At 52.7% G+C, this 57,671-nt stretch carries 50 protein-coding genes, 2 pseudogenes and 1 other annotated feature (1 of these 53 running past the window's edge); of the genes and pseudogenes, 12 read left to right on the top strand and 40 right to left on the bottom strand.

The window, feature by feature from the left end:
- The 6 genes from nhaA to tal form a co-directional block, all read right to left on the bottom strand.
- Nucleotides 1–1,010, bottom strand: the 5' portion of a protein-coding gene (gene nhaA, locus ACQE3Y_RS16005; protein ID WP_426974428.1) for a Na+/H+ antiporter NhaA. Its footprint begins 166 nt before the window's first position; the window shows 1,010 of its 1,176 coding nt (coding positions 1–1,010); it begins with the start codon at nucleotides 1,008–1,010; the stop codon falls past the left edge of the window.
- A 279-nt stretch (nucleotides 1,011–1,289) separates the two neighbouring features.
- The gene (gene dnaJ, locus ACQE3Y_RS16000) at nucleotides 1,290–2,432 is read right to left on the bottom strand and encodes a molecular chaperone DnaJ (RefSeq protein WP_426974427.1); all 1,143 of its coding nucleotides are present in this window, start codon (nucleotides 2,430–2,432) and stop codon (nucleotides 1,290–1,292) included.
- Nucleotides 2,433–2,540: 108 nt separating this feature from the next.
- Nucleotides 2,541–4,445, bottom strand: coding sequence for a molecular chaperone DnaK (gene dnaK / locus ACQE3Y_RS15995; RefSeq protein ID WP_250651783.1), 1,905 nt, complete (start codon nucleotides 4,443–4,445; stop codon nucleotides 2,541–2,543).
- Between the two features lie 208 nt (nucleotides 4,446–4,653).
- Nucleotides 4,654–5,955 (bottom strand): MFS transporter, encoded by a 1,302-nt coding sequence (locus ACQE3Y_RS15990; RefSeq protein WP_426982069.1) that lies wholly within the window; start codon nucleotides 5,953–5,955, stop codon nucleotides 4,654–4,656.
- A 128-nt stretch (nucleotides 5,956–6,083) separates the two neighbouring features.
- Nucleotides 6,084–6,671 carry a molybdopterin adenylyltransferase gene (mog, locus tag ACQE3Y_RS15985; RefSeq protein ID WP_426974425.1) on the bottom strand — a complete coding sequence of 196 codons (588 nt, stop codon included), beginning with the start codon at nucleotides 6,669–6,671 and terminating at the stop codon, nucleotides 6,084–6,086.
- A 135-nt stretch (nucleotides 6,672–6,806) separates the two neighbouring features.
- On the bottom strand, nucleotides 6,807–7,760 hold the full coding sequence (gene tal, locus ACQE3Y_RS15980) for a transaldolase (protein WP_426982068.1): 954 nt from the start codon (nucleotides 7,758–7,760) through the stop codon (nucleotides 6,807–6,809).
- A 208-nt stretch (nucleotides 7,761–7,968) separates the two neighbouring features.
- Here tal and yaaA point away from each other — a divergent pair, with 208 nt between their 5' ends.
- On the top strand, nucleotides 7,969–8,745 hold the full coding sequence (gene yaaA / locus ACQE3Y_RS15975; protein ID WP_426982067.1) for a peroxide stress protein YaaA: 777 nt from the start codon (nucleotides 7,969–7,971) through the stop codon (nucleotides 8,743–8,745).
- A gap of 92 nt (nucleotides 8,746–8,837) precedes the next feature.
- Here yaaA and thrC read toward each other — a convergent pair whose 3' ends face one another.
- The 5 genes from thrC to ACQE3Y_RS15950 form a co-directional block, all read right to left on the bottom strand.
- The gene (gene thrC, locus ACQE3Y_RS15970) at nucleotides 8,838–10,124 is read right to left on the bottom strand and encodes a threonine synthase (protein ID WP_426974423.1); all 1,287 of its coding nucleotides are present in this window, start codon (nucleotides 10,122–10,124) and stop codon (nucleotides 8,838–8,840) included.
- A gap of 3 nt (nucleotides 10,125–10,127) precedes the next feature.
- Entirely contained in the window at nucleotides 10,128–11,057 is a 930-nt protein-coding gene (gene thrB / locus ACQE3Y_RS15965; protein ID WP_426974422.1) for a homoserine kinase, read from the bottom strand.
- A gap of 2 nt (nucleotides 11,058–11,059) precedes the next feature.
- Nucleotides 11,060–13,522 (bottom strand): bifunctional aspartate kinase/homoserine dehydrogenase I, encoded by a 2,463-nt coding sequence (thrA, locus tag ACQE3Y_RS15960; RefSeq protein ID WP_426982066.1) that lies wholly within the window; start codon nucleotides 13,520–13,522, stop codon nucleotides 11,060–11,062.
- Between the two features lie 26 nt (nucleotides 13,523–13,548).
- Nucleotides 13,549–13,666 (bottom strand) — a sequence feature (Thr leader region).
- Nucleotides 13,605–13,673: a thr operon leader peptide gene (gene thrL / locus ACQE3Y_RS15955; protein ID WP_071883749.1), complete on the bottom strand. Its 69-nt coding sequence runs from the start codon at nucleotides 13,671–13,673 to the stop codon at nucleotides 13,605–13,607. Its footprint overlaps the feature before it by 62 nt.
- Before the next feature lie 206 nt (nucleotides 13,674–13,879).
- Entirely contained in the window at nucleotides 13,880–14,560 is a 681-nt protein-coding gene (locus ACQE3Y_RS15950; RefSeq protein ID WP_250651776.1) for a tRNA/rRNA methyltransferase, read from the bottom strand.
- Between the two features lie 611 nt (nucleotides 14,561–15,171).
- On the opposite strand from ACQE3Y_RS15950, the gene arcA reads away from it, so the two are divergent.
- On the top strand, nucleotides 15,172–15,888 hold the full coding sequence (gene arcA / locus ACQE3Y_RS15945; RefSeq protein ID WP_085068065.1) for a two-component system response regulator ArcA: 717 nt from the start codon (nucleotides 15,172–15,174) through the stop codon (nucleotides 15,886–15,888).
- Between the two features lie 38 nt (nucleotides 15,889–15,926).
- On the opposite strand, the gene creA is transcribed toward arcA, so the two are convergent.
- Nucleotides 15,927–16,400, bottom strand: coding sequence for a protein CreA (creA, locus tag ACQE3Y_RS15940; RefSeq protein WP_085068066.1), 474 nt, complete (start codon nucleotides 16,398–16,400; stop codon nucleotides 15,927–15,929).
- 198 nt (nucleotides 16,401–16,598) lie between these two features.
- Here creA and robA point away from each other — a divergent pair, with 198 nt between their 5' ends.
- Nucleotides 16,599–17,477, top strand: a complete 879-nt coding sequence (gene robA / locus ACQE3Y_RS15935; protein WP_426974420.1) for an MDR efflux pump AcrAB transcriptional activator RobA — start codon at nucleotides 16,599–16,601, stop codon at nucleotides 17,475–17,477.
- A gap of 32 nt (nucleotides 17,478–17,509) precedes the next feature.
- On the opposite strand, the gene gpmB is transcribed toward robA, so the two are convergent.
- Entirely contained in the window at nucleotides 17,510–18,157 is a 648-nt protein-coding gene (gene gpmB, locus ACQE3Y_RS15930; RefSeq protein ID WP_426974419.1) for a 2,3-diphosphoglycerate-dependent phosphoglycerate mutase GpmB, read from the bottom strand.
- A 51-nt stretch (nucleotides 18,158–18,208) separates the two neighbouring features.
- On the opposite strand from gpmB, the gene yjjX reads away from it, so the two are divergent.
- Nucleotides 18,209–18,745, top strand: coding sequence for an inosine/xanthosine triphosphatase (gene yjjX / locus ACQE3Y_RS15925; RefSeq protein ID WP_085068069.1), 537 nt, complete (start codon nucleotides 18,209–18,211; stop codon nucleotides 18,743–18,745).
- A 6-nt stretch (nucleotides 18,746–18,751) separates the two neighbouring features.
- On the opposite strand, the gene trpR is transcribed toward yjjX, so the two are convergent.
- Nucleotides 18,752–19,072, bottom strand: coding sequence for a trp operon repressor (gene trpR, locus ACQE3Y_RS15920; protein ID WP_426974418.1), 321 nt, complete (start codon nucleotides 19,070–19,072; stop codon nucleotides 18,752–18,754).
- Nucleotides 19,073–19,116: 44 nt separating this feature from the next.
- The gene (sltY, locus tag ACQE3Y_RS15915) at nucleotides 19,117–21,051 is read right to left on the bottom strand and encodes a murein transglycosylase (RefSeq protein WP_426982065.1); all 1,935 of its coding nucleotides are present in this window, start codon (nucleotides 21,049–21,051) and stop codon (nucleotides 19,117–19,119) included.
- Between the two features lie 196 nt (nucleotides 21,052–21,247).
- Here sltY and deoR point away from each other — a divergent pair, with 196 nt between their 5' ends.
- Nucleotides 21,248–22,012, top strand: coding sequence for a DNA-binding transcriptional repressor DeoR (gene deoR, locus ACQE3Y_RS15910; protein ID WP_426974415.1), 765 nt, complete (start codon nucleotides 21,248–21,250; stop codon nucleotides 22,010–22,012).
- Between the two features lie 136 nt (nucleotides 22,013–22,148).
- Nucleotides 22,149–23,816, top strand: coding sequence for an energy-dependent translational throttle protein EttA (gene ettA / locus ACQE3Y_RS15905; RefSeq protein WP_250651771.1), 1,668 nt, complete (start codon nucleotides 22,149–22,151; stop codon nucleotides 23,814–23,816).
- A gap of 30 nt (nucleotides 23,817–23,846) precedes the next feature.
- Here ettA and ACQE3Y_RS15900 read toward each other — a convergent pair whose 3' ends face one another.
- On the bottom strand, nucleotides 23,847–24,743 hold the full coding sequence (locus tag ACQE3Y_RS15900; RefSeq protein WP_426974414.1) for a LysR family transcriptional regulator: 897 nt from the start codon (nucleotides 24,741–24,743) through the stop codon (nucleotides 23,847–23,849).
- A gap of 95 nt (nucleotides 24,744–24,838) precedes the next feature.
- Between ACQE3Y_RS15900 and ACQE3Y_RS15895 the strand changes: the two genes are divergently transcribed.
- Nucleotides 24,839–25,840: a zinc-binding alcohol dehydrogenase family protein gene (locus tag ACQE3Y_RS15895; RefSeq protein WP_426974413.1), complete on the top strand. Its 1,002-nt coding sequence runs from the start codon at nucleotides 24,839–24,841 to the stop codon at nucleotides 25,838–25,840.
- A gap of 352 nt (nucleotides 25,841–26,192) precedes the next feature.
- Here the strand turns inward: ACQE3Y_RS15895 and ACQE3Y_RS15890 are convergent, their stop codons facing one another.
- The 4 genes from ACQE3Y_RS15890 to serB all read right to left on the bottom strand — a co-directional run bounded on the left by ACQE3Y_RS15890 (nucleotide 26,193) and on the right by serB (nucleotide 31,390).
- A complete protein-coding gene (locus ACQE3Y_RS15890; protein WP_250651769.1) occupies nucleotides 26,193–27,101 on the bottom strand; it encodes a LysR family transcriptional regulator in 909 nt (302 codons plus the stop codon).
- A gap of 619 nt (nucleotides 27,102–27,720) precedes the next feature.
- Entirely contained in the window at nucleotides 27,721–28,953 is a 1,233-nt protein-coding gene (gene nadR, locus ACQE3Y_RS15885) for a multifunctional transcriptional regulator/nicotinamide-nucleotide adenylyltransferase/ribosylnicotinamide kinase NadR (protein ID WP_426974412.1), read from the bottom strand.
- A gap of 63 nt (nucleotides 28,954–29,016) precedes the next feature.
- Nucleotides 29,017–30,399: a DNA repair protein RadA gene (radA, locus tag ACQE3Y_RS15880; protein WP_250651767.1), complete on the bottom strand. Its 1,383-nt coding sequence runs from the start codon at nucleotides 30,397–30,399 to the stop codon at nucleotides 29,017–29,019.
- Nucleotides 30,400–30,412: 13 nt separating this feature from the next.
- Nucleotides 30,413–31,390 carry a phosphoserine phosphatase gene (serB, locus tag ACQE3Y_RS15875; protein WP_426982064.1) on the bottom strand — a complete coding sequence of 326 codons (978 nt, stop codon included), beginning with the start codon at nucleotides 31,388–31,390 and terminating at the stop codon, nucleotides 30,413–30,415.
- 180 nt (nucleotides 31,391–31,570) lie between these two features.
- Here serB and ACQE3Y_RS15870 point away from each other — a divergent pair, with 180 nt between their 5' ends.
- On the top strand, nucleotides 31,571–32,236 hold the full coding sequence (locus ACQE3Y_RS15870; protein WP_426974410.1) for a YtjB family periplasmic protein: 666 nt from the start codon (nucleotides 31,571–31,573) through the stop codon (nucleotides 32,234–32,236).
- Between the two features lie 107 nt (nucleotides 32,237–32,343).
- Here ACQE3Y_RS15870 and deoD read toward each other — a convergent pair whose 3' ends face one another.
- The 10 genes from deoD to ACQE3Y_RS15820 form a co-directional block, all read right to left on the bottom strand.
- Complete coding sequence (gene deoD, locus ACQE3Y_RS15865; RefSeq protein WP_250651765.1) at nucleotides 32,344–33,063, bottom strand: purine-nucleoside phosphorylase; 720 nt, start codon at nucleotides 33,061–33,063, stop codon at nucleotides 32,344–32,346.
- A 66-nt stretch (nucleotides 33,064–33,129) separates the two neighbouring features.
- Entirely contained in the window at nucleotides 33,130–34,353 is a 1,224-nt protein-coding gene (gene deoB / locus ACQE3Y_RS15860; protein ID WP_426982063.1) for a phosphopentomutase, read from the bottom strand.
- 181 nt (nucleotides 34,354–34,534) lie between these two features.
- On the bottom strand, nucleotides 34,535–35,857 hold the full coding sequence (deoA, locus tag ACQE3Y_RS15855) for a thymidine phosphorylase (protein WP_426982062.1): 1,323 nt from the start codon (nucleotides 35,855–35,857) through the stop codon (nucleotides 34,535–34,537).
- Between the two features lie 109 nt (nucleotides 35,858–35,966).
- Nucleotides 35,967–36,746: a deoxyribose-phosphate aldolase gene (deoC, locus tag ACQE3Y_RS15850; RefSeq protein WP_426982061.1), complete on the bottom strand. Its 780-nt coding sequence runs from the start codon at nucleotides 36,744–36,746 to the stop codon at nucleotides 35,967–35,969.
- A gap of 350 nt (nucleotides 36,747–37,096) precedes the next feature.
- Nucleotides 37,097–37,870 carry a TatD family hydrolase gene (locus ACQE3Y_RS15845; protein WP_426982060.1) on the bottom strand — a complete coding sequence of 258 codons (774 nt, stop codon included), beginning with the start codon at nucleotides 37,868–37,870 and terminating at the stop codon, nucleotides 37,097–37,099.
- 229 nt (nucleotides 37,871–38,099) lie between these two features.
- Nucleotides 38,100–38,288, bottom strand: coding sequence for a CsbD family protein (locus ACQE3Y_RS15840; protein ID WP_250651761.1), 189 nt, complete (start codon nucleotides 38,286–38,288; stop codon nucleotides 38,100–38,102).
- A 47-nt stretch (nucleotides 38,289–38,335) separates the two neighbouring features.
- Entirely contained in the window at nucleotides 38,336–38,497 is a 162-nt protein-coding gene (locus ACQE3Y_RS15835) for a DUF1328 domain-containing protein (protein ID WP_003856556.1), read from the bottom strand.
- Nucleotides 38,498–38,631: 134 nt separating this feature from the next.
- Nucleotides 38,632–39,246 (bottom strand): molecular chaperone OsmY, encoded by a 615-nt coding sequence (gene osmY, locus ACQE3Y_RS15830; RefSeq protein WP_426982059.1) that lies wholly within the window; start codon nucleotides 39,244–39,246, stop codon nucleotides 38,632–38,634.
- A gap of 296 nt (nucleotides 39,247–39,542) precedes the next feature.
- On the bottom strand, nucleotides 39,543–41,132 hold the full coding sequence (prfC, locus tag ACQE3Y_RS15825) for a peptide chain release factor 3 (RefSeq protein ID WP_250651759.1): 1,590 nt from the start codon (nucleotides 41,130–41,132) through the stop codon (nucleotides 39,543–39,545).
- A gap of 292 nt (nucleotides 41,133–41,424) precedes the next feature.
- Nucleotides 41,425–42,459: a hypothetical protein gene (locus ACQE3Y_RS15820; protein WP_426982058.1), complete on the bottom strand. Its 1,035-nt coding sequence runs from the start codon at nucleotides 42,457–42,459 to the stop codon at nucleotides 41,425–41,427.
- 231 nt (nucleotides 42,460–42,690) lie between these two features.
- Between ACQE3Y_RS15820 and ACQE3Y_RS15815 the strand changes: the two genes are divergently transcribed.
- From ACQE3Y_RS15815 to treC, 4 genes are all read left to right on the top strand, one after another.
- On the top strand, nucleotides 42,691–42,996 hold the full coding sequence (locus ACQE3Y_RS15815) for a hypothetical protein (protein ID WP_426974403.1): 306 nt from the start codon (nucleotides 42,691–42,693) through the stop codon (nucleotides 42,994–42,996).
- A gap of 45 nt (nucleotides 42,997–43,041) precedes the next feature.
- Nucleotides 43,042–43,989 (top strand): trehalose operon repressor TreR, encoded by a 948-nt coding sequence (treR, locus tag ACQE3Y_RS15810; protein ID WP_426982057.1) that lies wholly within the window; start codon nucleotides 43,042–43,044, stop codon nucleotides 43,987–43,989.
- Nucleotides 43,990–44,114: 125 nt separating this feature from the next.
- Nucleotides 44,115–45,533, top strand: a complete 1,419-nt coding sequence (treB, locus tag ACQE3Y_RS15805) for a PTS trehalose transporter subunit IIBC (RefSeq protein ID WP_426974554.1) — start codon at nucleotides 44,115–44,117, stop codon at nucleotides 45,531–45,533.
- 48 nt (nucleotides 45,534–45,581) lie between these two features.
- Nucleotides 45,582–47,273 carry an alpha,alpha-phosphotrehalase gene (gene treC / locus ACQE3Y_RS15800; RefSeq protein ID WP_426982056.1) on the top strand — a complete coding sequence of 564 codons (1,692 nt, stop codon included), beginning with the start codon at nucleotides 45,582–45,584 and terminating at the stop codon, nucleotides 47,271–47,273.
- A gap of 60 nt (nucleotides 47,274–47,333) precedes the next feature.
- On the opposite strand, the pseudogene ACQE3Y_RS15795 reads toward treC, so the two are convergent.
- The 10 genes and pseudogenes from ACQE3Y_RS15795 to tssI form a co-directional block, all read right to left on the bottom strand.
- Nucleotides 47,334–47,603, bottom strand: a pseudogene (locus ACQE3Y_RS15795) (integrase core domain-containing protein); the annotation flags it as partial.
- A 146-nt stretch (nucleotides 47,604–47,749) separates the two neighbouring features.
- Nucleotides 47,750–48,319 (bottom strand): thiamine pyrophosphate-dependent enzyme, encoded by a 570-nt coding sequence (locus tag ACQE3Y_RS15790; protein ID WP_426982055.1) that lies wholly within the window; start codon nucleotides 48,317–48,319, stop codon nucleotides 47,750–47,752.
- A gap of 126 nt (nucleotides 48,320–48,445) precedes the next feature.
- The gene (locus ACQE3Y_RS15785; protein ID WP_426982054.1) at nucleotides 48,446–48,814 is read right to left on the bottom strand and encodes a hypothetical protein; all 369 of its coding nucleotides are present in this window, start codon (nucleotides 48,812–48,814) and stop codon (nucleotides 48,446–48,448) included.
- 100 nt (nucleotides 48,815–48,914) lie between these two features.
- The gene (locus ACQE3Y_RS15780; protein ID WP_426982053.1) at nucleotides 48,915–49,130 is read right to left on the bottom strand and encodes a hypothetical protein; all 216 of its coding nucleotides are present in this window, start codon (nucleotides 49,128–49,130) and stop codon (nucleotides 48,915–48,917) included.
- A gap of 17 nt (nucleotides 49,131–49,147) precedes the next feature.
- Nucleotides 49,148–49,810: pseudogene (locus tag ACQE3Y_RS15775) on the bottom strand (RHS repeat-associated core domain-containing protein); the annotation flags it as partial.
- Nucleotides 49,811–49,952: 142 nt separating this feature from the next.
- A complete protein-coding gene (locus ACQE3Y_RS15770; protein ID WP_426982052.1) occupies nucleotides 49,953–50,324 on the bottom strand; it encodes a hypothetical protein in 372 nt (123 codons plus the stop codon).
- Nucleotides 50,321–54,769: an RHS repeat-associated core domain-containing protein gene (locus ACQE3Y_RS15765; RefSeq protein ID WP_426982051.1), complete on the bottom strand. Its 4,449-nt coding sequence runs from the start codon at nucleotides 54,767–54,769 to the stop codon at nucleotides 50,321–50,323. Before ACQE3Y_RS15765 ends, ACQE3Y_RS15770 begins: the two co-directional genes overlap by 4 nt.
- 3 nt (nucleotides 54,770–54,772) lie before the next feature.
- Nucleotides 54,773–55,213, bottom strand: coding sequence for a DcrB-related protein (locus ACQE3Y_RS15760; RefSeq protein WP_426982050.1), 441 nt, complete (start codon nucleotides 55,211–55,213; stop codon nucleotides 54,773–54,775).
- A gap of 315 nt (nucleotides 55,214–55,528) precedes the next feature.
- On the bottom strand, nucleotides 55,529–56,251 hold the full coding sequence (locus ACQE3Y_RS15755) for a hypothetical protein (protein ID WP_426982049.1): 723 nt from the start codon (nucleotides 56,249–56,251) through the stop codon (nucleotides 55,529–55,531).
- Nucleotides 56,248–57,671: type VI secretion system tip protein TssI/VgrG (gene tssI / locus ACQE3Y_RS15750; RefSeq protein ID WP_426982048.1), on the bottom strand; the 1,424-nt coding region annotated here is incomplete at its 5' end. The genes tssI and ACQE3Y_RS15755, both read right to left, overlap by 4 nt.

The raw sequence follows: 57,671 nt of genomic DNA, 5'->3' as shown, positions 1-57,671 counted from the left end.
AAGCCGATTCCGCACAGCACGCCTACCGCCATAATGCTGCTCAGGCTGGCGCCTTGCGGCAGTTTCGCCACACCCAGTTTGATGCTCAACCAACAAAGCAGCGTAATTCCCAGTGGCTTACCGATAAACAGTCCCAGTATTATGCCCAGCGGCAACATGGAGAACAGCGAATTGAAAGAAACACCATCCAGCGCAACACCAGCGTTAGCAAAAGCGAACAGCGGCAAAATCAGCCAGGTCACCCAGGGATGAAGGCCATGCTCCAGGGCTCTGGCAGGCGATTTCCCATGCTTTTCCGCTAACGGCACAAAGAAGCCTATCACTACGCCTGCCAGCGTGGCATGAACACCCGATTTTAATACCGCCACCCACAACACGACGCCAACCACCATATAGAGCGAGGTGCGGCGGACGTTAAACAGATTTAACAGCGCCAGCACGATAATAGCGCCAGCGGCAACGCTCAGAGAAAGCAGTGACAGTTCGTGGGTATAAAACAGGGCAATAATGACAATTGCGCCCAGGTCGTCAATGATTGCCAGTGCCATAAGAAATACTTTTAGCGCGGGCGGCACCCGGCTGCCTAACAACGCCAGCACGCCAAGCGCAAAGGCAATATCGGTAGCGGTAGGCACCGCCCACCCGTTACGGGTAATTTCATCGGCACCATTAAATGCCAAAAAAATCAGCGCCGGAGCCACCATACCGCCGATAGCGGCGATCAGTGGAAACACAGCTTTATCACGGCTGGCGAGCGATCCTTCAATTAACTCGCGCTTAACTTCCAGGCCGATGACTAAGAAGAACACGGCCATTAGCGCATCGTTAATCCACAACAGCATATTTTTATTGATATGCAGGTCGCCAAAGTGAAACTCTACCGGCATCGCCAGCAGCGAAGCATACACAGGCTGGGTAGCATCCATATTCGCTAACAGCATAGCCAGTATTGCCGCCACGATAAGCACAATGCCCCCGGTTGCCTCATTGGCCAATAAGCGTTTAATCATTTTCCATCTCCTTGCTAAAAACATCGCATTAAGCTTAAGCATACTGGCTTTAACGATTCGGTAAAAACAGGTTATTTGGCATAAATAACTCGGAAAAAGCGAATCATCATCAAGTAATGTTTAACTTACAAGGATAATCATATGAATGATAAAGTTATCGCGCCGAAAAAATCGGTAATCGTTAGTGGCAATTGGCCCGTGGGCCGCCTTTGGCTGGCTGTAAGATACGGTGAAGGGATGGACAAACGCCCCTGAGCGGGGCGTCTGGAGGTGCGCGTTTTAACGCGTCAAATCATCAAAAAATTTCTTCACGCCGTCAAAAAAGCTTTTCGAGCGTGGGCTGTTTTTCTCGCCGCTGGGGCCGCCGAAACTTTCTTCCAGCTCACGCAGTAGCGCTTTCTGTTTTTCATTCAGACTGACCGGCGTCTCAACCACTACGCGGCATAGCAGATCGCCCTGCACGCCACCACGTACTGATTTCACCCCTTTGCCGCGCATACGGAACAGTTTGCCGGTTTGGGTTTCTGCCGGCACCTTCAACTTCACGCGGCCATCCAGCGTCGGCACTTCAATTTCGCCGCCCAGAGCCGCCATCGCAAAGTTAATCGGCACTTCGCAGTAAAGATTATTGTCTTCACGCTCAAAGATTGGGTGTTTTTTCACCGAAACCTGAACGTAGAGATCGCCGGCCGGTGCGCCATGGTCACCTGCTTCGCCTTCACCACTGAGGCGAATACGATCGCCGGTATCCACGCCTGCCGGGATTTTTACCGACAACGTTTTCGATCTTTCTACGCGGCCATGTCCGTGACAGGCGTTGCAGGGATCTTTAATGATAGAGCCGCGACCATGACAGCTCGGACAGGCCTGCTGCACGGTGAAGAAACCCTGACGCATCTGTACCTGGCCTGCGCCATGACAGGTTGGACAGGTTTGCGGCTGCGTACCTGATTTGGCTCCGCTGCCGTGGCAAACGTCACATTCCTGCAGCGTAGGAATACGGATCTCTTTGGTCACGCCGCGCACCGCTTCTTCCAGCGTCAGCTCCATGTTGTAGCGTAAATCGGCGCCACGGGCTGCGCGCTGCCGACGGCCGCCGCCAAAAATATCGCCGAACACGTCGCCAAAGATATCGCTGAAATCTGCGCCGCCGCCGCCAAAGCCGCCACCGCCAAAACCACCGCCCATGCCGCCCTGTTCAAAGGCTGCATGTCCATACTGATCGTAGGCGGCGCGCTTTTGCGCATCGGTCAAAATTTCGTAAGCCTCTTTCACTTCTTTGAATTTGGCTTCGGCTTCCTGATCGCCCGGATTGCGGTCAGGATGGTACTTCATTGCCAGGCGTTTATAAGCCTTTTTGATTTCACGCTCATCCGCAGACTTTGGGACGCCTAAAACCTCGTAATAGTCTGTTTTCGCCATTGTTATCTTTCCTGCCCTTAACATGCGTGCACGGGCGTGGAGAAACTCCTACGCCCGTGCTGGTTACCAGCGGTTGTCAGGGCAACCGCCGCGCCCGGTCAGGGGCAATTATTTTTTGTCTTTTACTTCTTCGAACTCAGCGTCGACAACGTCGTCTTCTTTCTTCGCAGAAGCGTCACCGGCGTCAGCTGGCTGGCCCTGCTGCTGAGCGAACTCCATCAGCTTGCCGGAAACCTGTACCAGCGCCTGGATTTTCGCTTCGATCTCAGCTTTATCTTCGCCTTTCAGCGCCGTGTTCAGATCGTTAAGCGCAGATTCGATCGGCGCTTTGTCGTCAGCAGAAAGTTTATCGCCCGCTTCGTCCAGCTGTTTACGGGTGCTGTGGGCAATCTGATCGCCCTGGTTACGCGCCTGTACCAGCTCTTCGAATTTACGATCTGCTTCTGCGTTAGCTTCCGCGTCGCGTACCATTTTCGCGATCTCTTCCTCGTTCAGACCAGAAGAAGCCTTGATAGTGATCTTCTGCTCTTTACCGGAGTTTTTATCTTTCGCCGATACGTGCAGGATACCGTCCGCATCGATATCGAAGGTCACTTCGATCTGCGGCATGCCGCGTGGTGCCGGCTGGATCCCATCCAGGTTAAACTGGCCCAGTGATTTGTTATCCGCTGCGCGTTTACGTTCACCCTGCAACACATGAATGGTTACCGCAGACTGGTTATCTTCCGCAGTAGAGAACACCTGGCTGTGTTTGGTCGGGATAGTGGTGTTTTTGCTGATCAGCGCCGTCATCACGCCGCCCATGGTTTCGATACCCAGAGAGAGCGGAGTCACGTCCAGCAGCAGCACGTCTTTCACGTCACCCGCCAGCACGCCGCCCTGTACCGCAGCACCTACCGCTACCGCTTCATCAGGGTTAACGTCTTTACGCGGCTCTTTGCCAAAGAACTCGGCAACTTTCGCCTGCACCATTGGCATACGCGTCTGACCACCCACCAGGATCACATCATTGATGTCAGATACCGACAGGCCAGCGTCCTGCAGAGCAACTTTCAGTGGCTCAATAGAACGGGCAACCAGATCTTCAACCAGTGATTCCAGTTTCGCACGGGTCACTTTGATGTTCAGGTGTTTCGGACCGGTAGCGTCAGCCGTGATGTACGGCAGGTTAACGTCGGTCTGCTGAGCAGAAGAAAGCTCGATTTTAGCTTTCTCAGCGGCTTCTTTCAGACGCTGCATCGCCAGCGGATCGTTGTGCAGATCGATACCCTGATCTTTCTTGAACTCTGCTACCAGATAGTTGATCAGACGGCTGTCGAAGTCTTCACCACCCAGGTGGGTATCACCGTTGGTAGCCAGAACTTCAAAGGTTTTTTCGCCGTCAACTTCATCAATTTCGATGATAGAGATATCGAAAGTACCACCACCCAGGTCATAAACCGCGATAGTGCGGTTGCCCTGGCCTTTGTCCAGACCGTAAGCCAGCGCAGCAGCGGTTGGTTCGTTGATGATACGTTTAACTTCCAGACCCGCGATACGACCTGCGTCTTTGGTTGCCTGACGCTGTGCATCGTTAAAGTAAGCCGGTACGGTGATCACAGCTTCAGTTACCGGTTCGCCCAGGTAATCTTCCGCCGTTTTCTTCATTTTTTTCAGCACTTCCGCAGAAATCTGCGGCGGCGCCATTTTCTGGCCTTTTACGTCCAGCCATGCATCGCCGTTATCGGACTGCGTGATTTTGTAAGGCATGATTTTAATGTCACGCTGTACTTCTTCGTCCTGAAAACGACGACCAATCAGGCGCTTGATTGCAAACAGGGTGTTCTGCGGGTTAGTCACGGCCTGACGTTTAGCAGGCTGACCCACCAGCGTTTCACCATCCTGGGTATATGCAATAATTGACGGTGTGGTGCGATCGCCTTCGGCATTTTCCAGCACGCGTGCTTTGGTGCCATCCATAATCGCAACACATGAGTTGGTTGTACCGAGGTCAATACCAATAATCTTACCCATCTAAACGTCTCCCACTTAAAAACGGTCTCAATTAGGGTTGTGAATCAGTTAATGCGGACGATTTGTGTATTTTCAACTGTCCGCCTGCGCGCTTTGCGCTTCACAACACTGGATGACTTCAAAATGGGGCCGCTTCGCAGCGCATCAAGGGTTAAGTAAAAAAAAATTTTTAGCGACCTGATGGCTGCGATGGTTTTTTTGCCACTAATCAGGCATTCACCTGCTGCAGAATTGCGCCGCGCCGTCCGGCCCAGGCCAGCCACAGCCCGGTCAGGAGGCCGATAAACGCCAGTGCCAGTACGTACCAGGCAGGTGCCAGCGGTGAGAACCTCATTAACAGCGTGACGCAAACGGGCGTCAGTCCGCCAAAGATGGCGTAAGCAAGATTGTAAGAGAATGAGATACCGGTAAAGCGTATCGCCGCAGGAAAAGCGCGCACCATAACAAAGGGCACGACGCCTACCACACCGACGCTTAAGCCTGCCAGCGCATAGGTGATAAACAGTGCCATGACCGAGCTGGCGGCCTGAGTAAAGAAAATCCAGCTGCACAGCGCCAGCAACAAACAGCCGAACGTTAAGACTTTGGCCGCGCCCAGTCGATCTGCCAGCAGGCCAGCAATTATACAACCCGCCAGCAGCATTATGGTCGCCACGCTATTGGCCTGCAGCGTAAGCGCCGCCGACAGCGCATACTGTTTCTGCAACAGGGTTGGCGCCATCAGGATCACTACCACAATGCAGGCTGAGAGCAGCCAGGTCAGCAGCATGGACACGATTACCGCCCGCTTGTGGTGTTGCAGCACGGTCCGCAGCGGCAAGCCGCCAGAAAGGGTTTTGCGCGCCTGCATCTGCTGAAAAACCGGCGTTTCATGCAGCCAGCGCCGCAGATACATCGCCAGCAGGCCGAAGAAACCGCCCAGCAGGAACGGAATGCGCCAGCCGCCCGCCGCGATGGTTTCCGGCGACAGCAGGCTGTTAATCAGCGTGGCTACCAGCGAACCCAGCAGAATGCCAGCCGTCAGGCCTGCAGTTAAGGTGCCGCAGGCGAAGCCTGTGCGTTTTTCCGGCACATGTTCCGCTACAAATACCCAGGCTCCCGGCACTTCACCACCAATCGCCGCGCCCTGCAAAATACGCAACAACAGCAACAACAGCGGCGCTGTCAGACCAATAGCGTGATAATCGGGCAAGGCGCCCATCGCCAGCGTGGGTAAAGCCATTAACAGAATGCTCAGGCTAAACATTTTCTTTCTTCCAACCCGATCGCCAAAGTGCGCCATGACAATGCCGCCAAGCGGGCGCGCCAGATAACCGGCAGCAAAAATGGCAAAAGTCTGCAGCTGGCGCAGCCAGTCAGGAATATCAGGTGGGAAGAAGAGTTCGCCAATTACCGCAGCGAAAAAAACAAAGATGATAAAATCATAGAATTCCAGCGCGCCACCAAGCGCAGCCAGTGACAACGTCTTGTAATCCTGCCGGTTAAGCCGGCGAGCCTGTGGTTGATCCATGTTTTTTTCGCGCTTCCAGAGGTGAGAAGAAAGTCAGTAACGTGAATTTGTAAAATTCACGTTACTATAGCGTCAACTTTTCTCGCCACACCAGCGGCGCTGGATCTTATGCCTGAAAAAGTTGTTTTTCAGGAGTTTGTATCACGTCTGGCGCTTTTAGGGCGAAATGCTGCTACAACATCCGGGTTGGTCTCAATGTAAGGGCCTTCCAGCAGCTGAATACAGTAAGGCACGCTGGCAAAAATACCGGCTACCTGCACCTTACCACTCTCATCTTTTAACCCTTCCAGCGTCTCTTTAATCGATTTCGGCTGGCCCGGCAGGTTAAGAATTAAAGATTGCTTGCGGATCACGCCAACCTGACGTGAAAGGATTGCCGTCGGCACAAACTGCAGGCTAATCTGCCGCATCTGCTCGCCAAAGCCCGGCATTACCCTGTCGGCTACCGCCAGCGTTGCGTCCGGCGTTACGTCGCGTCGTGCCGGGCCGGTACCGCCGGTGGTTAAAACCAGATGGCAAAAACGCTCATCCACCAGCTCGCAAAGCGTCTCTTCAATCAGCGGTTGCTCATCCGGTACCAGCCGCGTTTCGATAATAAAAGGCGTAGTCAGTGCGGAAGAAAGCCAGGCTTCCAGAGCGGGAATGCCCTGATCCTGATAAATGCCATTAGCGGCGCGATCTGAAACCGAAATGAGTCCAATGCGTAACGTATTCATAGTGATATTCATGACAGAAACTGTCGCAACGCGAACAGTTAAGGTTTGGGATTAATGGCAAGAATACTACAGGGTGGGAAAGGATGCCTAACGTGAGCTGCCGCAGCCGGAAACCGGGCTGCGGCAGCTTTGCGATTACAGCAGTTCTGCAATCATTTTTTCCAGCTTGCCCTGGTCAACCGCAAAGTTACGGATGCCCTGCGCCAGCTTGTCTACCGCCATCGGATCCTGGTTATGCTGCCAGAGGAATTCCGCTTCGGTCATTTTGGCCGGACGCGCTTTCACTTCACCGCTGAAGGAGAGCTTACGCTCAACGCTGCCTTCGCTTTCCGCCAGCTCTTTCAACAGCGACGGAGAAATGGTCAGGCGGTCGCAGCCTGCCAGTTCCAGGATCTCGCCCACGTTGCGGAAGCTGGCGCCCATCACCACGGTTTCATAACCGTGCTGCTTGTAGTATTCGTAGATTTCACGAACGGAAACCACGCCCGGATCTTCGTGCGGTGCGTACTCTTTCTTATCAGTATTGGCTTTGTACCAGTCAAGGATACGGCCAACAAACGGGGAGATCAGGTACACGCCCGCTTCTGCACAGGCGCGCGCCTGGGCAAAAGAGAACAGCAGCGTCAGGTTACAGTTGATGCCCTCTTTTTCCAGTTGCTCCGCTGCGCGGATGCCCTGCCAGGTAGAGGCCAGTTTGATCAGAATACGATCGTTGCTGATACCGGCATCGTTATAGAGTTTAATCAGGCTGCGCGCTTTTGCGACGCTCGCTTCGGTATCGTAAGAAAGACGTGCATCCACTTCGGTAGAGATACGGCCCGGGATCAGCTGCAGAATTTCCAGACCGATATTGACCGCCAGTTTGTCAGAAGCGTACTGAATTTGTTCTTCTTTATTGCTGCTCTGCTGACGCGCCCAGGCGATGGCTTCATCGATCAGCTTGCGGTATTCAGGGATCTGCGCGGCGTTAAGAATCAGAGAAGGATTGGTGGTAGCGTCCTGCGGCTGGTACAGCTTCATTGCGGCGATGTCACCGGTATCGGCAACAACGGTGGTCAGCTGACGTAAAGAAGTAAGTTTGTCCGTCATGATGGGTTCTCTTGATATGTAACTTTCAGGGGTAAAATCTGTTGCGATAATATCACGCACGTGCCGACGCGCAATGCGCTGATGGTGCGAATCAAAAGAGGTCAGGCCGATAGTAATGATTTGCCTGGGCTGTGCGCTTTTTTGTTAAAATCAGCGGCCAGAATCAAGAAAAGTTTAAAAACCTGCGGGTTACGCTAAGGAACTATCGATGTTAATGGTCATCTCGCCGGCCAAAACGCTGGACTACACCACGCCGCTGGCGACGCTTCGTTATACGCAACCCGCACTGTTGGAAAAATCACAGCAGCTGATCGCTGTGGCGCGCGATCTGTCGCCCGCACAAATCGCGTCGCTGATGAGCATCAGCGATAAGCTGGCCCTGTTAAACGCGCAGCGTTTTAACGACTGGCACCCTGATTTCACGCCGGAAAATGCACGACAGGCGATTCTGGCCTTTAAAGGCGATGTCTATACCGGCCTGCAGGCGGAAAATTTCAGCGAAGCGGATTTCGATTTTGCTCAGCAGCACTTACGTATGCTTTCAGGCCTGTATGGCGTATTGCGGCCGCTGGATTTAATGCAGCCTTATCGTCTGGAAATGGGCACCAGGCTGGCCAGCCCGGCGGGTAAAGATCTTTACAGCTTCTGGGGCGATACCATTACCGAAGCATTGAATGAGGCGCTGGCTGCTCAGGGAGATGATTTACTGATTAACCTGGCGTCGGATGAATATTTCAAAGCGGTACAGCCGAAAAAGCTGAATGCACGCCTGATTAAACCGGTTTTTCTTGATGAGAAAAACGGCAAGTTCAAAATTATCAGTTTCTATGCCAAAAAGGCGCGCGGCCTGATGTGCCGTTATATCATTGAAAATCGTCTGCAGGCGGCGGAGCAGCTAAAGCAGTTTAACCTTGAAGGCTATTTCTTCGATGAGGCGAGCAGCCATGGTGACGAGCTGGTGTTTAAGCGTCACGAACAGGCCTGATCTGCGGATAATAAAAAGCCATCTGCCAGCGAACGGGCGCCCCGATAAACGAGGCGCCCTTCACCGGCAGGCGGCTTTTTTATGACTTAGCCTCAGAACTGAGTAAGAAACGCGCGCAGCTCAACAAAGTCCGGCTTCATTTTATGCGACAGCAGCGGCAGATCGGCGCGCTCTGCCAGCTCATCAGGCAGCGGCAGCGTCTGCTGCAAGATCTCTTCAACGCTCTCTTTGAATTTTGCCGGATGCGCGGTACCAAGGAACAGACCAAATTCGCCCGGCTGCAGTTGATCGCGCAGCATACGGTAAGCGATAGCGGCATGCGGCTCGGAGATATAGCCCAGCTGCGCCAGCTCTCGCATCGTGCTACGGGTCGTTTCATCATCCACGGCACCAAAACCGAGATCGTTCAGGCGCCAGGTTTTCCGACGGAACAGCTCTTCGACGCGCGGCCAGTTATTCGGCTGGCTGACATCCATCGCGTTAGAAAGCGTGGCGACAGTGGTATTCGGCTGCCATGCGCCGCTGGAGAGAAAACGCGGCACGGTATCGTTCTGGTTGGTGGCGGCGATAAAGCGTTTCACCGGCAGCCCCAACGATTTTGCCAGCAGGCCCGCCGTCAGATCGCCAAAGTTACCGCTGGGCACTGAAATCACCAGCTGATTACGTTTTTCCTGCGGCAGTTGCGCCACCGCCTCAAAGTAGTAGCAAATCTGCGCCAGCAGGCGGCTGATATTGATCGAATTCGCGGAATTCAGGCCAATGGCTTTCTTTAACGCCTCATCATCAAACGCCTGCTTCACCAGCGCCTGGCAGGCGTCAAAGTCACCGTCGATAGCGATGGTGTGAATATTGCCGCCCAGCGTACAGAACAGCTTCTCCTGCAGCGGGCTGATTTTGCCCTGCGGATAGAGGATAACCACGCGCACATTTTCCATGCCGTAAAAAGCATGGGCCACCGCCGCACCGGTATCACCGGAGGTGGCGGTAAGAATGGTGATCTCTTCATCTGAGCCGCTGATATAAGAGAGCATCTGAGCCATAAAGCGGCCGCCGAAGTCCTTAAAGGCTAACGTCGGCCCGTGAAACAGCTCCAGGCAGGCGATATCTTCTGTTACCGGCGCTACCGGCGCAGGAAACGCAAAAGCGGCCTTCACACGCTCCGCCAGCTGGTGCGGTTCAACTTCATCGCCAATATAAGCAGAGAGGATTTTGCTGCTGCGGGTGACGAAATCCATCTCCAGCATGGCATCAATATCCGTCAGCTCAAATTCGGGCAGCTCCAGTGGAAAAAACAGCCCCTGCTGCGAACCCAGCCCCTGCTTCACCGCCTGCGCAAAGCTTACCTGTTCGTTGTGGTCCTTAAGATTGTAGAGTTTCATGCGTTATCCCAGTTTTCGTGCGCCCGCCGTGTCGGCACGGCAAATATGGACGAAGCCTTCATCATTTTGCAGATAGTTTTGCTGCAGCCAGTCCGCCATGCGCTGCGCCGTTTCCTGATTATCACAAACGGCGAACAGCGTCGGCCCAGAGCCGGAAATACCACAGGCCAGCGCGCCGATATCCTGCGCGGCCTGACGTGCCGCGGCAAAGCCGGGCAGAAGTTTCGTACGGTAAGGTTCGGCAATAACATCGCGCATCAGCTTCGCCGCCAGCTGTGGCTGAGCGGTATGACAGGCATGAATAAAGCCTGCCAGATAACGCCCGTGCTTAATGCAATCCTCTTTACGATACTGCGCCGGCAAAATCGCCCGCGCCTCAGCGGTAGAAACCTTGATACCCGGATAGGCCATTACCCACAGCCAGTCATCGAAACAGGGTACCGCCTGGCTAATAATGCCATTCTCTTCCAGCATCAGCTGCAGGCCGCCCAGAAAACAGGGCGCAACGTTGTCGTAATGCACGCTGCCGGAGATGCGCCCTTCCAGCTCGCCCATCAGCGTCAGCAGTTGAGTATTGTCCAGCGGCCTGCCGCTGAACTCATTCATCGCCATCAGCCCTGCCACTACGGAACAGGCGCTAGAGCCAAGCCCGGAGCCGATGGGCATGTTTTTCTCCAGCGTCATGCGCACCGGAACGCTTTTTCCCGTGGCTTCGCAAAAGCGTTTCCAGCACTGGTAAACGATATTCTCCTGCGGATCGGCAGGCAGTTTGCTGACAAAGCGTCCCTGATTAATCAGGCTGAACGTATCAGCTGCTTCAACGGTCACGCAGTCGCCTAACAGGGAACCATCCACCGGCGACACCGCTGCGCCCAACACATCAAAGCCGACGCTGACGTTGCCAATTGAGGCCGGCGCATAAATTTTTACCATGTTTAGACTCCTAACTTCCATGACAGGGTGCGTAACAGATCGGCAAATACGCCTGCGGCGGTAACATCATTACCGGCGCCGTAGCCGCGCAGCACCAGCGGAATCGGCTGATAGTAACGGCTGTAAAACGCCAGCGCGTTCTCACCGTTTTTCACTTTATACAGCGGGTCATTGCCATCTACCGCATCGATTTTCACGCGGCAGCGGCCCCCTTCTTCAATCGCGCCAACAAAGCGCAGCACTTTGCCTGCTGCACGCGCCTGCTCAACCCGATCGGCAAAGACTTTATCCAGCTCAGGCAAGCGTTGCATAAAGGTCCCGACATCGGCAATTGCCGTAAATTCTTCAGGCAGTACCGCTTCAATTTCAATATCGCTCAGCTCCAGCTGGTAACCCGCCTCGCGGGCCAGGATCAGTAACTTGCGCGCCACATCCATACCGGAAAGATCGTCACGCGGGTCGGGCTCGGTAAAGCCCATTTCACGCGCCAGCTTTGTGGCTTCGGAGAGCGTCATGCCCTCATCCAGCTTGCCGAAAATAAAAGAGAGCGATCCAGACAGAATGCCAGAGAAGCTGATTAACTCATCGCCCGCGTTCAACAGATTTTGCAGGTTTTCAATAACCGGCAGGCCAGCGCCGACGTTGGTATCGTAAAGGAACTTGCGACGTGATTTGGCTGCTGCCGCACGCAGTTGCTGATAATAGTTCCACGAAGAGGTATTGGCCTTTTTATTCGGCGTCACCACATGGAAGCCGTCCGTCAGGAAATCTGCATACTGATCGGCCACCGCCTGGCTTGAAGTACAGTCTACAATTACCGGATTCAGCAGGTGATATTCTTTTACCAGACGCAGCAGGCGGTCCAGCTTAAACGGCTCATTTGCTTCAGAGAGCGCGCTTTTCCAGTTGCTGAGATCGATGCCATGCACATTGGTCAACAGCGCTTTGGAGTTCGCGATCCCGCATACGCGCAGGTCGATATGCTTGTTCTTCAGCCATGCCTGCTGACGATGCAGCTGATCCAGCAATGCGCTACCCACGCCGCCGACGCCGACAACAAACACTTCGATCACCTGATCGGTATTGAACAACATCTGGTGAACCACGCGCACTGCGGTGGTGACTTCATCATTATTGACCACCACGGAGATAGAGCGCTCCGATGAACCCTGGGCAATCGCAACGATATTGATATTGGCTCGCGCCAGCGCCGCAAAGAATTTCGCTGAGATGCCGCGCTGGGTACGCATGTTATCGCCAACAACGGAGACGATCGCCAGTTGCTCCATCACATCCAGCGGCTCAAGCAGGCCATCTTTTAACTCCAGATAGAACTCATCCTCCAGCACCCGACGCGCCCGCGCCTGTTCGCCCTGCGGCACACAGAAACTGATGCTGTATTCAGATGAGGACTGGGTAATCAATACCACAGAGATGCCCGCTCGCGACATAGCGGCAAACACGCGCGCCGCCATCCCGACCATGCCTTTCATGCCTGGCCCGGAGACGTTAAACATCGCCATGTTGTTCAGATTGGTAATGCCTTTAACCGGATTGGCATCGTCGCTGGTGTCGCCGCCGATCAAGGTGCCGGGCGCCTGGGGATTGGCGGTATTTTTAATCAGACAAGGGATCTGGAACTGGGCGATGGGAGCAATGGTACGGGGATGTAGCACCTTAGCGCCAAAGTAAGAAAGCTCCATCGCTTCCTGATAAGACATCGATTTCAGTAAACGCGCATCGGGCACCTGACGCGGATCGCAGGTATAGACGCCGTCCACATCCGTCCAGATTTCACAACAGTCAGCACGCAGGCAGGCAGCCAACACCGCTGCGGAATAGTCAGAGCCATTACGACCCAGCACCACCAGCTCGCCGCGTTCATTACCGGCGGTAAAACCAGCCATTAAAATCATGCTATCCAGAGGAATTTGGCTGGCGGCAATACGGCGCGTAGACTCAGCGATATCAACCGTGGATTCAAGATAATGACCATGCGCCAACAGCATGCTGACCGGATCGATAACGCTGACGCGATGACCGCGCGCCTGTAGCAACGCTTCCATGATGGCGATGGAGAGCTTTTCACCGCGGCAGATAATTGCGGCGTTAACGCTGTCCGGACACTGCCCCAGCAGGCTGATGCCGTGCAGCATTTGCCGGAGCTGCGTGAACTCTTTATCAACCAGCGCCTGTAGCCGCTCCCAGGCAAAGCCCGGCTGCGCGCGCTGCAATCCCTGCAGCAGCGCAGCAAAAATCTGCTCTGCGTCGCTGATATTCGGCAAGGCATCCTGACCGCTGATGGTTTTTCCAATCATCGCCACCAGGTGGTTAGTGATTTTGGCCGGGGCGGAAAGCACGGTTGCAACCTGTCCCTGCTTCGCGTTGCTTTCAAGTATATCGGCAACCCGCAGAAAACGTTCCGCATTTGCCACTGATGTTCCGCCGAATTTCAGCACTCGCATGGTTAAGGATCTCCTGAATTTAAGCCGAAAAAAAAGCCCGCACCTTATCAGGTGCGGGCTTTTTCTCTTTTTCCTGTATGCGTCAGCCCGCACCGTTACCTGTGGTAATGGTGGTAGTAATAATGATGGTGTTCAGGCTGTTTGTACGCATGTCGATTTTATCTGTCTGTTTCTGTGTCTGTCTGCTTTTCAGAAGTAAAGCAATCTCCTGATGAAGTCAATGGATTTATCGCCGCCGCAAAACCACTGCCACCACAGCGGAAACGTTAAATTCCGCCGCACCCGGATAAATCTGTTACGCCCTTTTCGCATGATGGAATCATTAACCAGTTTCCCACACGTAATCCAAATTTTCCTCTAGAGATTTTTTTCAATGTCATGCAGCAATCGGTGCAGCATAGCGCTATCGCGTTGTTCCAGCAGACCGATTCGTTGTTGTATCCAGTCTGCCAGCTTTTCATCATCGGCGACCTTCAGTCGCTCCAGCAGCGCCGCTAAACGCTGGCGCAGCGCATCAAGCTGCTGATGATCTGCCGCGACAGCTGCCGTCGCAGCCACTTGTCGTAACGAAGCCAACTGATAGCAATAGACCATGACCGCCTGCCCCAGATTCAACGAAGGATAATCGTTGGCCATCGGAATGCCGGTTAATAAATCTACCTGTTCCAGCTCTTCATTTGTTAAACCGCTATCTTCACGACCAAAAACCAGTGCCGTACTGCCTGTCCATTGCTGTTTTTCGCGCAAAATCGTTTCTACTTGTTGCGGTGTTGCGTAATAACGGAATTTGGCCCGGCTGCGTGCCGTGGTGGCTACCGAAAAATCGATATCGGCCAGCGCAGCGGAAAGAGAGGAGTAGTGTTGAATATTATCAATGATATCTCCCGCCCCATGCGCCACGATGCGCGTCGCCGGATCGCGCCAGGCTTCGCTCTGAACAATACGTAGCTCAGAAAACCCCATTGTTTTCATTGCACGTGCGGCCGCGCCAATATTTTCCGGGCGGGCCGGGGAAACAAGAACAATCGGAAAATTCATATAAACCCTGAAGATAAATTTATGGAAAGCGATACTGTGACATGACGACATGTTAAATAACAGCATCAACCACATAACATACAATTAACTTATTAAGTTTTAGCGGTAAAAAGTAAGATTTAACGCCTTTAAAGTCTTTAATTAATCAGAACATTAATAACAAAGAAATATCATAAATAAGATCTTATAAATCAAAATTGTCTTTTAATAATTAACTTAGTAAACTTTTGTCCACTATCAGTTGGCTCAGACATGGTTTAAGGACCGATAATTGTGAGCTAAGCTGGCATTCTGGTGAGCATTTTTCACAAAAGTGTTAACGTGCTACACTTGATTTGATATAAGTCAACGAAGCGTTGTTTTAATGCTTATTGGTTGTAGCCTGTGCTGTTATCTTGCTGTTAATGCAGCTAGGATAACAGCCATTTGGCACTGCCGGGGCATGCAGGATTTATCCTTATGGCTGAGCTGACAATGTTGTTGACGTTGATGGATGGTGCATCAAGAACATAATTCTGTACTTCAGTTATCCGGGCAAACGTCTTTTTCACCGCGTTAACGGCAGTACATCCTGTTTCCGATTTTGTTGGCAAATTTTAGGTAGCGAACTCATGCAGATCCCGCATATTCTTATCGTTGAAGATGAACTAGTCACGCGTAACACTCTAAAGAGCATTTTTGAAGCCGAAGGCTATGAAGTGTTCGAAGCGACGGATGGCGCAGAGATGCATCAGGTATTGACCGAAAACGATATTAATCTGGTGATTATGGATATCAACTTGCCAGGTAAAAATGGTCTTTTACTGGCGCGTGAGCTACGCGAGCAGGCAAACGTTGCCCTGATGTTTTTAACCGGGCGCGACAATGAAGTGGATAAAATCCTGGGCCTGGAGATCGGCGCGGATGATTACATCACCAAGCCTTTCAACCCGCGTGAATTAACCATTCGCGCACGCAATCTGCTTTCCCGCACCATGAACCTCTCCGCCATTAGCGAAGAGCGTAAGCAGGTTGAAAGCTATAAATTCAATGGCTGGGAGCTGGATATCAACAGCCGCTCGCTGATCAGCCCGAATGGTGAGCAGTATAAGCTGCCGCGTAGTGAATTCCGCGCCATGCTGCACTTCTGTGAAAATCCTGGCAAAATTCAAACGCGCGGCGACTTGCTGAAAAAGATGACTGGCCGTGAATTAAAACCGCACGATCGTACGGTTGACGTCACGATTCGTCGTATTCGCAAGCACTTTGAATCAACGCCAGATACCCCAGAAATCATCGCGACCATTCATGGCGAAGGTTACCGTTTCTGCGGCGATCTGCAGGAATAATGCTTTAAAAACGGCGAGGCGACTCGCCGTTTCTTCTTTTAGTGCCCCCACGGCATAATGGGAACCGCACTCAGCGCATTTTTAGGCGAGCCTTCCACCACTTTATCTGAATATGAAAGATAAATAAGCGTGTTCCGCTTTTGATCGTAGAAGCGCACCACCTGCAACTTTTTAAACAAGAATGAAGTGCGCTTGCGGAAAACTGTTTCGCCCTGCGCTTTGCCCTGCGCAATGCGATCGCTTAAGGTCACCGGCCCCACCTGCTGGCAGGAAATTGCGGAATCAGACGTATCTTCTGCCAATCCTAACCCCCCTTTGATCCCGCCCGTTTTAGCACGGCTCACATAGCAGGTCACATTTTTCACGTCTGGATCGTCAAATGCCTCAACCACGATTTTATGGTCAGGACCAAAGATCTTGAACACCGTATCTACCGACCCGATCTCTTCAGCGGCCACGCCAGCAGAGAATAAGGTTGCCATTGTAATTATTAATAATTTTTTTATTATCATACCGTTACCATTGTATATTATTAAAGTTGTTCGCTATTACGTCCCGCTAAGGATAAACCGGGCCAATTCTATTGCTCCTCATTTGCATGGGGTATAGCACAATCTAACAAGTAAAACCTTCAGCGGCTTTTGCGCATTTAGTGCTATGATCCCGCGACTTTGCGTTGCCTGCGCCAACTAAGTACAAGAGGATGTTTTATGGACCAAGCTGGTATCATTCGCGATTTGCTTGTCTGGCTGGAGAGCCATCTCGACCACCCCCTGTCACTGGATAATGTGGCGGCAAAAGCAGGTTACTCCAAATGGCATCTGCAAAGAATGTTTAAAGAGGTAACCAGTCATGCGATTGGTGCCTATATTCGCGCCCGACGTTTGTCAAAAGCGGCGGTAGCGCTACGTCTTACCAGCCGTCCGATTCTGGATATCGCTTTGCAGTACCGTTTTGATTCACAGCAAACCTTTACCCGCGCCTTTAAAAAACAGTTTAATCAAACACCGGCATACTATCGCCGTGCATCAGAGTGGAACGCATATGGTCTGCGTCCGCCGATTCGCCTGGATAATTCTACGTTGCCGGAAGCGCGCTTTGTTACGCTGCCGGAAACCGTACTGGTGGGGCAAACGCAAAGCTATACCTGTACGCTGGAGCAAATTTCCCTTTATCGCGACGAGATGCGCATCCACTTCTGGCAGCAGTTCCTGCTGGAAACCGATACGGTTCCGCCCGTGCTGTATGGGCTGCATCAGGTGCGTCCGAGCCAGGAAAAGGACGACGAACAAGAGATACTCTATACCACTGCGGTGCCGTCGGATCAGCTGGCTAAACCCATGCAGTCAGCGCAAACCGTACTGCTGGAGGCTGGCGATTATGTCCAGTTTAATTATGAAGGCCCGCGCAGCCAGCTTCAGGATTTTATTCTGATGCTTTATGGCACCTGTATGCCGACGCTACAGCTGACACGCCGTCAGGGACAGGATATTGAGCGTTTTTATACGCATGGCGGAAAAAAGCTTTCCGAGCCGCCGAAAGAGATCCGCTGCGAATATTTGATCCCCATTCGCCGTACCGACAGCTGATCATTTCGGGCCCGCATTGCGGGCCCGTTTGTTTAGCGCTGCAGTTCATCCAGCGCGGGCAGATCGAGATGCGAAATATCGCCTGCGGTTTCCACTACCCAGCCGCTTGCCAGCCAGGCGCTTTGCTGATGATCGACGCGTGAAAGCGAACAGTTACGCAGCCGCAGCCGCCGTTCCGCATGTGCAGGCAATCCCAATAGTGTGCTGACCAGCACGCCCAGCGCCATGCCATGACTCACCAGCAGCGGACGACTTCCCGCTGGCAGCTCCAGGCAGGCATTCAGCGCCTGATGCATGCGCTCCGCCAGTTCCGTCATACTTTCGCCTTCCGGAATACGGCCATTTTCCGTCCCGTTAACTAACGTACGCCGCCAGCCCTCTTCTTCAGCGCTCAACGTATCGATCGGACGCTGTTCCAGCACGCCCATATTCAGTTCTCGCAATCGTGCGTCAAGCGTAACGCTACAGCCGCAAATGTCTGCGATAATTTCCGCAGTACGACGCGTGCGCCCTAAATCACTGCTGATAACGTGGGTGATCCCCAGCGACTTCACCCGCTCGCCAACCTGACGAGCCTGCCGCTCTCCTTTTTCAGTCAGTGCGCTATCCGACTGCCCCTGAATGCGCCTGGCCGCGTTCCAAACTGTTTCCCCGTGGCGAACAAGATAGACCTGTAACATGCTTTTTTTCCGTTATACTGCGTCAAAATTGCGTAGAAGGTTCAGATAATTATGTACCATGTTGTCGCTGCTACCACCAATCCGGCCAAAATTAGTGCTATCTCTCAGGCATTTCATGATGTCTTCGGCGAGGGATCCTGCCACATTGAGGGCGTTGCGGTCGACAGCGGCGTAGCCGCTCAGCCGTTAACGAATGCAGAAACGCGAACTGGCGCACGCCAGCGGGTGATGAACGCACGTAAGGTCAGGCCTGAAGCCGATTTCTGGGTCGCGATTGAAGCGGGTATTGAAGGCAACGACGCTTTTGCATGGATGGTGGTGGAAGATCACAAACAACGCGGTGAATCCCGCTCGGCCAGTTTTACTTTGCCTGCGCCTGTCATGGCGGGCATCCATGCCGGTCACGAACTGGGTGAAGAGATGGCGCGCCTTACCGGCATTGACAATATCAAGCACAAAGGCGGAGCGATTGGCGTGTTTACTCAGGGTTTGCTGACGCGTAGCAGCGTCTACCATCAGGCGTTAATTCTGGCACTTTGCCCCTTCCATAACGCTATCTATCAGCAGCCGCTTTCCCCGCCGCAGTAAGCCGTATCATTTCACGGATAGCTGCACGTCCAGCCAGGCCTTTAACGCAGGCGGCGCGGCGCGCAGGCTGTTGGAACCACGCGTAATTGTCGCAATACCCACGCCAAGATCGTTTTTCAGCTCACGCTGGCTCATCTCGCCGCGTAACAGCTCCTCAATAATGCGCAGACGTGTGCCAAATGCTTCGCGCTCGTCTGGCGTCATCATCAATTGCAGCAGCGGCAATTGTAAATCCTGCCGGAACGCCTCCTCTAACAGGCTAACAAAACGTAGCCAGTTTTCATCCTGCGGCTCGGCAGTGATCGGGATTGGGGAATGTGGAGTCATGAAATTCTTCCGTACTCATTGGCGAGTACGGAAGAGTAACATATTCAGTAGCGACGCTGCCACTCGGCATCAGAGAGAAGTTTATCCGGCTGCCCCAGGAAATAGCGATAGTAAGCGTCATAGGCGAGTACGTTTTTCACATAGCCGCGCGTTTCTGAAAAAGGAATGGTTTCAATAAAAGCCACCGCATCCAGCTGACCGTTACTGATGCGCTGCCAGGTGCGTACCCTGCCCGGCCCGGCATTATACGCCGCCGAAGAGAAGATACGGTTCTGGTCAAATTGCTGATAAACATGATCCAGATACTGAGTACCGATCTGAATATTGGTTTGCGGATCCAATAGCTGGCTGCTGTTTACATAGCCCGGAATGCTGTACATCTTCACCGTATGGGTCGCGGTAGCGGGCATCACCTGCATTAATCCAGCTGCGCCCACCGGCGAACGCGCTTTAGGATTCCATGCGCTCTCCTGCCGGGCAATAGCCATCGCGTAGCTTGGCGGTATGGTTTTACCACGCGTGTTTTGCGTGAACTGCTCCTGCCACGCCAGCGGGAAGCGCTCGGTGAGATTATTCCACAGCTTGCCGGTTATCGTGGCCTGCACGCTCAGATCCCACCAGCCATGGTTCAGCGCGTAACGCGCCAGCATTTGCTGTTGCGATGCGGTTTTGCTGGCAACCAGTCGGTTCCATTCGCTCCGCGCAAGGTTATCCATTCCCCAATACATCAGCTCACGCACGCGTGCGATTTCCGGGCCGTTATCAAGCGTGCTATCCGGACGTGGCGCTTCATCTACCCGCAGCGGATATTTCTCTCCCAGACGCTGCGCGGCTACCATCGGATAGAAGCCGCGTTCCTGCATAAGCTTACGCAGGATCTCCTCCGCTTCCTCTTTGCGTCCACGCTCCAGCAGCAGATCCGCCTGCCAGTATTGCCACTCATCTTTCTGCTTCGCGTCAGGATCCAGCCGCGCAATCCAGGTGTTTAATCCACGCCGATCGTTATTACTTAATGCCAGACGAATACGGCGTTCCAGCAGCGACACCGAACCGCTGCTCATTACCGTGTTATCACGCCAGCGCGCCTGTTCGGATGTGACCTCTCTGCTCATTAACTGCCATGCCACCGCCTCCTTCATCTCCTGGATTTCCTGCTCGCTCATCTGCTGTAAGCGTGCCAGCCCAGGGATCATCGCGCGCGCATTCTCCCCATCTTCACGCGCCAGTCGCGCCAGCGCTAATGAGGTTGCCTGTCGGGTAAAGTTTGTTGGCCCAACGCTGCGGGCGAATGCTTCTACCGTGGCGGGATCGTTTTGCAGCGCCATGATGGCGTCGGCCATGGTTTGGTAATTGGAGGGCAGCTGTTTAGCAAGGAAATTAACCAGGCTGGTATTGCCTGCGATCATTGCCAGGCGGATACGCTCCAGCGTGGTAATTGGCGTTTGTTCACCCGCGGCTTGCCAGACAGAAAAAAGTTTGTCGCAGCCGCTTGGCAGCGAGCTTCCACGCAGCCAGATTGTCTTCGCCCCTTCCCAGGCAACCTGTTGCTGCCCGGTTGCCCATTTAGCGTAATACCAGTTGCAGCGAGCAGCGACTGGCTGCGGCTCCTGCGGGCTAAATACCAGCAGACCGCGCCAGTCCTCACGGCGCGCCAGCTCATTAACAAAGCGTGACGACAGCGTGCGCACCGGCGGCAACGTGGGATAACGTTTAATAAAAGCGTTAACCGCCAGGCCGGTTTCCTGATCGAGATGCTGCGACAGCTGGCGATATTCCAGATAAGGATAAAGCGGATAATCTTTCAGCGTGGGCATCAGCTGCGCCACCACATCCATCTGATTATTATCCCATGCCTGTTTGATTTGCTGGTAGCGGCTGCGCTGTTCATCCAGCGAATCCGCCAATACGCTGCCGCTGGCGGCAAGCAGGCATAAACCAGCTAACCAGTAACGCCCCCTCTCCTTGCTGTGAGTCACCACACGCTCTCCTCTTACTGTTATCCGATCCGGCCGGATGGCCTGGCTCTCTTCATGCTAACCAGGCGGTTGGCGTCGTGCCACGTTCTTCACAAAATTTACTTTCTGGTCGGGGATCACAGTGACCGCCAGGCAGCGGCTGACGCTTCACTTTTTTAGCGTTAACATAAGGAGAAACAGACCAACAGGGAACGCGATAATGGAAACCCGGCGCGACGAGCGAATTAATAAACTGGCGCAGGCGCTCAAGCGCATCGATAAAATTCATTTGAAAGAGGCGGCGCGGCTGTTAGGCGTTTCAGAAATGACGATTCGTCGCGATCTTAACGAGCCGCCCTCCAGCCTGGTTTTACTCGGCGGTTATATTGTGAGCGATCCGCGAAATGCGCACGGGCACTATTTTGTTTCCGATCAGCAACTGCATAACGTCAATAAAAAACGCCAGCTGGCACAGCGGGCGGCCAGCCTGATTAAACCTAACGATACGGTTTTTTTCGACTGTGGCACCACTATGCCGTGGGTGATCGATGCGATAGATGAAGGCTTGCCCTTTACCGCAGTCTGCTGCGCCATTAATACCTTTCTGGCGCTTAAGGAAAAAAGCGCCTGTCGCGTTATTCTCAGCGGCGGCGAGTTTCATCCTGACAACGCGGTGTTTTCTCCGCACGGCAACCTCTCTATTCTGGATGAGATCTGCCCTACGCTGGCGTTTATTTCCGCTGCCGGTATCGACCCACAACAGGGCGTCACCTGCTACAACTTCAATGAGTTACCCATGAAGCTTCGGGCGATGGCACGCGCGCAGCGCAAGGTGTTGCTGGCTGACAGCAGCAAGTTTAATAAGGTTCTGCCGGCGCGCATTGGCGAGCTGGATCAGTTTGATATGCTGATCAGTGACAGCGCGCCGCCGCAAGCGCTGGCTGAGCACCTGCAACAGCAGGCGGTTACGCTGCTGCTGCCCTGAAAAGATCCTGGCACCTGCCAGGCAAACAATCGCCCAGGATGATGGCTGTGATTAAGCAAGGAAAACCGCTAAACTTGCAGTTCTGAGCGGGCGATGTGCCCCGATTACCACACAGACCATAAGAGGCTCATTTCACGTGGCTCAATTCGTCTACAGCATGCATCGCGTCGGAAAAGTTGTTCCGCCGAAGCGTCATATTCTTAAGAACATCTCCCTTAGCTTTTTCCCGGGCGCAAAAATCGGCGTACTGGGCTTAAACGGCGCGGGTAAATCTACGCTGCTGCGCATTATGGCGGGCATCGATAAAGACATCGAAGGCGAGGCGCGTCCGCAGCCTGGCATCAAAATCGGCTACCTGCCGCAGGAGCCGCAGCTCAATCCGGAACATACCGTACGTGAATCGGTAGAAGAAGCGGTAGCTGAAGTGGTTGGCGCGCTGAAGCGTCTCGATGAGGTTTACGCGCTGTACGCCGAACCGGAAGCCGATTTTGACAAGCTGGCCGCTGAACAGGGCAAGCTGGAAGAGATTATTCAGGCACACGATGGCCATAACCTGAACGTGCAGCTGGAGCGCGCCGCTGATGCGCTGCGCCTGCCGGACTGGGAGGCTAAAGTGGCCAATCTCTCCGGTGGTGAGCGCCGCCGCGTGGCACTGTGCCGTCTGCTGCTGGAAAAGCCGGACATGCTGCTGCTCGACGAACCCACCAACCACCTGGATGCTGAATCTGTCGCCTGGCTGGAGCGCTTCCTGCATGATTTCGAAGGCACGGTAGTGGCTATCACCCATGACCGTTATTTCCTGGATAACGTCGCAGGCTGGATCCTGGAGCTGGACCGTGGCGAAGGCATTCCATGGGAAGGCAACTACTCTTCCTGGCTGGAGCAGAAAGATCAGCGTCTGGCGCAGGAAGCTTCTCAGGAAGCGGCGCGTCGTAAATCGATTGAGAAAGAGCTGGAGTGGGTACGTCAGGGCGCGAAAGGCCGTCAGTCAAAGGGCAAAGCCCGTCTGGCGCGCTTTGAAGAGCTGAACAGCACCGAATACCAGAAACGTAACGAAACCAACGAACTCTTTATTCCACCGGGTCCGCGCCTGGGCGATAAAGTGGTGGAAGTGAACAACCTGCGTAAATCGTACGGCGATCGTCTGCTGATTGACGATCTCTCTTTCTCCGTGCCGAAAGGCGCAATTGTCGGGATTATCGGTCCGAACGGCGCGGGTAAATCCACACTGTTTCGTATGATGTCCGGTCAGGAACAGCCGGACAGCGGCAGCATCACGCTTGGCGATACGGTGAAACTGGCCTCTGTGGATCAGTTCCGTGACAGCATGGATAATTCAAAAACCGTCTGGGAAGAAGTTTCCGGCGGGCTGGATATCATGAAGATCGGCAATACCGAAATGCCAAGCCGCGCCTACGTGGGCCGTTTTAACTTTAAAGGCGTCGATCAGGGCAAACGCGTTGGCGAGCTTTCCGGTGGTGAGCGCGGTCGTCTGCACCTGGCAAAACTGTTGCAGGTCGGCGGCAACATGCTACTGCTGGATGAACCAACCAACGACCTGGACATCGAAACCCTGCGCGCGCTGGAAAACGCCCTGCTGGAGTTCCCGGGCTGCGCGATGGTGATCTCGCATGACCGCTGGTTCCTTGACCGTATCGCCACCCATATTCTCGACTATCAGGGCGAGGGTAAGGTGGAGTTCTTTGAAGGTAACTTTACCGAATACGAAGAGTACAAGAAGCGTACCCTCGGTGCGGAAGCGCTGGAGCCGAAACGCATCAAATACAAGCGTATGGCGAAGTAAATCTGAAAGCGGCCTGCGGGCCGCTTTTTATTAGCGATAAAACGCCCGAAACGCCGTGCTTTGCTGGGCGAAGTCGATAAAGCGCGCCAGCGCAGGTGAATTCAGCTTGCGCCCCGGCCAGACCAGCCACAGCTCATTCCCTTCCGTTTCCCACTCCGGCAGAACCTGCACCAACTCTCCACTGGCAATCGCGGCTTCCGTCAGAAAACGCGGCAATAGCGTAATGCCAGCATCGTTGATAGCGCATTCGCGCGCATAAAGCAGGTTATCCGTTAAATGCATAGAGGGCAGCAGCCAGCGATAGTGCTCTTCTTCACGGCGCAGCAACCACTCTTTCCAGGCTCGGTGGGCGATACAGCGATGCGTCGCCAGCTGTTGCGGATGCGTGATCGGCGGATTTTTTGTCAGGTAGTTTGCTGAAGCAACCAGTAGCCGCTGACAAAGTCCAACACGTCGGCCGATGAGCGACGAATCCTGCGGCTTGCCGGTACGCAGCGCCAGATCGAATCCTTCCTGCACCAGGTCGCGCATATCATCAGACACCGACACTTCCAGCGTAACGTCCGGATAGCGCTGCTGGAACTCAGCGTTACAGCGCGCCAGCAGCGTCGCCCCAATACCGGCGGGCGTGGTGATCCGCAATCGGCCGCTTGGGTTGTCGCGCAGGCGCTCAATAGCCAGATCTGCACGTTCGCTGGCCTGTATCATCTCCTGACAGTGAATAAGATAGCGTTCACCTGCGAAGGTCAGGTTGAGCTGGCGCGTTGTGCGATTAAGCAAACGCAAACCTATCGCCTGTTCCAGCTGGCTAATGCGCTGGCTGACGCTCGATTTTGGCAGACCGGCGCGCCGGGCAGCGGCAGTAAAGCTTCCGCTTTCAGCCACCAGCGCAAACAGCGCCATATCCTGTAACCGCTTTAACGCCATTGTTCACCTGTTACGAACACTGTATGAGTTATTGTCCATCTTATCACTGTTGCTCTGGCCTATTACACTGACTCCATCAACTAAGGAGAAATCATATGACTATGCGTGCTATTGCTGTTAATCCTCAAAACCCGGCGCAGTTCACAGAAATTCAGTCGGAAAAACCCACTCCTGGCGAGTACGATCTGCTGGTGGAAGTTAAAGCCGTATCAATCAACCCGGTCGATACCAAAGTGCATAAAGGCGTACAGAAGAGCGGTCTGCAACAGCCGCGTATTCTGGGATGGGATGCCAGCGCAGTAGTGGTTGAGACAGGCAGTAAGGTGACGCAGTTTGCGCCCGGAGACGAGGTTTACTACGCGGGCGATATTACACGTCCGGGAAGCAACAGTACCTTTCAGCTGGTAGATGCGCGCATTGTGGGCCGTAAACCGCAGAGTCTTGACTGGGGCGCAGCGGCAGCCATCCCGCTAACGGCATTAACCGCCTGGGAAGGCCTGTTTGAGCACCTGCGTATACAGCAAGCAACCGAAGAGCAAACCCTGCTGATTATCGGCGGCGCTGGCGGCGTGGGCTCGCTGGCCATCCCCTTTACCAAACTGCACAGCAAAGTTCGGGTCATCGCTACCGCCTCACGTCCTGATTCGGTGCAATGGTGTAAAGAGCGCGGGGCTGATATCGTGATCAACTATAAAAATATGCCGGAGGAGCTGGAGCAGCACGGTATCAAACAGGTGGATTATATTTTCTGTCTGAACGATACCGACGGTCACTGGGATACCATCGGCAAGCTGATTGCGCCGCAGGGCCAGATCTGCACCATTGTTGAGAATGCGCATCCGCTGGATATGGAACAGTTGAAACTCAAAAGCGCGGCGTTGCACTGGGAATTTATGTTCACCCGCAGCATGTATCAAACGCCGGATATGGCTCGTCAGGGTGAGATCCTTAACGAAGTGGCTCAGCTGCTGGATGCAGGAAAAGTAGAGAGTACGCAGAACGAAACGTTACACGGATTAAGTGTTGAAACACTTACTCAGGCACATGCGCGTGTCCTTGAAGGACATATGCGTGGCAAAGTAGTTATTACTTACTGATTGCCGCTGTTCTGCTGCATTAATAGTGCAAAACGTTAAATGTTTCATTAAAAAAGTAAGTGAATCGTAGAGATTAAAAAACGCCCCTGAATCGGGGCGTTCATTTGCGTTAAATAGTTATTATTTTAAGTGATTTCGAAACCGTTTCCTTAACCTGTTTCAGCCCAACCCATTTTACTCCCGCCACCCTATTGCGCAGTTAAATAATGCTAACAGATAATATCTGTATTACCTCTGGTTAAATTTAACTGATGATATTTTTGTTTACTGTTTCGCCATAGATAATTTCTAACAAAAATAAAGACAGCTTTCTTAGACTGTTATTTTTAATAAACCTGCTCTGCTGCTGAGGTTAGAAATCGAGCAAATCTTTCGAGATATCACGCAGCCATTTATGAGAAGAGCAGTTATGATAGCGAGGATGCCATGCCTGAATAATACGCACTTTCGGCAAATCAAAATCGGGCTTAAAAAAGTCCACATCAAGGTTCATTCGCTGTAAAACATCAACAACATACATCGGAACGATACCCAGACTGCGAGTTTGAATAATATTTTCGATAATAGGCAGGTATCCTGCGCTGATACCATGAATTTTGCGTTTATAGCCGCGCTCGCGATAAAGGCTTTCCATCTCTTCTTTCAGCCTGTTTTTGGGCACGATAAGAATAAACTCTTTTAGGTTTTTCAAAGACTTTTCCATCAGAAAAACAGGATGGTCTTTGGTGGCTATCAATACGCATTCACTGTGGCCGATAGTTCGTATCTTCACCTCCGGGCTGAGGCTTTTATCCTCCCCGATATAGAGATCAATATCTTCGCTGCGCAGCACACAGGATGTCGCGTTGTCATAGTTAAAATTAAAGATGTGGTTGGTATTCTCCTGAATGCTTTTTTTCATCAATTTATAGCTAAGCTTAGACATCAGGATATCATTGGTAACGATGTTAAAAGAGCGTGGCAGCTCTTTGCCGTTGAGCTCAATATTTTGGTGCAGAACATTTTGGATATTATCCAGCAGCTCTCTAAGCTGAGGTTTAAGGCGTACCGCTAATGGCGTCAGCTCCAGACTCATGCCAGAACGAACCAAAAGCTGATCCTGAAAGGTGTCTCTGATTTTATTCAATGATTTACTAATTGCGGGCGGAGTCACATTAAGTTTGTCCGCCGTTTTGCTGACACTTTTTTCGTTAAGCAAAGTATCCAGGATAGGCAGCAGGTTTAAATCCATTCTTACCAAATGATTAATATCTTTATGCATATTTTACACTCCCTTGATTCTTCCCGGTTATCTCTGCGCCCAAAATATAAAATTACAGGCTGATTTCACCCTGAAGATAATGTACATGATGCCGTCTCGCATAGAATGACTTCAAAAAATCCACGAACCTGTAACGCTATTAACAACTCCAATTAAAGCAATCCAAATAAAGTAACCTGTTTTCCAAAAGCCGAGAAAGCCACTGTATAGTTAACAATACATGTACTGTGTCTTCATATAATGAAAAGGAAAATTAATATATACAGGCACCTTAGTTAATGAAACCCTGACAATATATAAGCTATGTCTCAAGTTGCCGCTATAATTTCACCCTCCATATCAAGTCAATTTCAGTTTAGCCAATAGCTTAAATAAATAACCTGAGGTTAATTATAAAAATAAACATTAAAATCAACAAGTTAAAGCAAAAAATGCATAAATACTTTCTATTAAGCGTGATAATTCATGGCTTCTTTTAAAGAAACCCTTAAATTAAACTGCAAAAAGTTAGCCTGCCTTATTAAATAACTAAGCTGATTTACTTCGGGAGAGATAACAATGAGAACATTCCGAATAAAATGGCTGACGGTATAATATCGCCATCAGCCGCCCTGCCTTTTTACTTTCCGTTTTCCAGCATATTTCTTACCAGTTCAACACAACGCAGAAAACGTTGGTCATAACTGTCTTCAGTAACATGCTCATATTTTATTTGATTTTCATCTAACATTTTGATTAACAATTCCTGAAACTCACGTCGATCGACGGAGCTACCCAGACTGCGCAGGCCATCTGCGACCCAGGGCACATTGTTTTCCAGCAGGATGACTAAATCGAAACGGTATTCGTCAATCAGCGCCTGTACAAACGGGTGTTCACGCCCTTCGTACTTTTTACAAAATGCCTGGGTAGTCACAAAATCGGTATCGATAAAGGCGACCTTGTTGGCATATTTCACTGCAAAATCAATATACTGCGCCTGCCCTAACGCAATTTTGTCATAGTCGGAATACTGCAACGCCATCTCATCTCCGCCAAGATGCGAGAATACGTAATCCCGTCCATACTCCCAGGCGCTGGAAGTATTAAAAATATTAGCCAGCTTATTCACTAATACTGATTTACCGCTCGATTCCCCGCCCAGTATCGCAACGGTACGTACGAAAAAAGGTTTTACTTCGGTAGGGATATACTCCCAGTATCGAAAAGGATTCTGGCGAATTTGCGCGCCGCTGATATTCATAAAAGAGCGCTGCGGATCGATCACGATGGTTTCAATGCCCAGATGCTCGCGATACTGCGGCGCGTCCAACTCTTCGCTGGTATACACACAGCCTGGCTCAATTCCCTTTTCCGCCATAAAGGCCGTAATGCCCCGACTCCAGACATCCCAACCGTGCGGATAAGGCTCCATCCCCTCTTCATTAAAGGCATGAATGCGAATATTTTTTTGATATTTAAACGTCTGCAAGAGCCAGCGCAGGCGATCGCTAACGGTGGGCTGCTGTGACATGGCGCTGTTTTCAAACAGCTGGCGATCGCGCGGTTCATCATGTCCCATAATAATATGCAGCTCATCAACCTGGCTGCAGGCGCGCTGAATCAGATAAATATGGCCGGTGTGCAGAGGATAGAACTTGCCGAACACCACGCCAATGGTTTTCTCGCGGCGGGGAAATTCCAGACCCAGAAAGCGATGCAGCGCCTCCAGCTTTTGCGCGCTGGGGCTTTTGATTTTGGCATTGAGCAACTGGCTCAGGTAGCCTTTCGTCATTCCGCTGGCGTCTGCAACCTGCTGCAACGTATGTCCCTGCTGGCGAATGGCGGTTTTTAAATATTCGAATGATGACATAATGCCTCCTGCAAAAAGGGGTGGGCAGTGCCCACCCCAACGACAGGTTAACCTGCGCTAAAATTATAACTCATCCAGGATCGCCAGCGCGTCAGCCAGCTTTTTCACCGGGTAAACTTTCATGTTCTCCAGCGCCTTTTTCGGCGCATTAGCCGCCGGGACAATAGCGCGTTTAAACCCATGCTTAGCGGCCTCGGAAATACGCTCCTGACCGCTCGGCACCGGACGAATTTCACCGGCTAACCCCACCTCGCCGAAAATCACCAGATCGTTGGGCAAGGGCCGATCGCGCAGGCTGGAAACCATCGCCAGCATCAATGCCAGATCGGCGCTGGTTTCTGTAACCTTTACCCCGCCGACAACATTAACAAACACATCCTGATCGGCCATCTGTAACCCGCCATGACGATGCAGTACCGCCAGCAGGATCGCCAGGCGATTCTGTTCCAACCCTACCGCAACGCGACGTGGGTTAGACATCATTGAATGATCCACCAACGCCTGGATCTCTACCAGCAGCGGACGCGTGCCTTCCCAGACTACCATCACCGAACTCCCGGCGGTAATCTCATCGCCGCGCGACAGAAAAATCGCCGAGGGATTGCTGACTTCACGCATGCCCTGCTCGGTCATGGCAAACACGCCCAGTTCGTTCACCGCGCCAAAGCGGTTTTTATGGCTGCGCAGCGTGCGGAAACGGGAATCCGCGTCGCCGTCCAACAGCACTGAACAGTCGATGCAGTGTTCCAGTACTTTGGGACCAGCCAGGGAGCCATCTTTGGTGACATGCCCAACCATCACAATCGCTACGCCGCGCGTTTTGGCAAAGCGCGTTAAATAAGCTGCGGTTTCGCGCACCTGCGCCACGCTGCCCGGCGAAGACTGAATATCCGCCATGTGCATCACCTGAATAGAGTCGATCACCATCAGCTTCGGCTGTTCCTGCTCGGCAATCATGCAGATCTGCTCAATGCTGGTTTCCGACAGCATATTCAGGTTCTCGGTAGGCAAACCAAGACGATGCGCGCGCATGGCAACCTGCTGCAGGGACTCTTCGCCGGTGACATACAGTGTTTTCATATCCACTGACAGCTTGCACAACGTTTGCAGCAGCAGCGTACTTTTCCCGGCGCCGGGATTGCCGCCAATCAGAATAGCGCTGCCGGGGACTACGCCGCCGCCCAGTACGCGATCGAACTCTTTAAAACCGGTTGAGAAGCGCGGCAACGCTTCCAGGCTAATTTCTGACAGCTTCTGCACGCGGCTGACGCCGGCGGTGCCGGAGTAGCCAGACAGACGCTCATTACGCGCCGCAGCCGGCGAGGCCGCCAGCCGCACTTCGGTGATGGTATTCCAGGCGTGACAGGCGCTACATTGCCCCTGCCAACGCGGATAGTCTGCGCCACATTCGTTGCAGACAAAGGCACGTTTTACCGCTTTAGCCAACTCAGTTCCTCAATTATCGCGTCTCGTGATGCAGGCTGCCGCTGAGGATGCAAAATACGCCCATCAGATCGGCATGCCGAATCGTCACTTCAGTTTGTTCATTAACTTTCGGCTTGGCATGGTAGGCGATGCCTAACCCGGAAGCCTTAATCATCAGTAAATCGTTAGCGCCATCGCCAATCGCTACCGTTTGTTCAACGGGGATATCAAAACGCTGCGCCAGCTTCGCCAGCATATCGGCCTTATACTTCGCATCCACTACCGGGCCAATAACCTCACCGGTAAATTTACCGTCACGGATCTCCAGCTCGTTGGCAGCGATAGCGGCAAGATGCAGCCGGTCACGCAAATATTCGGCAAAGTAAGTGAAGCCGCCAGAAGCGATAGCTACCTGCCAGCCTAACGCCTGCAGCTTCTGCACCAGTGTGCTTAACCCTGGCATTAACGGCAGCGTATCACGCACCTGCTTCAGTATATTGGCGTCAGCGCCTTTCAGCGTAGCCACGCGCTGACGCAGGCTGGCAGTAAAATCCAGTTCGCCGCGCATCGCGCGCTCGGTCACCTCGGCCACCTGCTCGCCGCACCCCGCCAGACGCGCAATCTCATCGATACATTCGATCTGAATCGCGGTGGAATCCATATCCATTACCAGCAGGCCCGGCGCTTTCAGATAAGGAATTTTACCCAGCGACGCTACGTCCAGTCCCCGTTCGTGAGCCAGACGCGCCGCACGCGGCGTCAGCGAGCCCGCCAGACGGATCACCTGATAATCATCCACGCTCCAGGCGCTGACAATCACCATCGCGGCACCCAGCTGGTGTTGATAAGCCGTCAGCGAATCTTTATCCAGCTGATGCCCGTAAAGCAGCCAGCCGGTACGCCCGGCACGATAATCCAGCGGCATCACTTCGTCACCGCTCAGTGAAAGAGGCAAGCCCGGCCAGAGAGAAACATCGGAAGGCAGGTCGCACCAGGTCAAACGATTAGGCATTACAGCTCCTGTCGGAAAGATGATCGGCTGCCGCCATCAAAGGACGTTCTGTTTGACATCCGTGCCGGGCCACAGCCTGTAGAGAAAACCTCGCAAGAGGCTACCCTGTCAGCCGCGCTTCTGGCAACATAAAGTCGCAAAAACAGACTACCGTTTGTTGATTACGTTTTAAGGTTGCCAATGGCTAAATCCAGGCTCAAATTCCGTCTGCACCACACAGCGATTGTGCTGATCTGTCTGACGCTGCTGGTCGTCCTGATGCAGGGCGCTTCATGGTTCAGTCTGGGCCATCAAATGGCGCGCTCTGAACAGGTAGAAGATCTGGCGCGCACCCTGACACGTCAGGTTGCATTTACGCTTACGCCGCTTATGGACAGCCCGGACGATAACCGCACACAAATCGCCGCCATTCTCAAACAGATGACGGATAACAGCCGTATCCTCGACGCCTCGGTTTATGACAGCGAAGGTTCGCTGGTTGCGCGCAGCGGCGAAGGCATCAGCGTGCGCGATCGTCTGGCGCTGGATGGCAAACGCGCGGGCAGCTACTTTAACCATCAGCTGGTGCAGCCGCTGGAAAACAGCGACGGCCCGCAGGGCTTTTTACGCGTCACGCTGGACACGCATGTGCTGGTAACCGAAGCGAAGCAGGTGGATAACACCACCAATATTCTGCGCCTGATGATGCTGCTGGCGCTGGCTATCGGCATTATTCTTACCCGTACGCTGTTGCGCGATCGCCGTACCCGCTGGCAACAATCCCCTTTTCTGCTGACCGCCAGCACGCCGGTTAAAGAAGATGATGACGAATCTGATGAGGCGTCAGACGAGGCTAGAAAAAGCTGAGGCGTAGCGTTGTCGGCAGGGGCAAGGCGCTGAAGAAAGCGTAATACAGAAGGCGCAGACGGGCGGAAGAAAATAACCGGACGAGGCAGCCTCGTCCGGTAAATCAGTCAGGCTTTGTCGCCCAACAGTACCGACTCCAGCGCGATTTTAACCATATCGCCGAAGGTGGTTTGACGTTCCGCCGCCGTGGTCTGTTCATGCGTGCGGATATGGTCGGAAACGGTACAGATGGTCAGCGCTTTCGCGCCAAACTCTGCCGCCACGCCATAGATGCCCGCCGCTTCCATTTCCACGCCGAGAATGCCATATTTTTCCATAACGTCGAACATTTGCGGGTCCGGCGTATAGAACAGGTCGGCAGAGAAAATATTGCCTACGCGCGCCTCAATACCCAGTGCTTTCGCCGCGTCTGCCGCGTTACGCACCATGTCAAAATCGGCGATTGCTGCAAAATCGTGATCCTTGAAGCGCATACGGTTCACTTTAGAATCGGTGCAGGCGCCCATGCCGATAACCACGTCGCGCAGTTTCACATCGGCACGTACCGCGCCGCAGGAACCCACACGAATGATTTTTTTCACGCCGAACTCAGTGATCAGCTCTTTTGCGTAGATGGAGCAGGATGGAATGCCCATACCGTGACCCATAACGGAAATGCGACGACCTTTATAGGTGCCGGTGTAACCCAGCATACCGCGCACGTTGTTCACTTCTACCGCGTCTTCCAGAAAGGTTTCCGCGATATGTTTAGCACGCAGCGGATCGCCCGGCATCAGCACCACGTCCGCGAAATCACCCATCTCAGCATTAATATGAGGCGTAGCCATTGTCGTTATTCCTTGAAAAAATGAAACACGCCAGCCCGGCGGCTGGCGTTAAATGAAAGCCGCGTATTACAGCATGCTTTTGCCATATTCCATATCGGAAAGGCCGAAGTATTTTGCTACCGTCTGCCCGATATCGGCAAAGGTATCGCGTCCGCCAAGGAAGCCCGGTTTAACGCCTGGGCCATAGATCAGAATCGGGATATGCTCACGGGTATGATCGGTGCCGTGCCAGGTGGGATCACAACCGTGATCGGCGGTGAGGATCAGAATATCGCCCTCTTTTACCTGCGCCATCAGCTCTGGCAGACGGCGGTCAAACAGCTCCAGGCCACCCGCATAACCGGCAACGTCGCGACGATGTCCCCAGGCGGAGTCGAAATCCACAAAGTTGGTGAAGACGATGGCGTTATCCGGCGCCTGCGCCATCTCTTTAACCGTGGCATCAAACAGCGCATCAAGGCCGGTCGCTTTGATCTTTTTGGTAATGCCGACGTGCGCGTAGATATCGGCGATTTTACCCACCGAGATCACCTCACCCTGCTTCTCTTCCACCAGCTTTTTCAGGATGGTGGGTGACGGCGGCTCAACGGCTAAGTCGTGACGATTGCCGGTACGTTCGAAGTTTCCGGCTTTATCGCCGACAAACGGACGCGCAATCACGCGACCAATGTTGTAATCACCTTTATCCAGCTCTTCACGGGCGATTTCACACAGATCGTACAGGCGTTGCAGGCCGAATGTCTCTTCATGACAGGCAATCTGGAATACCGAGTCGGCAGAGGTATAGAAAATCGGCTTGCCGGTTTTCATATGCTCTTCACCCAGTTTATCCAGAATCACCGTCCCGGAAGAGTGGCAGTTGCCGAGATAACCCGGAAGTCCGGCACGCTCCACCAGTTTATCCAGCAGCGCCTGCGGGAAACTGTTTTCCGTATCGCTGAAATAACCCCAGTCAAACAGCACCGGTACGCCAGCGATTTCCCAGTGGCCTGACGGCGTATCCTTACCGGAAGAGAGCTCCTGCGCCCAGGCATACGCGCCAATGATCTCCGCCTGCGGATCCAGGCCCGGCGGGAAGGTGCCGGTAGAGGCTTCCGCCGCTTTTCCCAGCCCTAACGCGGTCAGGTTCGGCAGATGCAGCGGCCCCTGACGCCCTTTATCCGCCTCGCCGTTGAAGCAGGCCTGCGCAATATGACCCAGCGTGTCTGAGCCTTTATCACCATATTTTTCAGCGTCTTTACTGGCACCGATCCCAAAGGAATCCAGCACCATGATAAATGCACGTTTCATGTTACTCTCCTGCGCTTACGCGCGATGAGAAAAATAAAAAAGCGATCAGAACAGTATGCCGTCTATACCTGTGGTACTTCAAGCCGCAGATGCGTAGGCTGCGCTCATCATTCCGGTCAGTGAGACCTTCAGGCTTTCAGGTTCCCCTTGCCGCCTTCCTGCTGCATGAGATAGTCGGGCGTTAGCTGCTAATTCTGCGATAGATAACCGGCGTTGCAGCAGGTTGACTGTCACCAAGCTTAACCGCCGCTTTGACCGCCTGTGCCGCTTCCTGCCAGCTGGCCTCGCTGGCGGCATGGATCACCGCCAGTGGACGTTCCGCGTCTACGCGATCGCCCAGCTGCACCATCTCATTCAGGCCTACGCTGTAATCGATGCTGTCGCTGGCGCGACGACGTCCACCGCCCAATGCCACGACCGCCAGGCCAAGCGCGCGGGTATCCATTTCATTAACGATACCAGGCGCATCGGCATACACCGCCTTGCTCAGCATCGGGGCCGGCAGGTAGCTGTCCATCCTTTCAATAAAGTCTGTCGGGCCTTTTTGCGCCGCCACCATACGCGCAAATACCTCAGCGGCGCTGCCGTTATCCAGCACTTTCTGCAACTGCTGTCGGGCCGAGGCATCGTCCTGCGCCAGGCCACCGGAAATTAACATTTCACTGCAGAGCGCCAGCGTCACTTCCAGCAAACGCGGATTGCGATAACTGCCGGTAAGGAACTGAACCGCTTCACGCACTTCCAGCGCGTTTCCGGCACTGGAAGCCAGCACCTGATTCATATCCGTCAGCAGCGCGGTGGTTTTACAACCCGCGCCGTTGGCCACGCCCACGATCGCCTGCGCCAGCTGCTCTGACAGTTCAAAAGTCGGCATAAAAGCACCGGACCCCACTTTCACATCCATCACCAGCGCATCCAGCCCTTCGGCCAGCTTTTTCGCCAGGATCGAGGCGGTGATCAGCGGAATAGAGTCGACCGTTGCGGTAATGTCGCGCGTGGCATAAAAACGCTTATCCGCCGGTGCCAGCGAATTGGTTTGGCCGATAATGGCAACGCCGGTCTGTTTAATAATTTCCCGGAAACGGCTATCGCTGGGGAAAATATCAAAGCCGGGGATCGCTTCCAGCTTATCCAGCGTGCCGCCGGTATGACCCAGGCCGCGCCCGGAGATCATCGGCACATAGCCGCCGCAGGCCGCGATCATCGGCCCCAGCATTAGCGAAGTCACATCGCCCACGCCGCCGGTAGAATGCTTATCCACCACCGGGCCGTTTAAATTCAATGATTTCCATGACAGCACCGCGCCGGAATCACGCATCGCCATGGTCAGCGCCACACGTTCCGGCAGCGTCATATCATGGAAAAAGATCGCCATCGCCAGCGCGGCGATCTGCCCTTCTGATACGCTGTTATCACGAACCCCGTTAATAAAGAAGCGGATCTCTTCTTCACTCAGCGCATGGCCGTCACGTTTTTTTCGAATAATTTCTTGTGGTAAAAACAAGGTAACCCCCTGTTTAACGGATCAATAAATCAGGCCTGGTGTCCCGATCCAACGGTGCAGAAAAATTATTTTTAGCGGACGGCAGGCGCCCGCTATGGTGAAAGGAAACTCAGTAGCTGCTGGTGCTGCGCGCGCTTTCATAGCCCGCCGCGTTCAACAGGCTTGCCAACAGGCTGGAGGCACCGAAACGGAAATGACGCGCGTCCGCCCAACCGCTGTCCAGAATGTCATCAGCAAGCTGCAGATAGAGCGTCGCATCTTCTGCGGTACGCACGCCGCCCGCAGGCTTAAAGCCAACGCGATCCTGTACCCCTTTATCACGGATCACTTCCATCATGATTTTTGCCACTTCTGGCGTGGCGTTTACCGGCACCTTACCGGTAGAGGTTTTGATAAAGTCAGCGCCCGCATCGATAGCGATTTCAGAAGCCTGACGGATTAGCGCTTCCTCTTTCAGTTCGCCGGTTTCAATGATCACTTTCAGTAATACACTGGCCGCCGCGCAGGCTTCCTTGCATGCCTTGACCAGTTTAAAGCCGGTTTCGCTATCGCCAGCCATCAATGTGCGATAGGGAAAAACCACATCCACTTCATCCGCGCCATAGGCAATGGCCGCGCGCGTTTCCGCCAGCGCGATCTCAATATCGTCATTGCCGTGCGGGAAATTGGTCACGGTAGCGATACGAATATCGGGCGTGCCCTGCTCACGCAGCGTTTTACGTGCGATGGGAATAAAACGGGGATAGATACAGATGGCGGCAGTATTGCCTGCCGGGGATTTAGCCTGCTGACACAGCGCAATCACTTTGGCGTCGGTGTCATCATCGTTAAGGGTGGTTAAATCCATGAGTTTCAGCGCACGCAGCGCGGCAGCGGTTACATCAGTCATAATGCTCTCCAGAAAGATTCAGTGAGCCTCCGCCAGTGGAAGACTCAACACGAGGTCTTGGTTCCTTGAAGAGGGTTGAGATCCATCTCACCTTGCCAGCGATGCTGATTCGCTTTGATGTTACGATTTTAACATCACGGGCAAACTCTTTATTGTGCGTAAGCTCACATTTAATTAAGAAACGCTACCATCAAGTCTACATTTGATGTGACGTCTATCGCATTAAAAGCGCCACAGCCGCAGGCCGGAAGCGCTTTATGCGCGCTATCATACCGCAGAAGCGCAAATGTGAGAATTATCACATTCGCGCTTTACCTGTTCTTAAGATCCCTTGTGATGCGGTCGTCTTGTTAACATAGCTGAAACAGTTTCTCACTGTTACTGGCAAGGGTGGCCGCGATCTCTTCCGGCGCTTCCTGACGCAGCTCGCATAATGTTTGCCATACCTTTACCACTTGCTCTGGCCGATTGGGCTGGCCCTGAAAGCCGTTCAACGGCATATCAGGCGCATCGGTTTCCAACAGCAGCGCTTCAAGCGGGAGCTGCGCAATGGTATTGCGCGTTTTGCTGGCACGGGGATAGGTAATGGTGCCGCCTACGCCGATAGCATAACCGGCAGCAATAAACGCCTGCGCCTGCTGCACGCTTCCGGCAAAGCCATGTACCACGCCACGGCGCGGCACCTCGATACGTCGCAGGTGCTGCGCCAGTTTGTCATGCGTGCGCCGGGAATGCAGGATCACGGGAAGATCGTATTTCCGTGCCAGCCGCAGCTGCGCATCCAGAAAATATTGCTGGCGATCGAACTGAGGATCTTCCATATAGAGATCCAGCCCGATCTCACCGATCGCCACCAGTTTTGCGGATCGCTGACGTAGCTGCTGCTCCAGCTGCTCCAGCGCCGCATCATTGTGCTGCTGAATCACAATGGGATGCAGTCCCAGCGCGGCATAAAGCGGTGCATGCTGGCGTGCCAGCTGTAACACCCGAGCAAAGCGTGTAGCCTCCACCGCCGGAACGATAATTTTCTCTACGCCTGCCTGAGCGGCGCGTGACAGGCTTTCCTCCTCGTGCCCGGTAAACGGAGGAAAATCGAAGTGGCAGTGGGTATCAATAAATCTCACGTCAGCGCTCCTCAACATATCTTAGAGATTATTCTGCGCTATTTTATTTGCCGCTGCATTGCAGGATACGTAACGCGGCCTTTTATTCTGGAATGGCAGAATAGTAGCGTAAAAGAGGTGTTTCAGAGGGGGAGGAACAAACAGGTGACGGGGTTAGCCGCGCAGAGACAGAGAAATAACAGAGGCCGGCACCGCCCTCTACAAAGAAAGCGGGCCAGCTTATAGCAGATCAGCGCAGGGATTTATCGTTTGTGGCATCGTCGTGCTGCTCACGCCCGTAATCTTCCTGCAAAATACCGGAGAGCCAGTCATTGTTTCCTGCCATCCAGGCGTCGTCGTTATCAAACCACTCCGCCCACATTAGCGCCATCTGGCCTTTCCATTGTTTCCATTTGCCTGCAACGATGTCGCTATTCATGACTGGTCTCCGCTAAATTCACTGGATCTGTCTGTTTAGCTGGTTACCTAGGGTCGACGACGACCGGTAAACAGGCTGACGAGGAACAGAATGATACCGACCACGAAGACAATCTTAGCTGCCCATGCGGCTGTACCAGCCAGACCGCCGAAGCCTAATGCCGCCGCGATCAATGCAATTACCAGAAAGATAATACCCCAACGAAACATAAGCCTCTCCTTTACCATAGTTAAAATCGAACTGCTTAGCTCAGCCAATTCATGGACAGTAAACCCATGAACTTTATTTTTTTAACGGGTTAGCTGCGGCACAGACGCCAGAGGTTGACCGTGCCGCAAAAACATTAAGGTTTAACCGTCAGGTCATTCTTAACGCTTTTTACGCCTTCAATAGCTTTGGCGATACTTTCCGCACGTTCTGACTGTGCTTGTTTTTCTACCGTACCAGAAAGCTGGACCACGCCGTTGGTGGTTTCAACTTTAACGTTCCGGGACGGTACAATGTCATCCGCTAATAGCTTAGCTTTGATTTCGCTGGTTGTAGCGGCATCACCTGCATAACCGCTAACTGACTGTTTTTCGCTGTCTCTGACGTGTAGTTTATCGCTGACGGATTTTACGCCCTCAACTTTCTTCACCAGTGCCACAGCCTTTTCAGCCTGATCCTGCGAAGAAACGAAACCGCTCAGGGTCACAACGCCCTTCTGAGTTTCTACTGAGATATCCGTACTTTTAATCGTTTCGTCATCTACCAGCGCAGCTTTCGCTTTAGCGGTGATGGCGCTGTCATCCATAAAACCATCGACTTTTTTCATAGAACTATCGATTGTGGACCCTGCGCTATCCGCGGCATTCTGCGTTTTCTGTGATACAGATTCATCTGCCAGAGCAGAGCCGCTCAGCAGCGCAGAACCCACCATCACAGCCATCAGAGTCTTGGTAATCTTAGTCTTGTTCATCGATATCTTCCTTCTTATACGTTATTCCACTCACAACCGTAAGCGTAGCGGCAACAACCCCATGTGCCGCTTAAATGGATGTCGGGAGGCTTTCGCCGCCGCTTTTTGCATCCGACAAACTAAGCATAGTCAAGGATTGGCATTCGTCGCGTTTTTTTGGTTAAAAAACAGTTAAGAAGGCGTTTTTGAGGACTTTTTAAGAGGAGTCTGTAGCGAAGGCGGATAAATTTGCGCTGGTACTATAAAAACGCATCGCGAAGGAGAGTACGGCCTCCGCGATGCGTGAACAACGCTGATTAATGTTCGCGCGTTTTGCGGAACAGCACTTCAGGATAGCGCTCCTGCGTGAGGTTGAGGTTAACCATGGTCGGCGCGATGTAGGTCAGGTTATCGCCGCCATCCAGCGCCAGATTGACTTCATTCTTACGCTGGAATTCGTCGAACTTTTTCACATCGTCGCATTCAACCCAGCGCGCGGTCGAAACGTTAACCGATTCGTAAATCGCTTCCACGTTGTACTCGCTTTTCAGGCGCGCCACGACCACGTCAAACTGCAGCACACCTACCGCACCCACAATCAGATCGTTATTGGATACCGGACGGAACACCTGTACCGCACCCTCTTCTGACAGCTGCACCAGCCCTTTTAACAGCTGCTTCTGCTTCAGCGGATCGCGCAGGCGAATACGACGGAACAGTTCTGGCGCGAAGTTCGGAATACCGGTGAACTTCATGTTTTCGCCCTGCGTAAAGGTATCGCCAATCTGAATGGTGCCGTGGTTATGCAGACCGATAATGTCGCCGGGGAAGGCTTCTTCAACGTGCGAACGGTCGCCCGCCATAAAGGTAAGCGCATCGGAAATGACCACATCTTTACCGGTACGCACCTGACGCAGCTTCATGCCCTTCTCGTACTTACCCGAGACAACGCGCATAAAGGCGACGCGGTCGCGGTGTTTCGGATCCATGTTAGCCTGGATTTTAAACACGAAACCGGAAAACTTCTCTTCGCTGGCTTCAACGCTGCGCGTATCGCTCTGGCGCGGCATTGGCGCAGGCGCCCAGGAAACCAGGCCATCCAGCATATGATCAACGCCGAAGTTGCCCAGCGCGGTACCGAAGAACACCGGCGTCAGCTCACCCTGCAAAAACGCTTCCTGCTCAAACTCATGCGAAGCGCCCTGCACCAGCTCCAGTTCGTCACGCAGCTGCGCTGCCAGATCTTCGCCGACCGCGCTGTCCAGCTCAGGGTTGTTCAGCCCTTTGATGGTGCGCACTTCCTGAATGGTATGGCCTTTACCGGTCTGATACAGATAGGTTTCATCGTTATAGAGATGATAAACGCCTTTGAACAGCTTGCCGCAGCCGATTGGCCAGGTAATGGGTGCGCAGGCGATTTTCAGCTCGTTTTCAACTTCGTCCAGCAGCTCCATCGGATCGCGGATATCACGGTCCAGCTTGTTCATAAAAGTCAGGATCGGCGTATCGCGCAGACGCGTAACTTCCATCAGCTTACGGGTACGATCTTCAACCCCTTTCGCCGCGTCGATTACCATCAGACAGCAGTCAACGGCGGTCAGGGTACGATAGGTATCTTCAGAGAAGTCTTCGTGCCCCGGCGTATCCAGCAGGTTGACCAGGCTATCGCGGTAGGGAAACTGCATTACCGAGGTAGTAATCGAGATCCCGCGCTGTTTCTCCATTTCCATCCAGTCAGATTTGGCATGCTGATTAGAGCCACGGCCTTTTACCGTACCGGCGGTCTGGATCGCCTGTCCGAACAGCAGGACTTTTTCGGTAATGGTGGTTTTACCGGCATCGGGGTGAGAAATGATAGCGAAGGTACGACGACGCGACACTTCTTGCAAAAATGTGGTATTAGACATCGGAGTTCTTCTGTTGATGCCGTGACGCGACATTATTGCAGGCGTCACAGCCGTTAATTCATGAGGGCCTGCGACATTGCCAGGCCCGGCACCGGAACCATGCAGCGCACCTGAAGCCTACGCGATGTAAGCCTGGTAAATGCTGCAAAAAGACATGATGGTCTACATTGGATCCAGCCCCGTGTAACAATGTTGAAAAGTCAGGCAATGAGGCCGCATAGCTTACCTTAAGTACATAAAAAAAGCAGGCCGAAATCGCGCGTTTTCCGCAGCGGCGCGAAAAGCCCGGGCTTTATTGCACAGCATCCCGATCGGCCTGCAAATGACTAAGCCGGATAAGCGTTATCAGGCCGTTGCTGATGCGCACCGAGAGCACATTATCGCCCTGCTGCCAGCTAAGCCAGCTTTCACCGTTACGCTCATCCGCCTCGCCGGGGCCGTACTTGCGCTCAGCCTCATCAACTGTCATCCCAACATGCACCCCACGATGCGTCGCCAGCGTTGGGTTCACCAGCATGATTTCGCCCAGATAGTTGTCGTCCGGGCTGTGCTGTTTTTGCTGCCAGTTTTCATTGCTTGCCACCAGCATTAACGCATCATAGCGGTGCTGAAAGTAACGGTAAGCGGCATCGGCGTTAGGCTTTTCTTGCTGTGGCTGCAGGCGCTCCGGCGGCAGACTCATCATAATATCTTCATTCCATACCTGCCCCAACGTCAGCGCAACGCCATTGACCTGTACGGAAAAATCTTCCGCCGTGAGTTCGGCCACCGCAGGCTGCTCACTGTTTTCCAGCGGATAGAAATCGTCAGGCTCCACGCCCGCATCGGTTTGCAGCGTGCCATTGATTTTATTGGCTTTCATGAAAAACAGGTGCGGCGACGTTTCCGGATCGCCGCCGCAGGCCGGATGGTTACGGTTTTCACGCACGTCGATCAGGTAGTTTTCCGGATCATCACTGTCATCAACAAAACTCATGCTCAGGCACTCCGTGGAGAGCGGCGTAAGCTGACGCTGACGGATAGCCTGCAGGGCTGCGCTGATCACCGCATCCTGCTTTATCTCATCACTCTCTGCAGGCGCAGGCGTAACCGCGTCAGCAGCCGACTCCGGCGATAGCGTTGGCGTGCCTGTTGCTGGTGATGAGGTCGCAGGGCCTTCCGGTCCGGATAATTGATTATCTGTTGCAGAAGCGGTGGGCATCATAGAGAACTGCTCAGCCGGCGGGGTCAGGATCGCGCCGTTAATATCAGGCAGCCCGGCGGCCAGCGCGTAGCTGCCAGTTACCGCCGTGATGATCAGCAGTCGTGTTAAACAGGAAAGAAACATAGCTGTGCTCGTCAGAGTCAAAGCGCAATCCGCGCAGAAAGAGGGTTATCATTGTTATCGGCCCGCCAGGAGCCAACTGGAATTTAACAATGGCTTGCCGGAAAGAGTCAAAGAAGATCGGCGCTGTCAGCAGCTTTTTACTTTAGTTACCGGCCTTTCGCACAGAGTCATTGTTCTCAGGACAGGCATCCTCTATCTTGGTGAGTTAGTTCACTAACAGGAAGGCATCCCATGAACGACAAGAAAATGATTTCAATCGATCAGTTTAATGAAAATGAGCGAGCCGTTATAGATGAAACGTTCAGGGGGCTGGTGCAGAAATATAAACTTCGTACCGGCAAAGAGCCTGATGGTAAAAAAGAGAAAGAGTTCACCACCGAAGCCAGACAAATGGTGATGGCCATCAAGCAGAATAATGAGAAGGAAAAAGCGCTGGCGGAGAAAAAGCCGGTGCGTAGAAAGAAACCTTCTGCGCTGGCTGAAAGTGAAGTGGCAGATTTTAACTGGTCCGCCTCAATAAAACGCGGCAAAAGATAAAACTGTAGTATTGATGACTTATTGTTGTTTTCCAGGGAAGAGAGTATGCAGAACCGCCTCACCATCAAAGATATCGCGCGCTTAAGCGGCGTGGGAAAATCGACCGTGTCGCGGGTACTGAATAATGAAAGCGGGGTCAGCGAACGCACGCGTGAACGTGTTGAAGCGGTAATGAATCAGCACAGCTTCGCCCCTTCCCGCTCCGCGCGAGCCATGCGTGGACAAAGCGACAAGGTGGTGGCGATTATTGTCACCCGCCTCGATTCCCTGTCGGAGAACCTCGCCGTTCAGACGATGCTGCCCACCTTTTATGAACAGGGTTATGACCCGATCATGATGGAGAGCCAGTTCTCACCGCAGTTAGTGGCAGAGCATCTGGGCATGCTGCAGCGTCGCCATATTGATGGCGTAGTACTGTTTGGTTTTACCGGCATTGATGAGGAGATACTCACGCCGTGGCAATCTTCCCTGGTGCTGCTGGCCCGGGATGCCGCTGGCTTCGCCTCCGTCTGCTACGATGATGAAGGCGCTATCTTTACCCTGATGCAACGCCTGTACGAACGCGGGCACCGTCATATCAGCTACCTCGGCGTACCGCATAGCGATGTCACCTCAGGACAGCGCCGTCACCATGCCTATCTGGCCTTCTGTCGCCAGCATAAGCTTTCTGCCGTGGCATCGTTACCCGGACTCAGCATGAAGCAGGGTTACGAGCAGGTAGCCAGCGCACTGACAGCGCAAACCACGGCCTTGGTCTGCGCCACTGATACGCTCGCACTGGGCGCAAGTAAATATTTACAGGAACAACGCATCGACAATTTACAGCTGGCAAGCGTAGGTAACACGCCGCTGATGAAGTTCCTGCATCCAGAAATTATTAGCGTCGATCCCGGCTACGCTGAATCAGGTCGTCAGGCTGCCATGCAGCTGATAGCCCAGATCAACGGCCGCAGCGAACCGCGCCAAATCATTATTCCCGCCGCGCTCTCCTGACCACCCAAACAGAAATTATTGTGATCCCCGGCCGGTTTCGGGAACGTTCCCGTTTTACCCGTTGTGCTTAAAGAGTAGGCTTGCGCTCACCCTATACCCCCTCCCATCAGTCATGAGGTTTCATGATGAGCAAAGTAAAACAATCGGATATCGACCAGCTGATCGTGCTGGTTGGCGGGCGCGACAACATCGCCACCGTCAGCCACTGTATTACCCGTTTACGCTTTGTGTTGAACGATCCCGCCAAAGCCGATCCCAAAGCCATAGAGACACTCTCGATGGTAAAAGGCTGCTTCACTAACGCCGGACAGTTTCAGGTGGTAATTGGCACTGACGTCGGCGATTACTACAAGGTGCTACTGGCAACCACAGGCCATTCACGCACGGATAAAGAACAAGCCAAAAAAGCGGCGCGTCAGAACATGAAGTGGTATGAGCAGCTGATTTCGCATTTCGCAGAGATTTTTTTCCCGCTGCTGCCTGCGCTGATCAGCGGAGGTTTGATTCTTGGCTTTCGTAACGTCATTGGCGATGTACCACTCAGCGACGGCAAAACGCTGGCGCAGCTCTATCCGGCGCTGCAGAGTATCTATGATTTCCTGTGGCTGATTGGCGAAGCTATTTTCTTCTACCTGCCGGTGGGGGTTTGCTGGTCAGCAGTACGTAAAATGGGCGGCACGCCTATCCTTGGCATCGTACTGGGTATCACGCTTGTCTCTCCGCAATTAATGAACGCATACCTGTTGGGCCAGCAGGCGCCGGAAGTATGGCATTTTGGCCTGTTCACTATTGCTAAAGTAGGCTATCAGGCGCAGGTGATCCCGGCCTTACTGGCGGGCCTGACGCTGGGCTTTATTGAGATCCAGTTAAAACGCATCGTGCCGAGCTATCTCTATCTGGTGCTGGTGCCGGTCTGTTCATTGCTTATCGCGGTGTTTCTGGCTCACGCCTTTATCGGCCCGCTGGGACGTATGATTGGTGACGGCGTTGCCTTTGCGGTACGTCACCTGATGACCGGCAGCTTCGCGCCGATTGGCGCTGCGCTGTTTGGCTTCTTGTATGCTCCGCTGGTGATCACCGGCGTGCATCAGACCACTCTTGCCATTGATATGCAGATGATCCAGAGCCTGGGCGGTACGCCGCTTTGGCCAGTGATTGCACTGTCGAATATCGCCCAGGCCTCGGCGGTAACCGGTATTATTATTGTCAGCCGTAAACATAACGAACGTGAGATCTCGGTTCCGGCGGCAATTTCTGCTTACCTCGGCGTCACCGAACCGGCGATGTACGGCATCAACCTGAAATACCGCTTTCCTATGCTCTGCGCGATGATCGGCTCGGGGCTGGCAGGGCTGCTGTGCGGGCTGAACGGCGTGATCGCGAACGGTATTGGCGTCGGCGGCTTGCCGGGCATCCTCTCGATCCAGCCAACCTACTGGCAGGTGTTCTCTATGGCAATGGCAGTGGCGATTGTGGTTCCGATGGTGCTGACTACGGTGATCTATCAGCGTAAATTTCATCAGGGCACGTTACAGGTTGTCTGACTTTTTCAGGGCGCAGTTGCGCCCTTTTTGCATTTGCAGGAATGAATAATGAGTACATATCCCCACTGGTGGCAGAACGGCGTTATCTATCAAATTTATCCCAAAAGCTTTCAGGACACGACCGGACGCGGTACCGGCGATCTGCGCGGCATTCTTTCACGCCTCGATTATCTGCAAACCCTGGGCATTGATGCCATCTGGCTGACACCGTTCTATATCTCTCCGCAGGTAGATAATGGCTACGATGTGGCGAACTATACCGCCATCGATCCCGCCTACGGCACGCTGAACGATTTTGATGAGCTGGTGGAACAGGCACATGCCCGGAACATCCGCATCGTACTGGATATGGTGTTTAACCACACTTCTACGCAGCACGCGTGGTTTCGCGAAGCGCTGAACAAAGAGAGCACTTACCGCGATTTCTATATCTGGCGTGACGGTACGCCGCAGACGCTGCCGAATAACTGGCAATCTAAATTCGGCGGCAACGCCTGGCGCTGGCATGCGGAGAGCGGCCAGTATTATTTGCACCTGTTTGCGCCGGAGCAGGCGGATCTTAACTGGGAGAACCCAGAAGTACGCAGCGAGTTAAAAAAAGTCTGTGAGTTCTGGGCCGATCGGGGCGTGGATGGCCTGCGCCTTGATGTGATCAATCTTGTTTCTAAAGATCAGGATTTCCCCAGCGATCCGCTCGGCGATGGCCGCCGCTTCTATACTGACGGACCGCGCATTCACCAATACCTTCAGGAGATGAGCCGCGACGTATTTACCCCGCGTAACCTGATGACCGTAGGTGAGATGTCTTCAACTTCGCTGGAGAACTGCCAGCAATACGCTGCGCTGGACGGGCGGGAACTGTCGATGACCTTTAACTTTCATCATCTGAAGGTCGATTACCCGGGCGGCGAGAAGTGGACACTGGCAAAGCCTGATTGCATTGCGCTGAAAACCCTGTTCCGCCACTGGCAGCAGGGAATGCACAATGTCGCCTGGAATGCGCTGTTCTGGTGTAACCATGATCAGCCGCGCGTCGTATCGCGTTTCGGCGATGAGGGAGAGTATCGGATGCAGGCGGCAAAGATGCTGGCGATGGTGCTGCACGGTATGCAGGGCACGCCCTATATCTATCAGGGCGAAGAGATCGGCATGACCAACCCGCACTTTAGCCGTATTACCGACTATCGCGATGTGGAAAGCCACAACATGTTTGCCGCCCTGCGAGCACAGGGACGGGATGCCGACGAACTGCTGGCGATTCTGGCAAGCAAGTCGCGCGATAATGGTCGCACGCCGATGCAGTGGGACGCCTCGCCCAACGCAGGCTTTACCAGCGGCGAGCCGTGGATTGGATTATGTGATAATGCGGCAGACATCAATGTTGAAGCCGCGCTTAATGATCCAAATTCGGTGTTTTATACCTATCAGCGGTTAATTGCATTACGCAAAACCTTGCCGGTGTTAACCTGGGGCGATTACCAGGATCGGCTGCCAGACCATCCAGCGCTATGGTGCTATTGCCGCCACTGGCAAGGAGAAACGCTAATGGTAGTGGCGAATCTGAGCCGCGAGTGCCAGCCATGGCAGCCGGATCCTGTTGAAGGTGAGTGGCAGATGCTGATAAGCAGTTATGCCGAAACCGCCGCCCGACCTGACGCGATGACGCTACGCCCGTTTGAGGCAGTGTGGTGGCATCATTGTTGCGCTAATAGCGGAAAAGCACAGCGGTTGTTGGAATAATGCAGGAAGGGAAAAAAGAGGCATGGAATCTATCCCACACAAAACATAAATAGAACTTTTTTAGTTCCATGTATTTTTATACCTCCCGGCCAAATGAAGTTGTCGGCGGTATTCCTGCGGCGTCAGATTATTCAGTGATTCATGTGGCTATTCACAGTTATATTCTGACAACTATCTTTCAGTGATTCCCCGTACTTCATTCAATGTTCTGAACAGATAAAAATCCAGAACCTCTGTCCGGTACGTCTGGTTAAACCTTTCGATAAAGGTATTCTGCGTCAGTTTTGCTGGCCTGATAGATTTTAGTTTTGCAGCGTGCTCTTCTGCCCACAAGCAAGATGATCATGTCGGAAGATCTCCAAATATCAATGGCACTATTATATGAGATACTTGCAGGTCACCACTTAGTTTTTGATGGTTGAAAAAGATACAATGACTTAACGCCCTGTCTGGGAAGTTGAAAATTTCTTTTCCCCTTAAAGATTTGTTACCCGAGGATTGCGACCCAATATTTGTAACGCATCGACTGGGATATCAATGAGCAAAGATTTCATTGATTTCCCGGTTGCTTTATCCAGCAAGAAGCTCAGATTACTCAAATTAGGTGCAAGCTGCTCGGCTTCCCAGCCGCAAGCTCGTGCGATTGCGCAATAATCTAACCGCTTGAGGCAGGCATGATAATTTTTTTCTTCAATTTCCGGCAAAATGATGGGCAGACCCTGTTCGACGATCGAGAAACTGGCGTTATTGATAAGAAAAATCACTAATCCTAATTCACTCGCTTCCCCCAATGAACCGGAAAATAGCCGGAAGCATCCATCATCAGTAAAAAGAAATACTGGACGTGTTGGCAATGAAAGTTTCGCCCCAACAGTTGCGCCGAACGCGCCGCCCATAGCTGAACCGCGGTAGAGCGAATAAAAGTGAATATTGTTATTTGGACGCTGGGTAACATATTGCCTGTCTTTGTAAGACAGGCAATCATCATCAAACCCAATAGAACCCGCTGGCCACCAACGATCAAGTTGTTGATAAAGAACGGCCATGTCAACATAACCAGAGCGGGGAGGCGTATATTGGCAGTGGTTAAGATTATTAGGGGCTAAGGGAGAGGAAATGTTGCTGAATGGCCGTTGTTGTGCCGCAGCCAGAAGGCTACGCAATTATAACTATTAGTTAGCGCCTAAATAACCATCAACAGATTTTTCTATGTTATTTAAAACACCAGTAATAGGATGGAGGTAATCGTTATACATTTCTGCATATTTCCGGGAAAAGCCCCGCAGAGGATTATTGAATAAATCATCATCAACAACTTTTAATTTTAGCCTATCAAGGTCAGCAATTAAATCTTTCAAACCTCCTTTTTTTTCATTATTCATTACATTTTCAATATAAGCAGTTGTTTTATCTATTTCGCTTAAAAGATTGAATTTTTTCATTATTTTATCAAAGATAACGGAACATCCCTTTTCGGAAGGCAATAATTTCAATGCCCCTCCCTTGCCATACTCAGAATATACACTGGTAAAAAAGTTCATACCTTAGTTCTTTGCCACCATTAGCAAGTGGGACTTTTACTTGAGGAACACCCTCCGTCTTTTGCCATCAATCCCAGAAGCTGCTCTCCAAAATTTGGCATTAAAATAAAGGCTTATACTTTTGTTCTCTGTTTTGTATTTCGATTATAACTTCATAGGCATCCTGCGGACTTTTCATAGCTTTAGTAACCTCCTCTTCGCTAATTTCAGATTGTCTTTCTTTACCGGCTAATTCACCTGAATCATATCTTATATAGAATCTATTATCTGTCCTTATAATATCTATACCATATTTGCTAAAAGTCATTTTTTCCATTTTCCTTCTCATCAAAATTATAATTTAACTTTAGTTAGCTTGTTTATTATCGCCTCGGAGGCAGGCGTCTGGTCAATAACTTTTTCTGGAATCCCTCCTGAATTTTTTCCGCCCGGAAGCCAGAATCCGTTTGCTCCTGGCTCATTACCAGAGGGCATTAGTAATCCTGTAGGATTCGGAATATCAATCCTTACACGTGCATAGCCAAGGTCTCCGGGGCTTAGGCCAAGCAAATGTTCAAGCTTAGAAACATTCCCTCCTGATTTCGCAATAAGATCATCTGCAACATGTTTCGGCATGACAAAATGCCCACCGGAAGGGCTAATTTCAGCGCGGTTAACCCCCCACGTGATCTTTGATACTCCGCCACTAAATTGTCCTAAATGCTGCCTTATGTGCGATACATCTAAATATGATGCCGGGTTTGGAAAGTTTGGCTTTATCTTCCCTTTTACTGATCTATAGGCCTTAGCAGCGGCTCTTCTAGAGGAGAAAATCCCTTTTGTTTTGCTCTGAAAATTATTCCAACTGTTCTTGCATGACAATCCTAACGGGTCGATCCACCCCAGCGCATTCGGCGCATACTGATACAGGTTCAGCCCGCCCGCCCGCCCTATCGGGTCGGGCTGGGTAAACCGGCCGCTGTCCGGGTCGTAGTACCTGAACAGGTTATAGTGCAGGCTCGCCCTTTAATATTAGTAAATTACAGACTATTGAAATTTTTTCTATCTAATTACTGACTAATCTTAAAAAAATCATCACTATATCCTTCTGGATTACATAAAATCTCAAAAATTGCTGAAGCTTATATTATAAATACCCTTACCCAAAAATACCAATAAGGTTAGAAATATACCTGGCAGGCTGGACCTCAGAGAAAGTAAAAAAAATAAAAAGTTTATGTTTATGAAGGGAGCATTCGCTTTCAAAAAAATTTATTGCCTCGCCTTTATAACTATAGTAACCATTTTTTTTTGGATTCTCTTTTACTCCTTTGATACGCTTAGCAATTTCTTTTTTAAATGACTCATTTTCTAAATCAAAGCGCTTAGAATTAAATAGCGTAAAAATCACTTGGCTGCCGCAAAATGGGCAATCAATAAAGTTTTGCTTATGGACAAAATCGCTTTCAAACCCATCATGCAATAATAAGCTTTTTCCCATAAAGTTTTTTATTAACCTGAATTCACTCATAGCTTTTTTAATACTCCATCTTTTATAAGGTCTTCAACGAAATCATGTGTTTCATATTGCCAACCCATACCAGCTTTCCCAAACCAAGGTATCGCAGGTCCAGCATCAACCTCATAATGTTTCAATACCACATAAGTAGATAATGGTTTTTTTAGCGTATTATCTGGAAGGGCACGCCCTCCAAATGAGGAGCCTGCCGGTGACAAGAAGGTGCCTGTATCCCGAAAACCACTTTCATCAGTCCAGCCACCATAACGATCAACTTTAGTTCCGGGCGTAAGTGTTATTTTCGTCGCATTAACGAAACCGCGATTTGGTGGCCAAGCACCCTCGCCCATAAATTTTTCTAACGCTGGCCAATCTTGATTTTTCCATAGTTTATAGGCCTTAGAAGCCTCGGTTCTTGAAGCAAATTGACGTTTATTTGATTTCGCCTGAAAATCATTCCAACTATTTCTACAACTCAGCCCCCACGGGTCGATCCACGACAACGCATTCGGCGCATACTGATAGAGATTTATCCCACCCACCAGCCCTATCGGGTCGGGCTGGGTAAACCGGCCGCTGTCCGGGTCGTAGTACCTGAACAGGTTATAGTGCAGCCCGGTGTCACGGTCAAGATACTGTCCCTGCATCCGCAGGTTCTGTGCGAACCCCGGTCCCTGCAGCGGCGTTTCCCGCAGCAGCTTACCCCAGGCGCTGTTCTGTACTTCCCAGCGCAGCTCCCCTTCCGCATCCGTCAGCCGCTCCGGCGTGCCGTTCGGCTGGCAGTGGAACCAGTAAACCTCCGGGTCCGTTACGCCATCAATGCGCGCCAGCGGTTCATAACTTCCCTCATCGCTGTAGACATACGTCAGCGGCACCCCGTCATGGATTTCCTGCAGCAGCCGGAAGCCGTCCCACACAAAGCGCGTGGTCACCGCCTGGCCCTGCGGCTGTCCGTTCAGCAGCTGGCGGCGCGTTTTGCTGATGCGCCGTCCCAGCGGGTCGTAGCGGAAGCTTACCTGCGTCTGCGGCCTGTTACGGTCCTTTGGCTCACACAGCACTTCCGTCAGCCGGTGTTCGCCATCGTAACGGTAGCGCCAGCGCATCCGCGCGCTCTCTTTCTCCGTGGTGCGCCCGTGAAGGTCATAACGCCAGCGGATGCCGTTCAGCTGTGTCACCCGGTTATGGCGCACCGGCGGCAACGCTGCCTGCTCTAGCGGGTTGCCCGCCGCATCCCAGCACCACTGCTCCTGCTGCATGCCATCCTGCGTCAGCAGCCGTCCGCTGCCGTCATACTGCCAGCGAGTGGCATTAAACGGATTATCGTCGCGCTCTTCACGCACCGGCTGGTTGCGCCAGTCATAGTCCCACCGCCGTGACCAGCGACGCGGAGCCGGACGCTGCGCATGTCCGGTAAACACGTCCCGCCGCTGTAGCCGTCCCAGACGGTCATACGCCGTGCGGCTGGTCAGCAGCCCCTGGGTCCGGCTCACCTCGCGGTGCAGCTCATCGCGCGTGAAGTCGCTGACCGGCAGGCCGTCCAGCGCAATGCTCAGCAGGTGGCCGCTGCCGTAATAAAGGTGCTTGAGCTGACGCCCGTCCGGCAGCTCAAGCACGGTGCGGTTACCCAGGGCATCGTAAGTGCGCTTCAGCGCGCCGTTTTCGCCCTGCTCGCTGATAACGCGCCCCAGCGCATCATACTCAAACGTCAGCTCCTGCTCGGCTTCGCGGCTCCAGGCATTATCGCCCAGCGCTGCATGCTGCGTAATGCGTCCCGGCAGCCCGCTGCCGGTATAATGCCAGCGCGTCTGCCCTTCCGGCGTGGTGCGCGCCAGCAGCTGACCGGCTGCGCTCCAGGAAAAAGTGTGGGTAATGGCTTCGGGATGACCGGCTGCAAAGGTACGCGAAACCGTGCGCCCGCAGGCATCATAACCGTAACGGGTGATCATCCCGTCCAGCCCGGCCTCTTCCAGCAGCAGCGAGTCAGCACCCCAGCGAAAGCGGTAAGCTTCACCGTTCTCGTTATGCAACGCCGTTAGCCTGCCGCGGCTGTCCCAGCTGCGGCGGACCTCTTCGCCCAGCGCATTACGCGTGGCAATCAGACGCCCGGCTGCGTCATAGCTGAACTCGCTGCGTTTTCCGTCTGCGGCTTCATGTGCCTGCGGCAGGCCGTTGCTGCTCCAGCTGAGCGACTCCTGCCAGCCCTCCGCACGTTCAAGCTGCACCGGGCGTCCGGCTGCATCATAGCGATAACGCGTCTCTTCGCCGTCAGGGGTAATTACCACTTCAGGCCAGCCGAGCGGATGGTAACGCCAGCGCGTTATGCGACCGGAACAGTCGGTGGCGCGAATAACCTGCCCCGCCTCGTTATATTCCTGATAACGCGTGTTACCAGCCGCATCAACCTCCTCGGTTACCTGACCATAGTCGTCACGACGGTAAAGCGTGCTCTGTCCCAGTGCATCGACAATTCGTGCCAGGCCATGGTGTTCATCATAATAAAACCAGGTGGTTGCGCCATCCGGCGCGCTGATGGAGGCGGGCAGCGCCCGGTGTTCCAGCCAGCGAGTCGTCTGCGTATTGCCGTCAGCGTCCGTTTCCTGTACCCGGTTACCCATTTCGTCATAAACAAAACTGACGACATTACCAAGCGGATCGATGCGCCGCGTCAGCTGCTCGTTCTCATCCCACTCGTAACGCCAGCTCTCGCCGCGCTCATCGACGAAACGGGTAATCAGTCCCTGCGCGTTCCAGTAGTGCTGACGAGTCTCTCCATCATACTGCGTGACGGTAGTCAGCCCTGCGGGGATGTCATAGGCGATATGGCAACCGTCGCCGGTGCTGGTACGGTTTTCCACCACCCGCCAGTGATCGAACTTTTCCCAGCGATATTCACTTTCCAGCCCGCCCGGCAGGCGATGCCAGATCATCAGCCCCTCATCGTTATAACGATATTCACGCGTGATCACGCCGCTGGCATCGGTGGCGGCGGCCAGTTGCCCGCGCACGTCGTATCGCCAGGTCATCAGCGGCCAGTGGTGCGTTCCGTCAAAATGTCTGGCAGCGGTGACACGTTCAGGGAAGCGCTCATCCTCATAGGCCAGCGTAACGTCAATGGCGCGAGGCTCATCGTGGATACGCACCAGCCGTCCGTGCTCGTCCCAGCCGGTTTCCAGACTGTTGCCATACTCATCACTGAGCGAGGCCAGCTTCAGCACGGCAGGGTTAGCACGTGTGGGCTTGAACAGCCGCCACGTCGCCCCGTCGTCATCCGCAATGGCCACGTCGCCGCTCTCATTGCGCCGGACAATGATCCCTTCACTGATGCTGTAAAAAGCCTGGTTAACCACAGGAAGCGTAAAGCGCAGCTCACGACCGGTTTCATCGAACCAGGTGACTTTGTCCCCTTCCAGCTTCAGCCAGCTGTCAAAAGCAGTGGCCCAGCCAGGGCCAAACAGTCCGCTACGCGTGGTAAGGCTGTTATAACTACGTTGCCAGCGCAGCGGAAAGCGTCCCGGCAGGGAGAAATCGAGTTCGTTCTCGTCATTCAATACCTTCACGCCCGTTGCTGCATGTACCGGATGCGACGAAGCAAATACCGCATTAACAGCCATATCCGCCAGCATGCCGCCGCCCGCTGCCGCCAGTGCGCAGGGCATGTTTTTCAGGATTGTACCGGGACGACCACGGATCAATGAAAGGGCGATCATGGTCATCGCCAGCCCGGCCATTTTACCGCTCTTGATATCGCGTACCGTCAGCGTCTCGCCGCCGATAATCACATCAGGCGAGACCTTATCCGAGACAGTGGCTTCACAGGTGGTGCGATCTTTCGCACGGACGGCGGGCTGCCCGTTAATGAAAACGCTTTTAGATCCTTCCGCCAGATACTGCGGGCCAGCATGTTTATCACAGGCGACTTTATCCTGCTCCAGCGGCGAAGCGCCTGCAGCTGCTGATGCGACGGTCGGCTGCCACATTTCACTGCCAAACTGCTGAGCAGCAGAGAGCAGCATGCCGCCATAGTCGGCAAAGCTACCTGGCGGCTGCGGTTCAGGCGGCGGCGTATTACCTGCCACAGGTGCCCCTGCTGCACGGGCTGCGGGCAGGCTGTTAATCAAAACATTGCTGGCGCCGGTAATAATTTTTCCTGCCGGAGATGGCGGAAACAAAAAATTACCGATGCCGTCGGCGGCCGTGCTGATGTCATCGGTGATGCCGGCCACGTTCGCCAGCACGCCGCCAATAATACCGCTCAGCACGCAGCTGGATCCCACGGCAGCAACGCCTGCCGCCGCCATGCCAGCCCCCAGCGCAGGTGCGGCGACGGTTGCCGCCGCGGCTACAGCCGCACCGATTAACGCATAGGCGGCACCTTCCGCCACGATACTGGTGATATCAGCAAAAACACTGGAGTGGATGATTTCGTCGCCCTGACGGGCCGCATTGTTGTCACTCATACCTTACGAATTCCGGTTAGCGTTCAGCGTCAGGCTTTGTTTAATCGCGTTCCAGAGCGGCGTATCTTCTTCACTGAAGGGGCGCTGAGCAGAAAGCGTAAAGATCAGCATCACCGGCTGGCCGCTTACCTGTACCGCCAGCTGTTTTTGCCACAGCTGCTGACCGTTACGGGTAAACGCGGTTTCCACTTCCACGGCGCGAATGTTGTTTTCCGGCCCGACGCTGACACGTTCAAAGGCGCTTTGCTGCACATCGCCCATCTGCGTACGCAATGTTTCCCACTGACGATGAAATTCCTGTTCAAAATCACTTTCGTCGGGTATCGGGCCACGGCTAATTACCAGCGACAGGCCGCTTTCTTCATCACGCAGGATATTAATAGTGGCGTCCTGCCATGCTGTGGGGAATAAGGAAAAAGAGGCTTCCTGAAGAGAATATTTCATAGTGGATCCTTGCAATGCATAAAGACCATTGTGCGGCAATGATTGAAAAACATCTCATGCGCAGTATGAGTTAATCGTTTATTTTTAGGCGTACAGTGTGGTAACTGCCATAGCTAAAATTATTCCACAATGTATTTCTTAGGGATGAAGTACTTAGAGAAACACATAATTCCGAAACTATATTAAATCTTGCGGGAATCATACTATTCAGTAGGAATTTACCTACTAATAAGAAAACCCATAAAATTATTCAAAAATGTGCCAGCATAAAAACCATTTGATTTTATCGGCACATTTCACCTGATATATTTTTACTTATTCTTTCTGCCACTTTCCATACTGCTCAACTAATATTTTATCTTCTTGCTTTACTAATAGTCGGGCAGAATTAAAGTCGACTCGATATTCAACATTACCGTTTTTGAAAGCAGCGCCAATGACCTTTTTTGTATCGATATCACTCACGGTTTTACCGGTTAATGTTAAAACACTGTTATCTTTATTCCTTACACCCAGATAATAAACCTTATCGCACACCTGAAGAAAATCACCACAACTATTGCGTATAGTGACAGTGAACTTATCAGTTAATAATGTTTTACTTACACCATTGGTGCCGCTTATTTCTTTGTCTTTATGCAGAATATAACTATCAGGGGCAGTATAATCCCCACCTTCAGGTTGTTTTAGAAGTTGCCATGACATAACACCCTGATTAATAGTAAGCTGAGCTTTGCCGCCTTTCCCTCCGAAGGATGAATTGAACTCAACAAGTGCGGAGTCACCCTGAACGATGCCAGACAGGTTGCTATCTGCCTCTTCAGGACAGTCTATGCGTGCCCCACGTCGGCTAATATAACAATAGCTTCCACTAATATTCTGTTGCGCCTGCTTTATATCCAGCGACAGGGTAGATAACGGTTGATTCTCCGTATCATCTTTTTCACCAGACCATACGCCAGTGAAAGAAGAGGAAGCAAAGGCAGATACGCTTAAAAGCACCGAGAAAAATAATGCCGATTTTAGATATAATCTCATTCCAGTTCCACCTGTGAGCAGCGATCTACACGATTAAGCCATCCCGTTAAAAATTTTGCATTCGTAGGCTTACTGTCAGCAAGACTACGGTAATACGCCTTTCTAATATCTGCAATTCTTTCGGTTAGTCTCGATGAATCCGGCACACTGTTCATCGCATCTATTGTTTTAGGCCCAATCGCACCATCAATGTTTAGATTTTGTCCAAATTCACTGTTAAGCAATTTTTGTATTTGTTTTCCTGCCCCACCTGAAGTAATAGTCCAGTCATATGACATCAATGCCAGTTTCGGATCGTTAAGATTATTAAAGCCTGATGGTTGCCAATAGCGTTTACGATAGATTATCTCTGCCTGCTCATTAGTTAGTTTTTTCAGATTAGCTAATGTAGGATCTACATTCAGATCTTCTTTTGCATACCGCTGCCAGGTTGGCCAGGCGATACCTTTATTAGTTGCACCGCCAGCATCATCAGGATCATTTACATAACCGCCTTCATTTTGGAAAATAACTGGCGATATTTTTGAAAAATTATCGCTGCTGCTTTTAGAAGGAATTGGGGAAACAAGCGTAGTCACTGCCTGATGGGCAATGGTTTCTTTCTTTACAGAGGTTGCCCCCTTACTCTGCTTTCCCGGCGTAAACTTTGCCTCCACTGCCTGTTTGATATCCTGCTTGTGATTCGGCCCTGGCGCAGAGGTGCCTGGCTGCGCGCCCGCCGTGTTCAGATTTAGCTTACCGCCACTGGTGGTGATGTTGCCATCTCCCTCCACGAACAGGTTAAAGCCTTTTCCAACAAGGTTTATCTGCCCGTTGGCGTTTAGCTCAATTGCGCTGTTCCCACATACCAGCCGGAGCTGGGAACCGGAAGCCAGCACGTACTGCTCTACTACTGCATCCTGCTTGCCCTGCCCGGTCAGGATCTCAGTTCCACCTTTTACGGCCTGCGTCTGATTCGCCTCTACCCGGTGCAGTTCATTTTTACGCACATAATGGCTGTGGTTGCTGCCGATGCTGCGTGTGGCATCGTTCTTGACGTTCACGTCCATATTGCGCTCGGCCTGGATCCACACCTGCTCTTGCCCCGCCCGGTCCTCGAAGCGCAGCACGTTGGCGTTGTCCGGCGTTCCGTCCTTTGAACGGCTCATGAACCCCATCTGCGTCGCCGCCCCCGGCAGCGCCCACGGCGGCATGCTCGCCGCGTTGTACACCCGACCCGTCACTATCGGACGGTCCGGGTCACCGTTGATGAAGTCCACCACCACCTCGTCGTTCACCCGCGGTATCTGCACCCCGCCGTAGCCCTGGCCCGCCCACGCGCTCGACACCCGCACCCAGCACGAGCTCGTCTCGTCTCCCTTCGACTCCCGGTCCCAGTGGAACTTCACCTTGATGCGCCCGTAGCGGTCGGTGTATATCG

Source organism: Pantoea sp. FN0305 (assembly GCF_050113845.1).
In the GTDB taxonomy this organism is placed as follows: Bacteria; Pseudomonadota; Gammaproteobacteria; order Enterobacterales; family Enterobacteriaceae; genus Mixta; species Mixta alhagi.
This window is presented reverse-complemented; position numbering and strand designations above follow the sequence as displayed.

What these genes read in the sequence shown, in the direction of transcription:
- dnaJ (WP_426974427.1), bottom strand. Translation starts at nt 2,432, where the DNA reads ATGGCGAAAACAGACTATTACGAGGTTTTAGGCGTCCCAAAGTCTGCG.
- dnaK (WP_250651783.1), bottom strand. Translation starts at nt 4,445, where the DNA reads ATGGGTAAGATTATTGGTATTGACCTCGGTACAACCAACTCATGTGTT.
- ACQE3Y_RS15990 (WP_426982069.1), bottom strand. Translation starts at nt 5,955, where the DNA reads ATGGATCAACCACAGGCTCGCCGGCTTAACCGGCAGGATTACAAGACG.
- mog (WP_426974425.1), bottom strand. Translation starts at nt 6,671, where the DNA reads ATGAATACGTTACGCATTGGACTCATTTCGGTTTCAGATCGCGCCGCT.
- tal (WP_426982068.1), bottom strand. Translation starts at nt 7,760, where the DNA reads ATGACGGACAAACTTACTTCTTTACGTCAGCTGACCACCGTTGTTGCC.
- yaaA (WP_426982067.1), top strand. Translation starts at nt 7,969, where the DNA reads ATGTTAATGGTCATCTCGCCGGCCAAAACGCTGGACTACACCACGCCG.
- thrC (WP_426974423.1), bottom strand. Translation starts at nt 10,124, where the DNA reads ATGAAACTCTACAATCTTAAGGACCACAACGAACAGGTAAGCTTTGCG.
- thrB (WP_426974422.1), bottom strand. Translation starts at nt 11,057, where the DNA reads ATGGTAAAAATTTATGCGCCGGCCTCAATTGGCAACGTCAGCGTCGGC.
- thrA (WP_426982066.1), bottom strand. Translation starts at nt 13,522, where the DNA reads ATGCGAGTGCTGAAATTCGGCGGAACATCAGTGGCAAATGCGGAACGT.
- ACQE3Y_RS15950 (WP_250651776.1), bottom strand. Translation starts at nt 14,560, where the DNA reads ATGAATTTTCCGATTGTTCTTGTTTCCCCGGCCCGCCCGGAAAATATT.
- arcA (WP_085068065.1), top strand. Translation starts at nt 15,172, where the DNA reads ATGCAGATCCCGCATATTCTTATCGTTGAAGATGAACTAGTCACGCGT.
- creA (WP_085068066.1), bottom strand. Translation starts at nt 16,400, where the DNA reads ATGATAATAAAAAAATTATTAATAATTACAATGGCAACCTTATTCTCT.
- robA (WP_426974420.1), top strand. Translation starts at nt 16,599, where the DNA reads ATGGACCAAGCTGGTATCATTCGCGATTTGCTTGTCTGGCTGGAGAGC.
- gpmB (WP_426974419.1), bottom strand. Translation starts at nt 18,157, where the DNA reads ATGTTACAGGTCTATCTTGTTCGCCACGGGGAAACAGTTTGGAACGCG.
- yjjX (WP_085068069.1), top strand. Translation starts at nt 18,209, where the DNA reads ATGTACCATGTTGTCGCTGCTACCACCAATCCGGCCAAAATTAGTGCT.
- trpR (WP_426974418.1), bottom strand. Translation starts at nt 19,072, where the DNA reads ATGACTCCACATTCCCCAATCCCGATCACTGCCGAGCCGCAGGATGAA.
- deoR (WP_426974415.1), top strand. Translation starts at nt 21,248, where the DNA reads ATGGAAACCCGGCGCGACGAGCGAATTAATAAACTGGCGCAGGCGCTC.
- ACQE3Y_RS15900 (WP_426974414.1), bottom strand. Translation starts at nt 24,743, where the DNA reads ATGGCGTTAAAGCGGTTACAGGATATGGCGCTGTTTGCGCTGGTGGCT.
- ACQE3Y_RS15895 (WP_426974413.1), top strand. Translation starts at nt 24,839, where the DNA reads ATGACTATGCGTGCTATTGCTGTTAATCCTCAAAACCCGGCGCAGTTC.
- ACQE3Y_RS15890 (WP_250651769.1), bottom strand. Translation starts at nt 27,101, where the DNA reads ATGCATAAAGATATTAATCATTTGGTAAGAATGGATTTAAACCTGCTG.
- nadR (WP_426974412.1), bottom strand. Translation starts at nt 28,953, where the DNA reads ATGTCATCATTCGAATATTTAAAAACCGCCATTCGCCAGCAGGGACAT.
- serB (WP_426982064.1), bottom strand. Translation starts at nt 31,390, where the DNA reads ATGCCTAATCGTTTGACCTGGTGCGACCTGCCTTCCGATGTTTCTCTC.
- ACQE3Y_RS15870 (WP_426974410.1), top strand. Translation starts at nt 31,571, where the DNA reads ATGGCTAAATCCAGGCTCAAATTCCGTCTGCACCACACAGCGATTGTG.
- deoD (WP_250651765.1), bottom strand. Translation starts at nt 33,063, where the DNA reads ATGGCTACGCCTCATATTAATGCTGAGATGGGTGATTTCGCGGACGTG.
- deoB (WP_426982063.1), bottom strand. Translation starts at nt 34,353, where the DNA reads ATGAAACGTGCATTTATCATGGTGCTGGATTCCTTTGGGATCGGTGCC.
- deoC (WP_426982061.1), bottom strand. Translation starts at nt 36,746, where the DNA reads ATGACTGATGTAACCGCTGCCGCGCTGCGTGCGCTGAAACTCATGGAT.
- ACQE3Y_RS15840 (WP_250651761.1), bottom strand. Translation starts at nt 38,288, where the DNA reads ATGAATAGCGACATCGTTGCAGGCAAATGGAAACAATGGAAAGGCCAG.
- ACQE3Y_RS15835 (WP_003856556.1), bottom strand. Translation starts at nt 38,497, where the DNA reads ATGTTTCGTTGGGGTATTATCTTTCTGGTAATTGCATTGATCGCGGCG.
- osmY (WP_426982059.1), bottom strand. Translation starts at nt 39,246, where the DNA reads ATGAACAAGACTAAGATTACCAAGACTCTGATGGCTGTGATGGTGGGT.
- prfC (WP_250651759.1), bottom strand. Translation starts at nt 41,132, where the DNA reads ATGTCTAATACCACATTTTTGCAAGAAGTGTCGCGTCGTCGTACCTTC.
- ACQE3Y_RS15820 (WP_426982058.1), bottom strand. Translation starts at nt 42,459, where the DNA reads ATGTTTCTTTCCTGTTTAACACGACTGCTGATCATCACGGCGGTAACT.
- ACQE3Y_RS15815 (WP_426974403.1), top strand. Translation starts at nt 42,691, where the DNA reads ATGAACGACAAGAAAATGATTTCAATCGATCAGTTTAATGAAAATGAG.
- treR (WP_426982057.1), top strand. Translation starts at nt 43,042, where the DNA reads ATGCAGAACCGCCTCACCATCAAAGATATCGCGCGCTTAAGCGGCGTG.
- treB (WP_426974554.1), top strand. Translation starts at nt 44,115, where the DNA reads ATGAGCAAAGTAAAACAATCGGATATCGACCAGCTGATCGTGCTGGTT.
- treC (WP_426982056.1), top strand. Translation starts at nt 45,582, where the DNA reads ATGAGTACATATCCCCACTGGTGGCAGAACGGCGTTATCTATCAAATT.
- ACQE3Y_RS15790 (WP_426982055.1), bottom strand. Translation starts at nt 48,319, where the DNA reads ATGGCCGTTCTTTATCAACAACTTGATCGTTGGTGGCCAGCGGGTTCT.
- ACQE3Y_RS15785 (WP_426982054.1), bottom strand. Translation starts at nt 48,814, where the DNA reads ATGAACTTTTTTACCAGTGTATATTCTGAGTATGGCAAGGGAGGGGCA.
- ACQE3Y_RS15780 (WP_426982053.1), bottom strand. Translation starts at nt 49,130, where the DNA reads ATGGAAAAAATGACTTTTAGCAAATATGGTATAGATATTATAAGGACA.
- ACQE3Y_RS15770 (WP_426982052.1), bottom strand. Translation starts at nt 50,324, where the DNA reads ATGAGTGAATTCAGGTTAATAAAAAACTTTATGGGAAAAAGCTTATTA.
- ACQE3Y_RS15765 (WP_426982051.1), bottom strand. Translation starts at nt 54,769, where the DNA reads ATGAGTGACAACAATGCGGCCCGTCAGGGCGACGAAATCATCCACTCC.
- ACQE3Y_RS15760 (WP_426982050.1), bottom strand. Translation starts at nt 55,213, where the DNA reads ATGAAATATTCTCTTCAGGAAGCCTCTTTTTCCTTATTCCCCACAGCA.
- ACQE3Y_RS15755 (WP_426982049.1), bottom strand. Translation starts at nt 56,251, where the DNA reads ATGAGATTATATCTAAAATCGGCATTATTTTTCTCGGTGCTTTTAAGC.